Origin of the sequence: Gordonia sp. DT30, from assembly GCF_049844915.1 — a bacterium.
In the GTDB taxonomy this organism is placed as follows: domain Bacteria; phylum Actinomycetota; class Actinomycetes; order Mycobacteriales; family Mycobacteriaceae; genus Gordonia.
This window is the reverse complement of sequence record NZ_JBNCLY010000015.1, coordinates 1-50,269: the sequence shown is the minus strand read 5'-3', so window position 1 is coordinate 50,269 and position 50,269 is coordinate 1. Positions and strand designations below refer to the sequence as shown.

Here is a 50,269-nt window from a genome sequence, read left to right as displayed (position 1 = left end):
GTCGGGTCTGCACGACGAAGAGCGAGGAGCGCAGCGACGATGCGATGAGGAGGAAGACCCGGCGCCAAGAGCCCGGCGGACGCGACGGCGAAGCCGGCGCCAACAACTCAGAAGATGGCGCCGATTTCGTGTGCGGCGTCGGTGCCGTAGGCGTCGGCGATCCGGGCGATGGCCGAGTCGTGGTGCCATGTCCAGTCTTGTGTCGAGACTGTTTCGAGCACGAGTACGGCGACCATCGAGCCGAGTTGTGCGGCTCGCTCGAAGCCGAGTCCGTTGCTGACGGCGGTGAGGAATCCGGCGCGGAAGCCGTCGCCGACACCGGTCGGATCGACTTTCGCTTTCTCGGGCACCACCGGGACGTGAATTCGGCTGCCGTCACTTTGGATGATTTCGACGCCGCCGGCGCCGAGGGTGGTGATGCGGGTGCCGACCATGTTGCGTACGCGTTCCTCGGTCAGTCCGGTTTTCTCGCGCAGTAGTCCCCATTCGTACTCGTTGGTGAACAGGAAGGTGGCTCCTTCGATGAGGCTGCGCGCGGATTCGCCGTCGAGTCGTGCGAGTTGTTGTGAGGGGTCGGCGGCGAATGGGATGCCCAGGTCGCGGCATTCGGCGGTGTGGGCGACCATTGCCTCTGGGTCGTCGGCACCGATCAGCACCAGCTCGGCGTTTGCGGCGTCGTGGTCGGCGAGTTTGATGTCGCGGGCTTCACTCATCGCGCCGGGGTAGAAGAAGGCCAGTTGCGCCATCGCTTCGTCGGTGGTGCAGGTGAAGCGCGCTGTCTGATGCTGAGTGGATACGCGGACCGCCCGGCAGTCGACACCGTGCGTTTCCAGCCACCCGCGGTAGTCGTCGAAGTCGGCGCCGACCGACCCGACAAGCACGGGAGCACCGCCGAGCTCGCCCATCGCGTAACAGATGTTGCCGCCGACTCCTCCGCGCCGGACCACGAGGTCTTCGGCGAGGAAGCTCAATGAGATGTGGTCGAGTTGGTCGCTGAGCAACTGTTCGGAGAACTTGCCGGGGAATTTCATCAGATGGTCGGTTGCGATCGAGCCACATACATAGATGGTCACGGGGGATTCAGCCCTTCATCTCCTCGGCGGTAACGGCCTCTCACGCTACCGACCGACTCATAAAAGCATCCGACCGCATCCCCGGAGTACGGGAATGCGGTCGGATGTGGCTGATCCGGCGTCGGCGTGCGACGGGAAGTCAGTTGAACGAGTCGCCGCAGGCGCAGCTACCCGTCGCGTTCGGATTATCGATGGTGAAGCCCTGCTTCTCGATGGTATCGACGAAATCGATGGTCGCGCCCTGCACGTAGGGAGCGCTCATGCGGTCGACCGCGAGGTTGACGCCGCCGAAGTCGGCGATGACGTCGCCGTCGAGGCTGCGGTCGTCGAAGAACAACTGGTAACGCAGTCCCGCGCAGCCGCCGGGCTGTACGGCGATGCGCAGCGACAGGTCGTCGCGGCCTTCCTGATCCAGAAGCGTCTTCGCCTTGGACGCGGCGGCGTCGGTCAGGATGATTCCGGTGGTGGTCACGGTGCCGGATTCGTTCTGCACAGTCATCGATGTTCCTCCGTGCTGGTCGAGGCCGGCTCGATTGGGCCGGTTGCGGTCGGCCCCCGGCTCACGCGCGGGGACGCACATTTGTACGGTCGGCTTCAACGGTACCCCTTGTACGCGTATTCCCGCCCCACCCGATTCGACCATCGGCGGTGAAGTCGCCGACACTCACACCCAGCCCGCGGCGATCCCGCGGACCATCTGGGTGAGCTGATTGCCCGCATCGTCCATCGCCAGCTGTATCGACCCGGCGTGGTCGACGATCGAGTAGGCCGCGGCGATGTCGGCTTCGGCTATCTCACGGGCGCCGAGCGTGACCTGGCCGGCCACCACCATGGTGGGCACCGAGGCGGCGCGGGCGGTGGCGTTCAGCGCGGAAACGACCTTGCCGCGCAGGGTCTGGCTGTCGAATCTGCCTTCCCCGGTGATGAGCAGGTCAGCCGTCGCGATCTGCGCGTCCCGGTCGGTCGCCCCGGCAACCACGGATGCCCCCGACACCCGATGCCCACCCAGCGCGAGCAGAGCCGCGCCCAGCCCGCCGGCGGCTCCGGCCCCGTGTTCGGCGCTGACGTCACGACCGGCCATCTGCGCCAGCACCCGATTCCACCGGGTCATCCGTTCCTCGAGGATGCCGACGGTCTCGGTGTCGGCCCCTTTCTGCGGACCGAACACCGTCGCCGCACCCGACGCGCCGAGCAGCGGATTCTCCACGTCGGAGGCCGCCACGACGTCGATTCCGCGACACCGCGCCACGGCGTGCTCCGGTCCGCCGAGCGCGTCGATGAGGCCGCGGCCGCCGTCGGTGGTGGCGCTGCCGCCGAGACCCACCACCACCGAGGAGGCGCCCGCACGCAGTGCCGCGTCGACGAGTTGACCGACACCGAATGTGTCGGCGGCCGTTGCGGTGCGTGGCGTGGGGCGGCCACCGAGCTGGTGCAGACCGCACGCCTGCGCGCCTTCGACGTAGGCGACCGTCCGCTTGCGAACCCGGTCGTCGAGCAGCCATTGTGCGGTCACGGCGGCTCCGAGCGGCCCGGTCACCTCCGCGGAATGCACCGTCCCGAAACTGCCGGCGAGCACCGACACGAACCCGGGGCCGCCATCGGATTGGGGTGCGCGGACGACCTCGTCATCGGGACGGGCTGCTAGCCATCCGCGCGCGATCGCGTCGGCGGCCTCGACCGCGGTCAGGGTGTCGCCGAAGGAGTCCGGGGCGATCAGGAGACGCATGTCACCCCCGCGGACGCGGTGCGAATCGGGGTGTGCAATGCCGTATCCGTCATGCGGGGCAAGTATAGGGAGGTCGGCGCATCACGGCAGCGCGGATCACCTAGGCTCGGGGATGTGAAGTTGCCATGGACCAAGGACGATTCCACCCCGGCGGACGACGCCGCCGAGACGTCCGTCGACGCCGATTCGACGGACTTGGTCGATCTCTCGAAGCCGCGGGGCGGCGGGTACACGCCAAGCAAGGGACGTCCGACTCCGTCGCGCCGTGAGGCAGAGCGCCGACGCCGCGGTCCGGTCGCGCCACCGCCGACGACGCGAACCGAGGCCCGGGCCCGCAAGAAGGAACTGCGGAGCTCGATGACCAAGGAGGACAAGAAGCAGGTCTCTGCCGACCGTCGTTCCCAGCGCCTGGAGCAGCGTGAACGGATGATGGCAGGCGAGGAACGCTATCTGATGCCGCGCGACAAGGGTGACGTGCGTCGTTACACCCGTGATCTGGTCGATTCGCGGCGCAACTTCGCCGGGCTGTTCATGCCGTTCGCGGTGGTGCTGATCATTGTCATGTTCGTGCCGGCGATCGCGGTCTACTCGACCTTCTTGCTGCTGGCCTTCGTCGTCCTGATGGCGATCGACGGTGTGATCCTGGGCCGGCTGGTGAGCAAGCGCACCCATGAGCGTTATCCCGACAGCACCGATGGCGGACTGAAACTGGGCTGGTACGCCTTCACGCGTGCGATGCAGCTGCGTAAGATGCGCGCACCCAAGCCGCAGGTCTCCGTCGGCGACGAAGTCTGAGGCGATGACGACACGAGGAATCCGGACCCTGATCCTCGGTGGGGTCCGGTCAGGAAAGTCGGCTCACGGTGAGGGACTGCTGCGTGACGCCGTGGCCGTGCGATACATCGCCACCGGCCCCACGCTGACCACCGATCCGGAGTGGACTGCGCGGGTCGAGCGGCATCGTCGCCGACGCGATTCCCGGTACACGACGGTCGAGACGATCGCTCTGGCCGAAGAGTTGCGCTCGCATCATGACACCCCGACACTCGTCGACGACCTGGGCAACTGGCTCGCCGCACGTCTGGACGCCACTCAGGCATGGTCGCAATCACCACCGCCGGACCGGACCGCCGAAAACAATGAGTTATGTTCTGCGATAGCAGCATTCACGGATGACCTCGTCCTGATCAGCCCGGAGGTCGGGTTGGCTCCGGTGGCCGGAAACCCCGCAGGTCGACTGTTCCAAGAAGAACTCGGTGCACTCAACGAGGCCATCGCCGCGGTGTGTGACCGAGTACTGCTGGTGGTTGCCGGCCGCGTGCTGGAGCTGACACCGGCACCGGCGTCGGTGCCGACACCTACGCCATCGGTGAGCGAAGCCGCGGCAGGCGCGGCCGCTTCGACGACGACCGAGCGCGTCCCGGCCACGGCGGCCACCGCTGATCCGACGATCGCGACCCCGACCGCTGCAGATCGCACCATTGCCGACGCGACCACCGCCACCGGTCCGGCCATCCCCGAGGTCTTCGACCCGATCGTGCCGCCCGATGAGCAGGCCGCCGAGGCGGCCCGCGCGCGCCAGCTGCAATTGACCAAGCCGGCCGGTTCCCTCGGACGCCTCGAAGAGCTCGGCGTGTGGATCTCGGCCTGCCAGGGCACGTGTCCCCCGCGTCCCCTCGAGGCTCCCACCGTGGTGGTGTTCGCGGGCGATCACGGCGTGGCTCAAGGCGGGGTGTCGGCATACCCGCCCGAGGTGACCGCGCAGATGGTGGCCAACATCGCCGCCGGCGGAGCGGCCGTGAATGTCCTCGCCCGCCGCTACGGTGCCACGGTGCAGGTGGTGGATATGGCCGTTGATGCCGACACCGCACCCGAGGTCTCGGCCTACAAGGTGCGTCGCTCCAGCAACGACCTGCGGGTCTCCGACGCGCTGACGATCGATGAGGCCCGACGTGCGCTCGCCGCCGGGCGGGCCATCGTCGACGATCTCGTCGACTCGGGCGCCGATCTACTGATCGCCGGCGACATGGGTATCGGCAACACCACGCCCGCCGCGGTCATCATCGGCACCCTGGCCCGGCGCGAGCCGGTCGAGGTCGTCGGGCGTGGCACCGGGATCGACGATTCGGGCTGGATACGCAAGACAGCCGCGATCCGCGACGGGATGCGCCGCGGCCGTCGGCATCGCAACGACCCGCTGTCCCTGCTGGCCGCTGTCGGTGGAGCCGATCTCGCTGCCATGGCCGGATTCCTGGCCCAGGCCGCCGTGCGCCGGACGCCGGTGATTCTCGACGGTGTCGTCGTGACGGCAGCCGCGCTGATCGCGGTCGAGTTGGCGCCGGGCGCCACCCGCTGGTGGCTGGCCGGACACCGGTCGGTCGAGCCGGCCCACACCATCGCGCTGGAACACCTGGATCTCGAGCCGCTGCACTCGTACGGTATGCGACTCGGTGAGGGCACCGGCGCGCTGAGCGCACTGCCGACGGTGATCGCCGCCGTCGATGTCATGACGTCGATGTCGACCTTCGGCGAGGCCGGCGTCAGCGATTCCGACTCCGCCTCAGATGGGGCGGCCGGATCGGATCCGGCTGCACCGCAAGCGGTCACGCTCCCCTGATAGCACCGATGCGTCCGATCCGCGCAATCGCTGTCGCGGTCAGCTGGCTGACAGTTCTGCCCATACCGCGCCGGTTCACCGACGCACCGCCGGACCGACAGGTGGGCGGCAGGGTCATCGCGGCGGTGCCGGTGGTCGGCGCGTTACTCGCGGTGGTCGCGGCCCTGGCGGCCTGGGGGTTGTCGGCCACCGCCGCTCCGAGCGCGCTGATCGGGGTGCTCGTCGTCGCGGTACTCGGCCTCCTCACGCGCGGCATGCACCTCGACGGGCTGGCCGACACCGCCGACGGCCTCGGGTGCTATGGGCCACCCGAACGGGTCGCCGCGGTGATGCGGTCGGGCACGGTGGGACCGTTCGGGGTGGCGACGCTGGTCGTGGTGGCAGCGCTCGAGATCGTCGGATTCGGCACCCTCACCACCCAGAGCCGTTGGTGGGAGCTGGGTTTGGCGATAGGCACCGCCCGCGTCGCGGCTGTGGTGGCATGCCGGTGGTCACAACGCCCGGCACACCCGGACGGGTTCGGTGCGCTCGTCGTCGGCACCCAACGCACCTCGATCGCGCTGTGGACGGTGACGGCCGTGGCCGTTGCCGCGCTCATCGGCGGCTATGGCAGGACCGGATACGCTTCCGGCGCACCCGACGGCGGCTCGCTGCTGCGGGCCGCCATCACCGTGGTCGTCATGCTCGCATTCACGTGGGGCTTCACCCGCCATTGCGGCCGCCGCATGGGCGGGCTGTCGGGCGACGTGCTCGGCGCAGTGATCGAGCTGGGGACCGCGATCATGCTCGTCGGACTGATGCTCTGAGCGCCACCCACTGGGAGCCGCCGGGGCCGTCAGCTGCGGTACAGCTCGGTCATCCACCCGTGGGTGTCGGCGAACTTGCCGCGCTGGATGCCGGTGAGGGTGTCGCGCAGCGCCAGGGTGACCTCGCCGGGCGTGCCGTCACCGATGGAATAGTCGTCGGTCTCGCTCTTGACGTGGCCGACGGGGGTGATGACCGCGGCAGTGCCGCACGCGAACACCTCGGTGATGTCGCCGGAGGTGACGCCCTTGCGCAACTCCTCGGTGGTGATCTTGCGTTCCTCGACGGCGAACCCGGCATCGGTCGCCAGCGCCAGCAGCGATTCGCGGGTGATCCCGGGCAACAGCGACCCGGTGAGCTCCGGCGTGACCAGCCGGGCGTCGGCGCCCGAACCGAAGACGAAGAACAGGTTCATCCCGCCCATCTCCTCGATGAAGCGGCGTTCGACGGCGTCGAGCCAGACCACCTGATCACAGCCCTTGGCGGTGGCCTGCTCCTGGGCGAGGAAACTCGCGGCGTAATTGCCGCCGCACTTGGCGAAGCCGGTCCCACCGGGTGCCGCCCGGACGTACTCGGTGGACAGCCACACACTGACCGGTTTGATGCCACCGGAGAAGTAGGCGCCGGCAGGCGAGGCGATCACGCAGTAGCGGTACTGATTGGACGGGGCGTTGACGCCCAGACCCGCCTGGGCGGCGAACATGAACGGGCGCAGGTACAGCGACTCCTCGCCGCCGGCCGCGGGAACCCACTCGTTGTCCGCATCGAGCAGTACGCGCAGCGATGCGATGAAGTCCTCGACCGACAGCGGCGGCATCGCCAGCCGCTCCCCCGACCGCTGCAGGCGCAGTCCGTTGGCCTCCGGGCGGAACGCCGCGACCGATCCATCGGGCTGACGGTAGGCCTTGAGTCCCTCGAAGATCTCCTGGCCGTAGTGCAACACCATCGCCGAGGGGTCGAGCGCGATCGGCCCGTACGGAGTGACCCTGGCGTCATGCCAGCCACGGTCCACGTCGTAATCCACCGTCACCATGTTGTCGGTGAAGTATTTGCCGAAGCCGGGAGTGGCGAGGATGTCCGCGCGCTGCGACGCCGGCACCGGGTGTGGATGCTCGGTACGGGTGAACTGCAAGGTCATTGGTTCATGGTAACGCCGGCGGGCAAACCGATTCCGTTGAGGTGCGGCGCACGATCGGCCGAATCCTAGACGTGCGACTCGACGAACGGCGGGATGACGACCTCGCAGGGCAGTGACCGGCCGCGAACGTCGACGATGACCTCGGCGCCCTTCCCGATCGCCGAGGTGGTGTCGATGAGCGCCAACGCGATTCCCTGTTTGAGGGTGGGCGAGAACGTCCCGGAGGTACATACGCCGATGCGCTCACCGCCCGCGGCACCAAGCACGTCGCAGCCGGCGCGCGGCACGCCACGACCGGTCGCGCGCAAACCGTAAAGCCGACGCGCCGGCCCGTGGACCTTCTCCGCGATCAGCGCCGCGCGGCCGAAGAACGACGGCTTGTCCCAGCCGACGGCCCAACCGCTGCGCGCCTGGTTGGGGCTGATCTCCGGGGACAGTTCGTGTCCGTGCAACGCATAGCCCATCTCGGTGCGCAGGGTGTCGCGCGCACCGAGACCGGCCGGCAGACCACCGAGCCGGTGCACCTGTTCGAGTAGCGCGTCGAAGACGGGACCGGCCGCCGACCACCGGGGCAGGATCTCGTAGCCCCGCTCACCGGTGTATCCGGTGCGGCAGACCCGCACCTGATACGTCCGGCCGCCGGCAGCCAGCTCGGCGTCGACGAAGGCCATGTATTCCATCTCGGTGGGCAGACCCACCGCGGCGAGGACCTCAGGGCTGCGGGGCCCCTGCACTGCGAAGACCGCATACTCGCGATGGCGGTCGGTGATCGTGATCTCCGCGGGCGCGGCCGCCGCCAGGGCGCCGACCACTGCAGCGGTGTTCGCCGCATTGGGGACCAGGAACACGTCGTCGTCGGCCACCAGGTAGGCGATCAGGTCGTCGATGACTCCCCCGGAATCATTGCAGCACAACGTATATTGCGCCTTGCCTGGCACGATCTTGCCGAGATCGTTGGTAAGTGTGGAGTTGACGAACGCCGCCGCCCCCGGCCCACGGACCGAGGCCTTACCAAGGTGGCTGACGTCGAAGAGGCCCACCGCCTCGCGCACCGCGGCGTGCTCGGCGACGGTCCCGGAATATGCAACGGGCATGTCCCATCCGCCGAATTCGGCAAAGCTCGCCCCGAGTGCGACGTGCCGATCGGCGATGGGGCCGGCGAGGATATCGGTCATGGGGTCAACCTACCGCGGCCCCCGACACGTCGGTCAGCCCGCGCCGGGCATCCCGAAACCCTGCAGGCCCGGGTCCGTCGCGAGCGCCGCGGTGCGCAAGGTGATCCCATCGGCCTCGTTGCCGCCGACGGTGCGCACCTGATCACCGTCCACACTGACCACGATGTTCGTGTGCTGTCCGAGCGGACTCGGTTTGTCGTAGACCACGATGTCGCCGGGTTGCGGATGATGTGCCGGTCCCCGCCACCGCCCAGAGCTGTGCAGATAGTCCGTCAGCGTGGCCACGCCCGGGATCCGCCACGATCCGGAGTTCGGATTGTTGAGTGGCACACCGGATTCGCGCATCACCGTGCTCACGAAGTCCGCGCACCACGGCTCCTCGGCACCACCGGAGTACGTCGTCCCCGGCGCGTTGCGTGCGTACTGCGCCCGCACCACGTCGATGATGCGGCGACGCTGTGGCGAAAGACCCGTGGTGTCGACGGCCGGAAATGACGGCCGCGCCGAGGGCACCAGTCCACCGACCGCGCGTGACAACGGATCACCGCCGCCACCGAGTGCACGCATGCCGACGACCGCCGACACGCAGGCCACGATCAACACCACACCGATCACGATCGCCCCGCGCATCCGTGCACGGTCCGTTCGTCCCCCTGCCCGCCCGGCGGCGGGCACCGCCCCGGTCTCCTCGCGCGCTGCTCCCACACGTTCGCTCACCCCGGCGATGCTACGGCGGCGGCGTGTCCGGACCGCTGCCCGCGCCACGGACGTCGGACGCTGAGATGACGGGCGGCCGGCGAGCACCCTGTGGCAAGGTTGATCGGGTGAGCAAGAACGAGAGCGTCGACCGTACCCGCGGCCCCCAGATCACCCTGACCACCTCGATCGGCAAGGACGACCAGGCCCTCGTGCTGGGGCTTGTCGAGGCCAACGCCGGCCCCGACGGTTCCGGCAATGCCGACGCAGCCCCGGCCCTGCTCGGCGCGGACCTCCTCGACGACGCGGCCGCCGCCGCGATCACCTCGGCTCTCACCGCGGTCGGTGCCACCGGGTCGCACGGCGAGGTCACCCGCATCGCCGCCCCCGAGTCACTCGGGGTCACGGTCGTGGTGATCATCGGAGTCGGTGACGAGGCCGCACTCGACGATGCGGAAAAGGTGCGCCAGGCCGCCGGCATCGCCGCCCGGTCCCTCGACGGATATGACGTCGTGGCGACCAGCCTGGGGACGGCCGACCTCGGCGCCGCGGCCGAGGGCCTGTTCCTCGGCGCCTACCGCTTCGAAGAATTCCGGTCAGCACGGTCGGCGTCCAAAAAGCTGCCGCCCACGATTGTGCACATGCTCGTCGGGTCTGCCGACAAGGCCGCCAAAACCGAACTCGCACATGCCCTCGCGGTCGCCGATTCGGTGGCGATCGCCCGTGACTTCGTCAATACCCCGCCGAGCCATCTCTATCCCGAGGAGTTCGCCGAGCGCGCCCGCGAGCTCGGCTCCAAGGCAGGACTCAAGGTGGAGATCCTGGACTACGACGCGCTGCGCAAAGACGGCTACGGCGGGATCGTCGGTGTCGGCAAGGGCAGCTCACGTCTGCCCCGGCTGGTCCGGCTGACCCACACCGGCAAGAAGTCGGCCAAGAAGGTCGCGCTCGTCGGCAAGGGCATCACGTTCGACACCGGCGGCATCTCCATCAAACCGGCCGCCAACATGGACGCCATGACCTCGGACATGGGCGGCGCCGCGGCCGTCATCGCCGCCACGATCGCCGCGGCCCGACTCGATCTTCCGGTCACGGTGACCGCCACCGTGCCGATGGCCGAGAACATGCCGTCGGGTACCGCGCAGCGTCCCGGCGACGTCCTCACCCAGTACGGCGGGACGACGGTCGAAGTACTCAACACCGACGCCGAGGGGCGACTGGTCCTCGCCGATGCGATCGTGCGGGCCTGTGAGGACGAGCCCGACTATCTCATCGACACCGCGACCCTCACCGGCGCGCAGATGGTCGCGCTCGGCACCCGCACCCCAGGGGTGATGGGTACCGACGAATTCCGCGACCGGGTGTCGTCGTTGTCGCAAGAGGTCGGCGAGAACGCCTGGCCGATGCCGCTTCCCACCGAGTTGCGGGCCGATCTGTCGTCCCGGGTCGCCGATCTGGCCAATGTGACGCCGCACCGCTGGGGCGGCATGCTCGCCGCCGGACTGTTCCTCAAGGAATTCGTGCCCGCGGGCGTGCAATGGGCGCACATCGATATCGCCGGGCCGGCGTTCAATACCACCGGGCCTTGGGGGTACACCCCGAAAGGCGGTACGGGAGTACCGGTTCGGACGATCACGCGAGTTCTCGAGGACATCTCGGCCCAGAGCTGACGCGTGGTATTCGGCCCACACGCCACGTCCGCGGCTGCGGTGGCGGGTAAGGTCTAGCGATGGGCGCTCGGCCACCCGCCACACGCCCGGGAGACGCGGCACACACACCGCTTTCCATGCGAACCACGCACAGACCCACCACGTCGAGTTCAGGAGTCAACAGCAATGGCCTTCTCCGTCCAGATGCCCGCCCTCGGTGAGAGTGTCACCGAGGGGACAGTGACCCGGTGGTTGAAGGAAGAGGGCGACACCATCGAGGCCGACGAGCCCTTGCTCGAGGTGTCGACGGACAAGGTCGACACCGAGATCCCCGCCCCCACCTCCGGCGTGCTGACCAAGATCGTCGCCAAGGAAGACGACGTGGTGGAGATCGGCGGCGAACTCGCGCTGATCGGCGAGGCCGGCGAGAGCGCCTCAGACTCAGGCAACGCGGACTCGGGCAGGGCGGACGAGGCCGGCGGCGACGAGCCCACCGATGCCGGCGAACCCGAACAGGTCGACGAGGCCCCGTCGACCTCGGCCGAGGCACCGGCCCCGAAGCCGGTCGCGGCGACCGGTGGCAGTGGCGCGAGCGGAACCGACGTGCTGATGCCCGAACTCGGCGAGTCGGTGACCGAGGGCACCGTGACCAACTGGCTCAAGTCGGTCGGCGACGAGGTCGCCGAGGACGAGGCGCTCCTGGAGGTCTCCACCGACAAGGTCGACACCGAGATCCCGTCCCCGGTCGCCGGAACGCTGCTGGAGATCCTCGCGCAGGAAGACGACGTCATCGAGGTCGGCGGCAAGCTGGCCGTGATCGGCGACGCCGCGGCGGCCACCGCCGAGCCGCAGCGCGCGCCGGAGCCCGAACCAGAACCCGAGCCCGCAGAGCCCGAGCCGGCGAAGTCCGAATCTCCCGCACCCCAGGCTCCCGCACCCCAGGCTCCCGCACCGAAGACCGAGCCGGAGCGCGAACCCGTCAAGGCGGAGTCGGCGACTGCTGCGGCCGGCGACAACAATGATCTGCAGTCGACGCCGTATGTCACCCCGCTGGTGCGGAAGCTGGCTGCGGAGAACGACATCGACCTCGCCACGCTCAAGGGCACCGGAGTCGGCGGCCGCATCCGCAAGCAGGACGTGCTCGCCGCCGCCGAGTCGAAGAAGGCGCCCGCATCGGCACCCGCTCCGGCCGCAGCCGCACCGGCGCCGGCAGCATCGCAGGCGTCGTCGCCGGAAGTCCGCCCGGAACTCGCCGCCCTGCGCGGCACGACCCAGAAGATCAGCCGCATCCGGCAGATCACCGCCAAGAAGACCCGCGAGTCCCTGCAGAGCAGCGCACAACTGACGCAGGTGTTCGAGGTCGACATGACCAGGATCGTCACTCTTCGCAAGGCCGCGAAGGAGTCGTTCAAGGCGTCGGAGGGGGTCAACCTCACATTCTTGCCGTTCATCGCCAAGGCCGTCGTCGAGTCGCTCAAGGCGCACCCGAACGTCAACGCCTCGATCGACGAGGACGCCAAGGAGATCACCTACCACGACAAGGTGCATCTGGGGATCGCGGTCGACACCGAGCAGGGGCTGCTCTCCCCGGTGATCCACAACGCCGACGATCTGTCGATCGCCGGCTTGGCCCGCGCCATCGCCGACATCGCCGCCCGCGCCCGCAGCAATGGCCTCAAGCCCGACGAGTTGGCCGGTGGCACGTTCACCATCACCAACATCGGCAGTCAGGGCGCGCTGTTCGACACACCGATCCTGGTGCCGCCGCAGGCCGCCATGCTGGGCACCGGCGCGATCGTCAAGCGCCCGGTCGTCATCACCGGCGACGACGGTTCGGAATCGATCGCGGTGCGTTCGATGTCCTATCTGCCGCTCACCTACGACCACCGGCTGATCGACGGTGCCGATGCCGGACGCTTCCTGACGACCATCAAGAAGCGACTCGAGGCAGGCTCGTTCGCCGCTGATCTCGGCCTCTAGGTACCGATGCGGGTCGCCGTCGCCGGCTCACACGGGCTGATCGGATCCGCTCTGGTCACCGCCCTCGAGTCGTCGGGCCACGCCGTGCGTCGGCTTGTCCGTCGCGAGGCCGCGCTCCCCGACGAGTTCAGTTGGGACCCAGAGACCTTCGGGGTTCCCGGGGAGGCTCTCGACGGAGTCGACGCGGTGGTGAACCTCGGCGGAACCGGGATCGGCAACCGGCGTTGGAGCGGGCACTTCAAACAAGAGTTGCGCGATTCGCGGATCACACCGACCGAGGTCATCGCCGAGGCCGTCCGTGGGGCCGGTGTCCCCACCCTGGTGAGCGCGAGCGCCACCGGCTACTACGGGGACACCGGTACACGGACGGTCACCGAAGGTGATGGGCCCGGCTCGGGATTCCTGGCCGAGCTCGCCACCGATTGGGAGCGGGCCGCGACCGGCGATGCCGGCTCCGGCACCCGCGTCGTGCTGTTACGGACCGCACCCGTGCTCTCGCCGCACGGTGGCGTCCTCGCCCGGTTGCGTCCATTGTTCACACTCGGCCTCGGCGGCACCATAGGCAATGGGCGCCAATACTTTTCCTGGATCTCACTGGTCGACGAGGTACGCGCGATCGCGTTCCTGTTGGACTCGTCGATCAGCGGGCCGGTGAATCTGTGCGCGCCTGCGTCCATTCCGTTCGCCGGCTTCGTCGATGCGCTCGGGCGCGCCGTGCACCGGCCGACGCTGGTCGGCGTGCCGGCGTTCATCGCACGCAAGGCCGGTGGCGAGATGATCGAGGAGATGGTTTTGTACTCCCAGCGCGTTGCACCCGGTGTGCTCACCGACAACGGTTTCGATTTCGTCCACCCCACCATCGCGCAGGCCCTGGAGTACGCCAATGCCCGCTGACACCACCGCCGCCCCGCCGTCCCGGCGGAAGTCCTTGCGCGCCTCCCAGGCCCCGATCGAGGTGCGTCACCTCGGCGTCGTCGGGTATCGCGAGGCATACGAGCTGCAGCATCACCTGGCCGGTGAACGTGCCGACGGCACGCTCGACCACGACCTGCTGCTGCTACTCGAACACCCGTCGATCTACACCGCGGGCAAACGCACCGAGGACGCCGACCGACCCACCAACGGCGCCGAGGTCATCGACGTCGACCGCGGTGGCCGGATCACCTGGCACGGCCCGGGTCAGCTGGTGGGCTATCCGATCATCAAACTGGCCGAACCGCTCGACGTCGTCGAATACGTGCGGCGCCTGGAGTCCGCGCTGATCGGGGTGTGCGCAGCACACGGCGTAACCACCACCCGCGTCACCGGCCGCTCGGGTGTGTGGGTGGTCGACGACTCCCCCGCCCCCGGGGTCACAGCCGAACGCAAACTGGCCCAGATCGGCATCCGGGTGGCGCGCGGCGTCGCGCTGCACGGTTTCGCACTCAACGTCGACCCCGACATGAGTGCCTTCGACGCCATCGTTCCGTGCGGCATCGCCGATGCCGGGGTGACATCGATAAGCCGTGAGACCGGGACCTCGCCGGCCGTAGGCGAGGTCGCCGAGAAAGTCGCCGACGCCGTGTTCTCCGCCCTCGACCGGTCCGAACAGCCGGCACCACCGCCGGTCGGGCAGTCCGGCCCGCGCGTAGCATCGGTGCGGTGACCGTGTCAGAGACCCGCCCCGCGGCTACCGCTCAATCCGCCCCCACTCGATCCACTCCGGCCGAGCCCGCCCCCGCCGAGTCCGCCCCCAACGGGCGCAAGCTGTTGCGGCTGGAGGTTCGCAACGCGCAGACCCCGATCGAGCGCAAGCCCTCCTGGATCAAGACTCGCGCGACGATGGGCCCGGAGTACACCGAACTCAAGGGTCTTGTGAAACGTGAAGGGCTGCATACGGTCTGCGAGGAAGCCGGATGCCCCAACATCTACGAGTGCTGGGAAGACCGGGAAGCCACCTTCCTGATCGGCGGTGAGCAGTGCACGCGCCGATGCGACTTCTGCCAGATCGACACCGGCAAACCCGCCGAGCTCGATCGCGACGAACCCCGTCGCGTCGCCGAGAGCGTGCAGGCGATGGGACTGCGCTACTCCACGATCACCGGCGTCGCCCGCGACGATCTGCCCGACGAGGGTGCGTGGCTCTACGCCGAGACGGTACGCGCCATCCACGCACTCAATCCCGGCACAGGCGTGGAGAACCTCATCCCCGACTTCCACGCCAACCCCGATCTCCTCGCCGAGGTCTTCGAGGCACGCCCGGAGGTGCTCGCGCACAACCTGGAGACGGTGCCCCGCATCTTCAAGAGCATCCGCCCGGCGTTCCGGTACGAGCGGTCTCTCGATGTACTCACCCAGGCCCGCGACTTCGGACTGGTCACCAAGTCCAATCTGATCCTCGGGATGGGTGAGACCCCCGCAGAGGTGCAGTCGGCGATCGTCGATCTACACGAGGCGGGCTGCGACATCCTCACCATCACGCAGTACCTGCGGCCGTCGCCGCGGCATCATCCGGTGGCCCGGTGGGTCAAGCCCGAGGAGTTCGTCGATCACTCGGAGTTCGCCGAAGAGATCGGATTCGCCGGCGTGATGGCCGGCCCACTGGTGCGCTCGTCCTATCGCGCGGGCCGGCTGTACGCGCAGGCCATGGCCCGGCACGGCCGGCAGCTACCGGCGTCGCTGGCCCACCTCGTCGCCGAGGGATCGGCCACGCAGGAGGCCTCGAGCCTCATGGCCCGACTCGCGCGCTGACCGGTTTTTCCGCGCCGTAGACTGTCACCTATGGCAAAGGCGCAAGACAAAGACGCGAAGGCCGCCGCGAAGAAGGCCCGCAGGCAGGCCTCGAAGGAACGCTACAAGCAAATCTGGCAGGCGTTCCAGATGCAGCGCAAAGAAGACAAACGACTGATCCCGTACATGGTCGGCGTCTTCGCGCTGATCGTCGTGATCTTCGTGGTCATCGGCTTGTTCATCGGGTCGCCGTGGTTGCTGGTACCGATCGGCGTCGTGCTCGGCATCCTCGCGGCGTTCCTGCTGTTCGGACGGCGCGTCCAGCGATCGGTGTACACCAAGGCGGAGGGGCAGCCCGGCGCAGCCGGGTGGGCGCTGTCGAACATGCGCGGCCAATGGCGTGTGCAACAGGCGGTCACCGGCACCGCCCACCTCGACGCCGTGCACCGCGTAATCGGGAAGCCGGGGATCATCCTCGTCGGCGAGGGTTCGCCCACACGCACCAAAACTCTTCTCGGGCAAGAGAAGAAGAAGATCACCCGTGTCGTCGGCGACACCCCGATCTACCAGATCGTGGTCGGCAACGACGACGATCAGGTACCCCTATCGAAGCTCGAACGCCACCTCAACAAGCTGCCCGGCAACATCGACCGCAAGCGAATGGACACCCTCGAAGGACGCCTGTCGGCCCTCGGCGGCAAGCAGCCCGGACCGGGGATGCCGAAGGGGCCGATGCCCGGCAACGCCAAGATGCGCAGCATGCAGCGCACCGCTCGCCGACGCGGGGCCGGGACCTGACACGCGATTCCCGGACGGTCAGCGGCCCCGGACGGTCAGCGGCCCCGGACGGTCAGCGGCCCCGGACGGTCAGCGGCTGCGAACGATGGCCGTGCCGGTGGCGCGGTCGTGCAGCGCTCGGCCGTTGTAGTCGTTCATCAGCGCCGGCACCAGGAAGACGATCAGCACCTGTCGCATCAGCGCGCGGATCACGCCGACGGCCGCGACCGGCACCGTGCCCGCGACCTCGTCGGCGAGCCGGTCGGGGCCGTGATCGACACGGGCCACTCGCATGCCCACGGCGTACTGCCCGGGCGTGAATCCGAACATCGTCACCGTGAAGACGCCGATGACGAACCACACGGCCAGTACGGCGAAGCCGAGGTTGGGTGAGCCGAAGCCCACGAAGAACAGCGACAGTCCGCCACCGATGATCCAGTCGATGAGCAGGGCGATCGTGCGCGGCCACCCACCGACGAGCGAACCCGGCCCGGATTCGGGCAGTCCGAGGTCCGCGCCGCGGTATTCGAGGTCGACCGGCGTCGTGGACTGCACCCCGGACAGCCAGGACCCGGTGACCCTGCCCATCAGCGATCCCTCCCCGCATGGACGGTCTCGGCGCGAGCGGATTGCGGCAGGTCTTTCATGTCGTCCATGGTAGATCCCCCGTCACGAGCTCCCCGACGGCGCCGAGTCCAGCACGCCGACGTCGGGCCGAGCTGCGCCCTCAGACCCTTGCCGCACCACCGAACAGCGATCCGCATTCGCACATCGCGGCCCCATACGGAATAGTTGCCTTGGGCGTGGTAGCTCGCCGGCCGGGGTGTGTAACACAGGAGAAACACAGCCTTGACGTGCGGGCAACGTCGCGTCCATACGGTTTGCTGAGATCCGCCGCGGTTGTCTCGACGGCGGTCCAGGCGCGTCAGGTCATGCGTGTGCACACGTCGACCTGACCCCGATAACAGTTAAGGAGTCACCGCACGGTGTACAGCAGCAACGAAGAACTACTCGAGGGCATCAAGAAAGAGGGTGTCGAGTACGTCGACATCCGCTTCTGCGACCTGCCCGGTGTGATGCAGCACTTCTCGATCCCGGCCACGGCCTTCGACGAGTCGGTGTTCGAGGACGGCCTGGCGTTCGACGGCTCGTCGGTACGCGGCTTCCAGTCGATCGACGAGTCCGACATGATGCTGCTGCCCGATCCGGCCACCGCGCGGATCGACCCCTTCCGTCGAGCAAAGACGATGAACGTCAGCTTCTTCGTCCACGACCCGTTCACCCGCGAGGCCTACAGCCGCGATCCGCGCAATGTCGCCCGCAAGGCCGAGGACTACCTGGCCTCTACCGGTATCGCCGACACCTGCTTCTTCGGCGCCGAGGCCGAGTTCTACATCTTCGACTCGGTCGCTTTCGATTCGCAGATGAACGGCACCTTCTATGAGGTCGAGTCCGAATCCGGGTGGTGGAACAGCGGCTCACCCACCGACCCGGACGGTTCACCCAACCTCGGCTACAAGGTGCGCCCCAAGGGCGGCTACTTCCCGGTCGCCCCCTACGACCACTACGTCGACTTGCGCGACGAGATGTCGACCAACCTGACCAACGCCGGTTTCCAGCTCGAACGCGGCCATCACGAGGTCGGCACGGGCGGCCAGGCCGAGATCAACTACAAGTTCAACACGCTACTGCATGCCGCCGATGACGTTCTGCTCTTCAAATACATTATCAAGAACACCGCGTATGGCAACGGCAAGACCGTCACCTTCATGCCGAAGCCGCTGTTCGGCGACAACGGCTCGGGCATGCACGCCCACCAGTCGCTGTGGAAGGACGGCAAGCCGTTGTTCCACGACGAGGCCGGCTACGCGGGTCTGTCGGATCTGGCGCGCTACTACATCGGTGGCATCCTGCACCACGCTCCGTCGCTGCTGGCGTTCACCAACCCCACGGTGAACTCCTACAAGCGTCTGGTGCCCGGCTACGAGGCCCCGATCAACCTGGTCTACAGCCAGCGCAACCGCAGCGCCTGCGTGCGTATCCCGATCACCGGCAACAACCCCAAGGCCAAGCGCCTGGAGTTCCGTTGCCCCGACAGTTCGGGCAACCCGTACCTCGCGTTCGCGGCGATGATGATGGCCGGCCTCGATGGCATCAAGAACAAGATCGAGCCGCACGAGCCCGTCGACAAGGACCTCTACGAGCTTCCGCCGGAGGAGGCCAAGAACATCCCGCAGGCGCCGACCTCGCTGTCGGCCGTCATCGACAGGCTCGAAGAAGATCACGAATACCTCACCGCAGGTGGCGTGTTCACTGAGGATCTCATCGAGACCTGGATCGCTCTCAAGCGCGAGAACGAGATCGAGCCGGTCCAGATCCGTCCGCACCCGTACGAGTTCGCGCTCTACTACGACTGCTGAGTTCTGTTCCGCCAGAACTTCTTCGAGAGCAGCACAGCGACCCGCTCGACGATCGGATTCGATCGTCGGGCGGGTCGCTTGTCGTCTGCCGTACGCCCACTTCCGTCGTCGGTTTCCGTGGACAGCGGCGGAAGCGAACGTGAATGACACCACGCGGGGACCTTTTGCTCTCACACGATCACACCGGACGCCGTAATCTCTTTTACATGTCCCGTATGCTTTTCGTTGAAGATCTCGTCCCCGGCGATCGGATCGCCCTGGACGGAATCCGCGCCGTCGTCCGCAAACAGGTGCCACATGGCACCGAGGAGCGCCTCGTCGAACTGGTCCAGAGCACCGACGATCGCAGTGAGCTGATCCTGAAGACGGGTTCCAAGGTCGAGGTCATCTGACTCCTCCCCCACGTACCGCCGCGATAGGCCGGCCCTTCACGCGTGCACACGGGGCGCGTCGCCGTGCCGGCGGGCCGGATCGGCCCGCACGGGCGACCGCGCCGACCACGCAACGAGCAGCGCGGTGACCACCAGCACCCCCGCTCCGGTCCAGGCCGCCGCCGACATCCCATCGACGAATGCATGACGTGCGGCGTCGAGTATCCGCGCCGCCGCGTCGGGTGTCTCGGTGTGACTCACCGCGACCGCGCCGGCGAGGTTACGACCGGCCTCGGCCGGACCCGGCCCGGCCGGAAAGGCGATGCGGTACACCGCGTTGAGCACGCTGCCGAGTACCGCGATGCCCAGCGCGCCGCCGAGTTCGCCGGAGGTCTCCAACAGCCCGGAGGTGGCCCCAGCGCGATCCGCCGGGGCGATGCCCATGACGTGATCGGCGACCACCGAGGTGGTGGCCACGATCCCACCGGCCAGCAGCGTCGACGCGACGAGGACGATCCACAGCGAGTCCGGGCCGGTCAGTGAGCCGAGCAGCAGATAGCCGACGGCGCCGACGAGTAGTCCGGTCACCATCACCACCGGCCGGCCGAAACGCCCCGCCCCGACCGCGGCGAGCGGTGCGGCCACGCCGACGAACACCGACGGCACCACACTCCACAGGGCGGCCCGCAACGGGCTGTAACCGAGCACCGACTGCAGGTACTGCGTGACCATGATCGAGTTGCCCAGCAGCGCGAACATACAGATGAGATTGGTCCAGATGGAGACCGAGAACCGCCGGTCGGCCAGCAGGCCGAGATGGAGTACCGGATCGGCCAGCCGCCGCTGCCGCCGCACGAAGACGACTCCGAAGACCACCCCGATCATCCCGATCAGCAGTCGGCCCACCGCCCAGCCATCGGCGGCGAACTCCTTGATGGCGTAGATCAACGGCAGTATCGCACCGAGCACCAGCGCCGCACTGAGCGCGTCGACGCGCCGGTGCGCAACGGCGGTGTCCCCCGGCAGCAGAATCGGCGCCACCACCAGCAATGCGATCATCACCGGCACGTTGATCAGGAACACCGAGCCCCACCAGAAGTGCTCGAGCAGCAGCCCGGAGATGATCGGACCGAGGGCCACCCCACCGGCGAGCACGGCGTTCCACGCTGCGATCGCCTTCGCCCGATCGGCGTCGTCGTCGAAGATGTGGCGGATCAGCGCGAGTGTCGACGGCATCAGCGTCGCCCCCGCGACCGCCAGTATCGCGCGCGCTCCGATCAGCATCTCCGGGGTCGTCGAGAACGCCGCCAGAAGTGAGGCAGCACTGAAGCCCGACGCGCCCCACATCAGCAGTCGCCGGTGCCCGATGCGGTCGGCCACCGATCCCATCGTCAGCAACAGCCCGGCCAGCACGAAGCCGTAGACGTCGAATATCCAGAGTTGTTGGGCAGGTGAGGGTTCGAGGTCCGAAGCGATGAACGGCACCGCGAAGAACAGTACCGACACATCCATCGAGACGATCAGCATCGGCAGGCACAGCGCCGTCAACGCCACCCAAGGCGAGCCGTGAGGTACCGAACGGGAGAGAGACATCTCATCACCACCTATCTGTATGCTCCATATACTGTTTATGGATAATGCAGATGTTAGAGCCCATCTGTTTACAGCGCAAGCAGTTAGTAGGATGTCTGCCATGGAACCCGTACCGATCCCGAAGTCGACGGCGCTGCTCTGGGGGCGCGTCCCCGACGCCCCACGTCGCGGGCCGAAACCGACCCTCACCATTCATGACATCGCCCGCGCAGCCGTCGACATCGCCGATCAGCGCGGCTGGGAAGCGGTGTCGATGAAGGCCATTGCCCAGAGCGTGGGACTGACCGCGATGTCGCTCTACCGCTACGTCGACAGCAAGGACGACATCATCGACATCCTCGTCGACGAGGCCTACGGCGCCGCCGATCCGCAACTGGGTACCACCGGCACCTGGCGGGAGCAGATCACCGAGTGGGCCCGGACCGCCGCGGGCACGCTGCGCCGGCGGCCATGGCTGACCGAGATCCCGATGTCCCGGCCACCGACGGGCCCGAATGTGATGTCCTGGACCGAAGCGGGGGTGCGGGCCTTCGACACCACCGGTCTGAGCGGACCGCAGAAGATGAACGCTCTCTTGCTGGTCGACGGATTCGTTCGACAGCACATCCGGCAGTCGGCGCAGATGGGACTCCTACAGGGCGGCACGACAACCGACGCATCGCCCGGCCCGGGCTACGAGGCAACGGTGGCGAGCCTGATCGACCCGGACCGCTTTCCCGCGCTCACCTCCGCGATGAGGTCCATGGTCGACGACGACGGCGACTTCGACCGCGAGCAGTTCGACTTCGGGCTCACGATCATCCTCGACGGACTCGCCGGCATGATCGAGAGCGACTGAGCCCAACGGCCTTTCGCATATCGGAGGTACACGATCGAGCCGGCCGGAGCGGCGGCGGAACGTGCCGTCAGGCCGTCAGGCCGTCAGGCCGTCAGGCCGTCAGACCGTCAGACCGTCACCAGCGATACCACCACGCCTCGATGATCAGAGCCCGACACCGTGAACGTGCGGACCGAGGTGGCCACGAATCCGCGGACGATGACCCGGTCGATCGCCACCAGCGGCCGGCCGCCGATCCGGTCGGTAGGGAAGGTGGGCTGCCACCACGCGCCGGCCTGTGAGGTGGCGTCGGCAAAGCCCGCCGTGAGCAGTTGGCGATACTGCGCGTGGTCCCAGGTGGCGTTGAAGTCGCCGGCGACGATCGCCGGGCCGTCGCCGAGCCCCTGGAGCTGCTCTTTCAGCAGGTGCATGTCGTGGACCCAGTCACCGGCGTGCCCCGACATCGGAGCCGGCAGGTGGATCGCGAGCACCTGGGTGCGCGGACCACCGGGCACCGATGTCCGGGCACCCGGGTTGTTCATCACCATGTTCGGCATCCGGCGCTCCTCGTCGAGAGCGCTGCGGCCGAGTAACACGCCACCGGTGGCGGCCGGTCCCGGCAGTGCGTACACGAACGGAAAGCGGTGTCCCAGGGCGCTGTGGCGGACCCGCTCGAGAGCCAGCGGGGTGACCTCCTGCAGCGCGACGAGTTGTGCACCGGCGGCGGCCGCGGCGACGTCGGCGACGTCGGCGACGTCGGCGACGTCGGCGACGTCACCGGACCCGACTCGCAGATTCGCGGTCACCACCGTGAACCGATCACCGGCCTGCGGGGTCTGCGACACCCACAGTGGCCCTTGGGTGAAGCACACGCCCGCGATCACCAGCACCGATACGAAGAATGCGACCCAACGGCGCAGCACCACGAACAGCAGAGCCGCGAGCACACCGGGCAGAATCGCGAACGGTACCCCTGCCGTCGCATAGATCGCCACCGAGCCCCGCGACGCGGTGTAATGCAACCAGATGGCCAGGCCCGTCACCACGATCAACAGCCATGCCAGCGCGAGCGCGAGGAATCTCAGGACGCTGCGCACGTCATTCCCCCACGCATCATTCCCCGAACACCTTGCGCACCACGTTCTTCGCCCGTCGGGTGACGCGCAGGTAGTTCTCGAGGAATTCCGCTGCCTGGTCCTCCGGCCACCCCGCGGCAAAGGCTATCTGCCGCAATTGCTTTCCGGGAGCGGGCAATTGATCGACCGGCTTACCACGAACAAGTACCAGCGCGTTGCGCGCCTTGGTCGCCGTCAGCCACGCCTCCTTGAGGATGGCGACCTCGGTCTCGGGCAGCAGCTCCGCCGATCCGATCGCGTCGAGGACTTCCAGGGTCGAGGTGTTGTGCAGTGAGGTGTACTCGTGCGCGTAGCGCAGCTGCATCAGCTGAACGGTCCATTCGACGTCGGCGAGGCCGCCTCGCCCGAGTTTGGTATGCGTTGCCGGGTCTGCGCCGCGCGGCAGCCGTTCGGAGTCGACCCGCGCCTTGATGCGGCGGATCTCACGGACCGCCGCCGACGACACCCCCCCGGCCGGATACCGGGAGCGATCGGCCATGTGCAGGAACTCGACGCCCAGCTCCTCGTCACCGGCGACCTGGTGGGCACGCAACAGTGCCTGGACCTCCCAGGGCTGCGCCCACTGCTCGTAGTAGGCCGCATATGCCGCCAGGGTGCGCACGACGGGACCGTTGCGGCCCTCCGGACGCAACCCGGTGTCGACGACCAGCGGTGGGTCCTCACTGGGTGATCCGAGCATCGACCGCACCTTCTCGGCAATCGTCTGCGACCATCGGACCGCGGCGGCCTCGTCGGCACCCGGAAGCGGCTCGCAGACGAACAGCACGTCGGCGTCCGACCCGTAACCCAACTCCAGACCGCCCAGTCGGCCCATGCCGATCACCGCGATCCGCGCCGGGGCCGGCGCGCCACGCTCGGACTCGGAGGCATTGACCGCCACCGTCAACGCGGCATTGAGCACCGCTGCCCACACGTTCGACAACGCACAACACACCTGCGGCACATCCAGCATCCCGAGGATGTCGGCGGACGCGATCCGGGCGAGCTCGGCGCGGCGATGCGACCGGGCGATCGCCACCGCGCGGCGCAGATCGGTCTGCCGGACGGTGGAAGCGATCAGTCCCTTTGCGACGTCCTCCGGTCTGGCCTCGCACAGCTTCGGCCCGCTGGCGCCATCGGAGTACAGATGAATGACCTCCGGCGACCGCATGAGCAGATTCGCGATGAACTCGGAGGTCCCCAGCACCCGCATCAGTCGTTCGGCGACGACCCCGTCGTCGCGCAGCAGCCGCAGGAACCACTCGTTGTCCATCTCCTCGCACAGGCGTCGATAGTTGAGCAGGCCCGCATCGGGATCCGGTGTGTCACCGATGTATTCGAGTAGCTGCGGGAGGATCAGTAGCTGCACCTGACCACGCCGGCCCGGGGCCGACGCCAGTGCCCGGATATGGCTGAGGGCGCGCTCTGGCTGTGCGTAGCCGAGAGCGGCGAGCCGTCGCTCCGCCGAGGTGTCGGTGAGTGTGAGCTCCTCGGTGTTGAAGCGGGTCGCCGCCTCCAACAGGGGTCGGTAGAAGAGCTTCTGATGCAGTTTGCGCACCCGCAAGGCCTGATGTTTGATCTGGCGCCGCAGCACCGCCGTCGCGTCGAGATCGCCCTCGCGCCGGATATGGGCGGCGCGGGCCAGCCAGCGCATACCCTCGTCGTCGTCGAATTCGGGCAACAGATGCGTCCGCGAGAGTCGCTGCAACTGGAGCCGGTGCTCGAGCAGCCGCAGGAATTGATACGACGCGATCAGATTGGCCCCGTCATCGCGGCCGACGTAGCCGCCTGCGATCAGTGCGCTCAGTGCGTCGACGGTGGCGCATACGCGCAACGTCTCGTCGACGCGACCGTGCACCATCTGCAGCAGTTGGACCGCGAACTCGACGTCACGAAGGCTGCCGCTACCGAGTTTCAGATTGCGTTCCCGTTGGTCCTCGGGCACCAGTTCTTCCACCCGCCGCCGCATCGCCTGCACCTCGTGCACGAAGTCCTCGCGCTCGGCAGCCCGCCAGACCATCGGGTTGATGGCGTCGTGGTAGGCCCGCGCGAGTTCCATGTCACCGGTCATCGGGCGCGCCTTGAGCTGGGCCTGGAATTCCCACGTCTTGGCCCACCGGTTGAAGTAGGCGACATGCGACTCGAGCGTGCGGGTCAGCGCACCTGCCTTGCCCTCCGGCCGCAGTGCCGCGTCGACCTCGAAGAAGGCGAGCGTTCCGATGCGCATCATCTCGCCCGCGATCCGCGCGGCGACGCCGTCGGCCGGTTCGCTGACGAACACCACGTCCACATCGCTGACGTAATTGAGTTCGCGCGCACCACATTTGCCCATTGCGATCACACCGACGCGCACCGGCACCGGCTTGTCGCCACAGACCTCACGGAAGGCGACCGCGAGTGCGGCGGTCAGCGCCGCGTCGGCGAGGTCGGCGAGGTAGGCGCCCACCTCGGGCAGCCACATGACCCGCTCGTCCTCGACGGTGGGCGCGACGTCGTGGGCGGCGAGTTGCATGAGCAGATTGCGATAAGCCTGCCGCAACGCGACCACCGCACCCGGTCCCTGCAGACCGGCGCGGAAGATCTTGTTGCCCTTCTCCTGTTCGCCCGGCTCGGCGACGGCGTCGACAGACGCGAGCATCGTCGCGTAGAGCTCGTCGGTGTCTGGCAGGGTGTCGGGCTCGAGCAACCGCCACGTGGTGGGCTCGGCGGCGAGGTGATCGGCAAGCGCGTCGGACGAACCGAGCACACCGAAGAGCCGGCCACGAAACCCTTTGTCGGTGCGCAGAAGTGCGTCGACGGCCGACCATTGGTCACCGACGACGCCACGCAGACGCGTCATCGCCCGCAGTGCCAGGTCGGCGTTGGGAGCCCGCGACAGCGCCCAGAGCAGGTCGACCGAATCCTCGGTGTTCCACCCCAGTTCCGCCAGCTCCGCCGACGCCGACGCGTCGAGTAGCCCCAGACGTCCGGAACTGGGGATGCCACCTCGGCCGTAAAGCGATGTCACCCCACGAAAGTAGCGTCACACCCCGACATGTGCCGCGCCGGGCGCCGATCGGGAACCCGGCCGGCGGTCAGAGAGACAGATAGTTGGTGAGCTCGAAGGGCGTCACCAGGCTGCGGTAGTTGGTCCATTCGGTCCACTTGTTCCGCAGGAAGTAATCGAAGACGTGTTCGCCGAGGGCCTCGGCGACCAACTCGGAGCCCTCCATGGCACGCAGCGCCTCGGCCAGGCTGCCGGGCAACTCGGCGTAACCCATGGCCCGCCGTTCGGCCGACGTGAGCGACCAGACGTCGTCCTCGGCCTCGTCGGGCAGCTCGTAGTCATCGGTGATGCCCTTGAGTCCGGCGGCCAGCAGGACCGCGAACGTCAAGTACGGGTTGCACGCGGAATCGGGACTGCGGACCTCGACGCGTCGTGACGACGCCTTGTTGGGGGTGTAGAGCGGTAGCCGGATCAGCGCCGAGCGATTGGCGCCACCCCAGGTGGCCGCGGTCGGCGCCTCCCCACCGTGGATGAGCCGCTTGTAGCTGTTGACCCACTGGTTGGTGACGGCGCTGATCTCGTTGGCGTGATGCAGGATCCCGGCGATGAACTTCTTGCCGGTGTCCGAGAGCTGCATCGGGTCGTCGGGATTGTGGAAGGCGTTGGCCTCACCTTCGAACAGGCTCATGTGCGTGTGCATCGCCGACCCGGGGTGCTCGCTGAACGGCTTGGGCATGAACGTCGCCCAGGTGCCCTCGCCGATGGCAACCTCCTTGACGACATACCGGAAGGTCATCACGTTGTCGGCCATCGACAGCGCGTCGGCGTACCGGAGGTCGATCTCCTGCTGCCCCGGCGCACCTTCGTGATGGGAGAATTCCACCGAGATGCCCATCGATTCCAGCGCCTCGATCGCGTGCCGGCGGAAATTCGGTGCCGCGTCGTGGACGGCCTGATCGAAGTACCCGCCGGAATCGGCCGGTACCGGCACGCTGCCGTCCAGCTTTGCCTCCTTGAGGAGGAAGAACTCGATCTCGGGGTGGACGTAGCAGCTGAACCCGAGGTCGGCTGCCTTGTTCAACTGACGTCGCAATACGTGCCGCGAATCCGCCCAGCTCGGAGTGCCGTCGGGCATCGCGATGTCGCAGAACATCCGGGCGGAGTGATGGCGGCCCTGCGAGGTGGTCCAGGGCAGGATCTGGAAGGTGGACGGATCGGGCTTGGCCACGGTGTCGGCCTCCGAGACGCGGGAGAAGCCCTCGATCGCCGACCCGTCGAAACCGATACCCTCGGAGAACGCGCCCTCGAGTTCGGCCGGGGCGATCGCCACGGACTTCAGATATCCGAGGACATCGGTGAACCACAGGCGGACGAACCGGATGTCCCGCTCTTCGAGAGTCCGCAAGACGAATTCTTTTTGGCGATCCATGAACGCCGACATTAGGGATGCCCTGTTAAATCTGTGTTACATACACAAGTCGAACTTTGCACCCAGCGACTTTGCGCGCGTGATCTCAGATCGTGGCCACGACCTACCAGATACTGGGATGAGTTTTGCATTGTGACCAATGGCACAGCGTCCGCCGATGTCTCTCGCACCGGCGTCGGTGCGAGAATGGATTGTCCCAACCGCCCGGGTACCTGCCAGCCAGGACTCGAGGAAGAAAAGAGACAATGATGTCTGACACCCCTGTCTACGGTTCGCGCCCCGCCGCCGACGATTCCGATTCTGCCGCACCTCGCCGCGGCGTCACCCGCGTCCATCACCTCGCCCAGATGAAGGCCGAAGGCGAGAAGTGGTCGATGCTCACCGTGTACGACTACTCGACCGCCCGCATATTCGACGAAGCCGGCATCCCCGTGCTGCTCGTCGGCGATTCCGCCGCCAACGTGATGCTCGGCTACGACACCACCGTCCCGGTGACCGTCGACGAACTGATCCCGTTCGCCCGCGCCGTCGTGCGCGGTGCGCCGCATGCGCTCGTCGTCGCCGATCTGCCCTTCGGCAGCTACGAGGCCGGGCCGCAGCAGGCACTCGAGACCGCAGTGCGGTTCTTCAAGGAGACCGGCGCCCACGCGATCAAGCTCGAGGGCGGTGAACGCGTCGCCGATCAGATCGCCACCCTGACCGCCGCCGGCATCCCGGTGATCGCCCACATCGGTTTCACCCCGCAGAGCGTCAACGGACTCGGCGGATTCCGCATCCAGGGCCGCGGCGATGCCGCCGATCAACTCGTCGCCGACGCCATCGCGGTCCAGGAGGCCGGTGCGGTCGCGGTCGTCATGGAGATGGTCCCGGCAGAACTGGCCGGCCAGATCACCCGCAAGCTCACCATCCCCACCGTCGGCATCGGCGCGGGCAACGAGACCGACGCCCAGGTACTCGTGTGGCAGGACATGGCCGGCCTCACCCACGGCAAAACCGCGCGGTTCGTGAAACGCTTCGCCGATATCGGCAGCGAATTGCGCAGCGCGGCAGAGGAATACGCCGACGAAGTGCGTCGGGGCACGTTCCCCGGGCCCGAGCACAGCTACTGATCGGACGCCACGCCTCCACCGATCGGCGGTCGCCACGAATAGTGTTGTGCCATGCGCGACTTCTATCCCGAAATCGATCCGTACGCGTCCGGGCATCTGCCGACCACCGACGGTCAGCAGATCTACTGGGAGACCTCCGGTGATCCCGACGGCAAGCCGGTGGTGTTCGTCCACGGCGGCCCCGGCGGCGGCACCGCACCCGACCAGCGGCGCTTCTTCGACCCACAGCGCTACCGGATCGTGTTGTTCGATCAACGCGGATGCGGCAAGTCTTTGCCGCATATCGCCGACGGCGCCGACCTCACGGTCAACACCACCCCGGCACTCATCGCCGACATGGAGGCACTGCGCGAGCACCTGGGCGTCGATCGGTGGCAGGTGTTCGGCGGTTCCTGGGGCTCGACGCTGGGCCTTGCGTATGCTCAGGCCCATCCCGAGCGTGTCACCGAACTCGTGTTGCGCGGAATCTTTCTCCTGCGCCGCAGCGAGATCGATTGGTACTACAACGGTGGCGCCGCGCACCTCTACCCGGACTGCTGGGAGTCCTATCTGGCGCCCATCCCGGAGGCCGAGCGCAGCGGCGATCTCGTCGCCGCCTATCACCGACTGTTGACCGCCGATGATCCGGCGGTCGCGGCGCGGGCCGCGCGCGCATGGGCCGGGTGGGAGCAGGCCACGAGCTACCTCATCCCCAAGCCCGCGGAGGCCGCCGCGGCCAAGGAGGACGCCGGATCGCGGTTCGATCTCGCTTTCGCCTCGATCGAGAACCACTACTTCGTCCACCACGGCTTCCTCGACGACGGGCAACTGCTGCGCGACATCGGCCGGATCGCCGACATCCCCGGCGTCATCGTGCAAGGCCGCTACGACGTGGTGTGTCCCATGCGCAGCGCGTGGGATCTGCACCGGGCGTGGCCGACGGCGTCCCTGCACATCGTCGACGATGCCGGACATGCCTCCTTCGAGCCGGGTATCCGGCATCACCTGATCGAGGCGACCGACGGCTTCGCCGACCGTTGACCCATCGGCGTGCATACACTTCACGCGTACCGACATCCGACAGGAGGACCCGTGGCAACCGAGCAGGTCGAGGTGGAGCTCAAGTTCGACGTCGAAGCCGGTACCGCGGCGCCCGATCTGCGGGTACTGCCCGGAGTGGTCGGTGCGCGCGAACCGGAGACATTCACCCTCGACGCCACGTACTTCGACACCGACAGTCTCGATCTGGCGGGCAATCGGATCACTCTGCGCCGCCGCACCGGCGGGCACGACGCCGGTTGGCATCTCAAGCGTCCCAGCGACATTCCAGGTGCTCGGCGCGAGCTGCAGGTCGGCTTCGACGAGGCGCCGGCCGACGGCGACCTACCCGAGTCGCTGCTCATCCCGGTGCTGGCCATCACCCGGCACCGCAGCCTCATCCCGGTCGCGGTGATCTCCACCTCACGCACCATCACCACGTTGTCCGGCGTCGATGACGAACCGCTTGCCGAATTCGCCGAGGACCTCGTCACCGCGCGCTCACTACTCCCCGGTGGCGGGACACAGCAGTGGGCCGAGTGGGAGTTCGAACTCCTCTCCGGCGGCACCGGGCGACTACTGAAGGCGGCCCACAAGCTGCTGCGCGGCGCCGGTGGCAGCGAACCGTCGAGCGCGTCGAAACTGGCCCGGGCCATCGGGTCGACACCGACGATGACCGAACCGCGACTACCCAAGCGCCCCACCGCATTGGAGCTGGTGGTCACCGACCTCGCGATCCATCGCAACGATCTGGTCGCCTACGACCCCGAGGTGCGCATCGACGCCGACGATGCCGTGCACCAGATGCGGGTGGCCACCCGCAGATTTCGCAGCGTGCTGTCCGGATTTCCGACGGTTCTCGATTCCCACCACACCGCCCGAATCAACGACGAACTGCGCCTGCTCGCCCGAATCCTCGGCGACGCACGCGATTCCGAGGTTCAGTTGGCCATCGACACCGACTTGCTACGCGATGAGCACCCGTCGGAGGCGCTGGTGGCGGCGCTTGCCGGAACCGAGTCGGACACACATGATCGGGCACTGCGCGCCGCGCACACCGCGTTGAATTCCGAACGGTATTTCCGGTTACTCGACGACATCGACACGCTGATCGCCGACCCGCCGCCGGGACCCGACGCCGACGTCTCGGCGGTAGCTGCCGTGGACACTGCGATCAGCAAGAACCGCAAGAAGATCCGGCAGGCCCAAACCGAACTCGCCTCGTACCCCGAGGGTTCGCACGAGTGGGCCGAACAACTGCACGCCATCCGAAAGCGCGCCAAGAAGCTGCGCTACGCCACCGACGCGGGTGAACCCCTCGGGATCAAGCGGTATGGCAAGGTCGCCGGCGTCGCCAAGCAAATCCAGTCCGCGCTCGGCGATTACAACGACACCCGCATCAACCGGTCCCGGCTGGCCGAGCTCGCTGCCGGCACCGACCTGTCCGGGCGCGACATGTTCCTTCTCGGACGACTCGACGCACTGCAGGAGGCAGCAGGCAACCGCGCGGTCGCGGCCTACCGCAACGCGGCAAAAGGTCTGTGATCCAACAAGTTGGCAGCCCTCGCCGCTCCAGTGCGCGACCGCCCCATCGCGGGCGGCCGGCCCGCCGGATTCGGGTGAGGGCGAACGAGTCGGCGTGTAAGCCGGATCCTGTTCCGACCAGAGGTCGGCGGCGACCATCCATCTGGGCACACCGTCACCGGGTACCTCGAGCAGCCCACCCGCGGACTGGGGCGAGCAGCCCTCATGACGTCCGCGCACACGCACCCGAGGGGTTCGTGCTTCGGCCTTGCTCCGGGTGGGGTTTACCTAGCCGACGCGGTCACCCGCATCGCTGGTGCGCTCTTACCGCACCGTTTCACCCTTACCGGTCTGACGACCGGCGGTCTGTTTTCTGTGGCACTGTCCCGCGGGTCACCCCGGGTTGCCGTTGACAACCACCCTGCTCTGTGGAGTCCGGACTTTCCTCGGCGTGTGGCGTATCCAGTGACTGGCCGTTCCACGCGCCGCGGCCGCCCGGCCGACTCGTTCGCCGGTCCAGGATAGCCCGCGCCGTAGCGCACCCCGCTGCGCGGTCGGCGGTTCAGCGTAGGTGGGCGGTGTCGTTGACCGAGCGGACCACCGCACCACCGTCGGGAAAGAACTCCGCCACCGATACCGACGCCAGGTCCAGGTGCAACCGAAACAGCAGTTGTGGCCCCACATCGAGTGCATGTTGCAGCAGCGACTTGATCGGGGTGACATGGCTGACGACGACCACGGTCTGGCCCGGATACCGTGCCAGCAGACGGTCATTGGCCGCGATCACCCGCGCCGCGGTCTCGGTGAAGCTCTCCCCGCCGGGTGCGGGCACCGAGTGGTCGGCGAGCCAGCGGGCATGCAGCTGCGGGTCACGGGCCTTGGCCTCGGCAAAGGTCAGTCCCTCCCATGCGCCGAAGTCGTTCTCGATCAGGTCGTCGTCGACCAGGACCTCACCGCCATGGACCGCACCGCCGAGAAGTCCCTCGCCGAGACGGTCGGCGATCACCTGAGCCGTGTGCCGCGCACGCGCGAGCGGCGAACTGACGACCGCGGCAACCGGGCTCTCGAGCAAGACACGTTCGGCCGCGCCCTCCGCCTGTACCACCCCGAATTCGGTGAGCGGCGGATTCCCGCGCCCGGAGTACCGGCGCTCGACCGAGAGCGCTGTCTGGCCATGACGGACCAGCACCACGCGGGTAGGCGGGGCCATCTGTCCCTGCCACGAGGGCGCCGACGGCGTGGCGGTCGCCCCGGCGTCGCTCACTGCCCGGACTCGTGTGTACGGATGAGGATGGCGCCGCACTCCTCACACCGGACCACCTCATCGTCGTCGGCGGCGGCGATCGCCGCGAGCGTCCCGCGATCGATTTCCATTCGGCACGCGCCGCACCGCTGGGCACGTAGAAGTCCCGCGCCGATCTTGCCCTCGTCACGCTGCCGCTGGTAGATGGGCAGCAGCTGGTCGGGGACCTCGCCGATGATCTCCTCGCGCCGCCCGGTGAGCGCGTCCTGATCGGCGGTCAGCACCGCCACCGCTTCTTCCCGGAGCTCGCGCTGCGCCGACAGTTGGCCATCGAGGTGCGCGATGGTCGCCGAAGCGCGGTCCCGCTCGGCACCGAGCGCTTCCTGCCGTTCCATCAGCTCGAGCAGATCGTCCTCGAACGACTGACGGCGCCTGGCCAGGCCGGACACCTCATGCTGCAACTCGGACAACGCTTTCGGCGCCAGACCACCGGCGCTGAGCAGGGTCGAATCCTTCTGCTCGCGCTCGCGCATGCCGGTGATCTCGCCGTCCATGCGGCGGTATTCCCGATCGAGGTCCTCCGCGGCGATCTCCGCGCGCACGAGATCTGCCCGCGCGGACTCGATGCCTGCGGCGGTCTCGGCGATCGCGGCGTCCTCGGGCAGAGTGCGTACTCGGTGGTCGAGCCGCGCCAGCCGGGCGTCGACGTCGGCCAGCTCCAGCAGGAGTCGTTGCCGTCCGGCCTCGACCTTCATCGGGTGTCTCCTCGTGGAATGTGGGGGTATTCGGGTGAACGGTTCACGGTACGCGCAGCGTCATCCGGTCGCGTGGACGGTAAAGGGATCCGTCGGGTCGTCGTGGCAATCCACCGGCGAGCCGGTCGCGCCGGCGATGAGGTCGGCGGCCTGGCGGCACCACGGAAACTCCGTCGCCCAGTGCCCGGCATCGATCAGCACGGGTCCCCCGGCGCGCAACGCCTCGTCGACCGGATGATGACGCAGATCGCCCGTGAGGTAGGCGTCGACGCCGAGTCGGGCGACCGCGGCCAGCAGTGAGTCGCCCGCACCGCCACACACCGCGACCGTCTCGATCCGCCGATCCGCCGGTCCGGTGGCCCGCACGCCCCATGGGGTGCGCAGAACCACCGCGGCCCGCGCGGCGAACTCGCCGACCGTGACCGGTTCGGGTAGCACCCCGACGCGTCCGAGCCCCAGCGCCGAGGGCAGCGCGGCCTGTTCGAGGACGTCGAAGGCCGGCTCCTCGTAGGGATGCGCGCCGCGCAGGGCGGCCAGCACGCGGGTCCGTAGTCCCCGCTCGGCGACCATCTCCACCCTTGCCTCGTCGACGCGGGTCCGTTCACCGATCTGTCCGATCGCCGGACTCGCCCCGTCGATCGCCTCGAACTGCCCGGTGCCGACCACCGACCACGCACAGTCGCGGTAGTCGCCGATGGCACCCGCGCCTGCCGCGAACATCGCCTCACTCACCTGCTCGGCGTTGCCCTCGGGGACCATCACCACCCACTTGTCGACCGGCCGCTGCGGCTGCGGGTCGATGGGGGTGACGTCGCGCAGACCCAGCGTCTCGGCGAGCGCATCCGACACCCCGGGATCGGCCTTGTCGGCGTTGGTGTGGGCGGTGTAGAGCGCGATGCCGCCGCGGATGAGCCGATGCACGATGCGTCCTTTGGGGGTGTCGGCGGCCACCGACTCCACTCCCCGCAGCAGCAGCGGATGATGCGCGACGATCAATCCGTAGCCACCGGCACCCGCGGCTTCGACCACATCATCGGTGACGTCGACGCAGACGAGGATGCGGCGGGCCGGTTCCTGCGGGTCGCCGCACACCAGGCCGACGGCATCCCAGCTCTCGGCCAGCCGGGGCGGATACGCGTCGTCGAGGACCGCGATCACGTCGGCGACGCTCACGTTCTCAGACACGGCCGACTCCTGTCCTGCCAACGGTGATCTCCTCCTGCGCACGTCCGAGCGCCCCGATGAGCCGGTCGACGTGTGCGGCCGGACGCACCGCCAGCCGCAGATGATCGTCGGTCAGCCCGACGAAGTTCGCGCAGCTGCGCACCGCGATCCCATGCGCGCGCAGCCGTTCGCGGATCGCCAGCGCGCCCGGCGTCTCGACGAGCACAAAGGGTGCCGACGCCGGTGCGCACACCGCCGGCCCGATGTCGGCGAGCCGGGACACCAGATACTCACGTTCGGCGGCCACGATATGGGCCTGGTCACGGCAGAAGCGTTCGCCGGACGGGCCGCAGCACGCAGCCAGTGCTGCGAGCGCGGGCGCCGACAGTGGCCAGGCGCGTCGCCCGGCCTCGAGTCGTGCGATGACCTCCGGTGCCGCCAACAGGTAGCCGGCGCGCAGACCGGCGAGCCCGAAAGTCTTGGTGACACTGCGTAAGACGACGAGATCGGCGGCACGATTGCCGCTGCACGACTCGGGCTCGCGGCGACCGGTCACCGGGTCGAGGGTCAGGTCGGCGAAGGCCTCGTCGACGACGACGATCCGCCCGGGGCGGCGCAACGATTCGATGGTCTGCGCCGGATGCAGCATCGACGTCGGGTTCGTAGGGTTGCCGAGGACGACGAGGTCGGCGTCGTCGGGGACCCGCCCGGCGAGCTCGGACAGCGAGGCGTCGGGAGCACCGACGACCTGGGTGATCCGAATCCCCGCGGCGCGCAGCACCAGTTCGGGCTCGGTGAACGACGGCTGCAGCAGTGCCGCATGTGCGACACCCAGCTTCGGAAGCAACTCGAAGCCATCGGATGCGCCGGCGAGGAGCATCACCTCGGCCGCGGTGCGACCGTGCAGATCCGCGATCACCTCGCCGGCGTGCGCGGTGTCGGCCGATGTCGGGTATCGGGCGAGGTCGTCGAGTGTGGCCTCGATCGCCGCCCGCACGAATGGGGGCGCCGCACCACGCACGTTGACGGCGAAATCGAGCATGCCCGCGGTGCTGTCCCGGTCGCCGTGCCGGTCGAGCGCATGCAGCCCCGATGTCATACCGGATGAGCCTACGTGCACCATGGTTTGGTGATGGCCCGACCAGACCCCGCCGATCCCGACACCGTCCTCCTCGTCGACCTCGACGGGACGATCACCGACAGTTTCACGGGGATAGCCAACAGCTTCCGGCATGCCCTGGCCGCAGTCGGTGCGCCGCCGGCCCCCGACGACGTGATCGCCGGGATCGCCGGACCGCCCATGATCGACACGCTGCGCCAATTGGGCCTCGACGAGGCCACCGCCGCCGCGGCCATGCGCGCCTACCGGGCCCGCTACACCGACGTCGGATGGCTGGAGAACTCGGTGTTCGACGGCATGAACACGGTGCTCGCCGACCTCGATGCCACCGGCCGCACGCTGGCCGTGGCGACATCGAAGAACGAGTCCACCGCACGCGCGATCCTCCAACACTTCGGCCTCGCCGAGCATTTCCGCGTCATCGCCGGGGCCAGCGATGACGGCACCCGCCGACACAAACCCGACGTGATCGCCCATGCGCTGGCACAATTGGGCATATCGCTCGACCCGAGCACACACCGACCCCTTCGCCCGGCGGTGATGATCGGCGACCGGTCCCACGATGTCGAGGGAGCTGCGCGCTTCGCAATCCCGACGATCCTGGTGGGATGGGGTTACGCTCTGCCCGGGGAGCGCGACGCCGCCTCATGGGGTGTCGATTCGATTGCTGATCTGCGCGAGGTGCTCGGTGTCTGATCCACTACACATCTGTTTCGTCTGCACCGGCAACATCTGCCGGTCGCCGATGGCGCAAAACATCTTCGCCAAGGCGCTCTGCGAGGCGGGGCTGGCCGATCGTGTCGAGGTGAGCAGTTCCGGGACGAGCGGCTGGCACGTCGGTGAAGCCGCCGACAACCGCGCACGGACCGAGCTGCTCGCCCACGGCTACTCCGACGCGCACGTCGCCGACCAGCTCGGACCCGACCACATCGACGCGGACCTCTTCGTCGTCGCCGACGCCGGTCACGTCAAAGAACTCGAACGCAAGCGGCTCGGCGACCGCACCCGGCTGCTGCGCAGCTTCGACCCCGACGCGGGCGACGCGCTCGACCTCGCCGACCCGTACTACGGCACTCCCGAGGATTTCACGATCACCCGCCGCCAGATCGAGGCGGCGGTACCGGGCCTGCTCGACTGGGTGCGCCACCATCTCGACGAGCCCGACGCCTGACCAGCCCTCCGACGCACCAGCGATCGTCGTGTCTCGGTAACGTTGTTGTATGCGCACGTTGCGAAACGTCATCCGACCGGGGTGGATCGCCCTGATCATCGTGGTGATCGCATTTGCTGCGGCGTGCTTCATGCTGTTGGCGCCGTGGCAGCTCGGCAAGAACTCGGCGACCTCCGAACGCAATCACCTCATCAAGTCCGCGGTCGCGACGGCACCGGTACCGATCGACAAGGTCGCGCCGCCCGGCTCGGGTTTCGCACCGTCGACAGAGTGGCGTGAGGTGTCGCTGACCGGCACGTTCCTCACCGACAAGCAGGCCCTCGTCCGTCTGCGGTCGGTCGAGGAGCGGCCGGCCATCGAAGTCCTGACGCCCTTCCGGATCGCCGGCAGCGACCGGGTGCTCGCCGTCGACCGTGGCTATGTGCGCCCGGACCAGAGCAACAACGCCCCGGTGATCCCGGCACCGCCGACCGGTGAGACGACCATCAATGCGCGGATCCGCGCCACCGAGGGCACCACCGCCGGGCGCGGCGCCCGTCCCGAGGACGGCGCGCTGACGATGTACACGATCGACCCGACCCAATTGTCGATGGCGACCAGCACTCCGATGGACGCGTTCTACCTGCAGCTCTCCCCCCAGCAACCGGGTTCGCTCGGCGAGATCCCACTGCCCCAGCTCGACTCCGGCCCATATCTGTCCTACGGCCTGCAGTGGCTTGCCTTCGGGATCATGGCACCACTGGGGGCCGGCTATTTTCTCTATTCCGAGATCCGGCAACGCCGGCGTGCGGCCGCCCAGAAGCGAGCCCACGCGGCCGAGGCGGCTGCGTCCGGTGGCGACGTGCCGCCGACGAATGGCGCGGACCTGTCCGGCGCCTCCGGCCGGCCGGCGAATCCCGCCGACGTCTCGTCGGCCATCTCTCGTTCTGAGCGACGTAAGCGGATGCGCGCCGACCTGCGGCAGGCAGCCGCCGGACGTTCCTCGAGAGGCGACTCGACCGACGACGTCACGCCGGTGGGCATCGGCGCCGGCCCGGACACCGAGCATGTCTCCACGACGGTCCGCGACAAACTCTCCGAACGCTACGGCAGCTGAGCGCCCAACCGTCGCGGCATTCCCGCTCACTCATTTCGTTCCCGCTCGACGATCTCGTCGAGCGGGAATCAAATGGTTGAGCGGGAACTCGATGCGAATCACCTACATGCGCCGGCTGCGCAGCCACGCGAGCACGACGGAAGCGGCCAGGGCCCCGATCTGTACCCGCCTCGACAATCGCAGGGCGGCACGCAGATCGGTCGTCGCCGGTGGGCGGCCCCGGCCGAGTGCCGGACGGTTCTCGGTGCGGTGTGGATACACGGTGACCCCACCGAGCCGCACGCCGAGCGCGCCGGCGAACGAGGCTTCCACCACGCCCGCATTCGGACTGGGATGCGCCGACGCGTCGGCGCGCCACGCACGGAGCGCTCCCCGGCGGTCGGGTCCCACGGCCACCACCACGAGTCCGGCGAGGCGTGCGGGCAGCAGATTCAGCGCATCATCGAATCGGGCCGCCGCCCAACCGAATCGGGCATAGCGGGTGGTGCGGTGGCCGATCATCGCGTCCAGAGTGTTGGCGGTTCGGTAGATCAGCAGCCCGGGCACCCCGGCGAGCGCACCCCACACCAGCGGACCGACGGCGGCATCGGAGGTGTTCTCGGCCACCGATTCCACAGCGGCGCGGCAGATTCCGGCCTCGTCGAGCACATTCGGGTCGCGTCCACACAAACTGGGGACGAGTTCGCGGGCGCCGGAGACGTCGTCGGCGTCGAGACGCCGGGCAACGGAGCCACCGACACCCATCAGGGTGGTGCCACCGAGTACCGCCCAGGTGACCGCGGCCGTCACCGCGATACGCCCGGGTCGGCGATCGGCGAACGGACGCACCGAGAGCATCCCGGCCGCCCCGGCCGCGGCCACGCACGTCGCGCAGTGAGCGAGACCCGCGGCTCGGCTGTCGGCATAGGTGCGGCGCTCCAGTGCGGCGGCGATGTTCCCGATCCCGGCGACGGGATGCCCTCGGCGCGGGTCGGCGAGGACGCGGTCGAGAAGGTAGCCGAGGACCAGTCCAACCGGCTCCGGACGGAAGGTGCCGGCCCACCCCGACCACGTCGGCCTCCCGGTGCTCGCATGCCGGACAGTCATCCGCCCACCCATCAGAACCCCGAGCTGATGACGGCGTGCTCGTCGCCACGAACCCGCAGCGCCTCCTCGTCGGCAAGGGGCTGCAGGTGATGGCGTGACCCGTACTCGCGGCGTACCGAGTCGATCAATTCCCGCGGGTAGGGCGGCAATTGGCCGTCGGCGTGCGGCAGGACGACGGTGTCGATCAGCTCCAGTCCGCGCGGATCGACCGGGCCGGGCGCCTCGGCCGGATCGTCCATCCGGGCCACCGGGGCAATCGACGGGCCGACGACCACCGCCCCGGCACTGCACCCGATGTAGGGCAACGAGTGGCGCACCCGGTCCGCGAGCACATCCCCGGCGCCGTCGCGGCGCAGTGCCCACAGCAGCGCAAAGGTGTTGCCGCCGGCGACGTAGAGGGCATCGACCCGATCGAGGTCCGCGGCGAACTCGTCGCGGTCCTGCCGGGCTGCCGACACGTCGACGATCGCACAGCCTGCGGCATCGAGCCGGTCGCGCTCGGCCCGCTCGCCGGGCTGCCCCGCATAGGGGATCCGCGCGTCGCCGAGATAGCCGATCGTCAACTGCCGCATCGCCTTTCCGGTCGTTTCCGCCACGAATGCGGGGACCGCACCGAAGCCCAGGGACAGCAGCAGCAAATCCATCCTGGCCACGCTACCCGTGGTCGCCGCCGGCCCGACCGGAGGACCGATAGACTCCTGCGGTGATGGCACGCCACCGCCCCGCGCCGGTCGCGGGAACCTATCCGATCGACACCGGCACGGCCGAGCTGGCGCCCGATACCACCTCGGGCGGATGGCTGCTGCAGATCAACGGCACGCACAGTTCGCATATCGATGACGACCCCCGCGTGCTGGACTTCGAATACCTGCGGCAGATGGCCGCGGTCATCGAGGACCACCATCCGACCGAGGACCGCCTGTCGGTTCTGCATCTGGGCGGCGCCGCGTGCGCGCTGCCCCGCTACCTCGCCGCGACGTACCCGGCGTCGCGGCATGTCGCCGTCGAGATCGACGCCGAACTCGCGCGTCTGGTCCGCGAGTGGTTCGACCTGCCCCGCGCGCCGCGTCTGCGCATCCGTGTGGGCGACGCGCGCGCGGTTCTCGAGTCGTTGCATCCGGGCTCGCGCGACGTGGTCGTGCGCGACGCCTTCGAATCCAACCGCACACCAACACATCTGACGACCGTGGAGTTCGTGCGCGCGGTGGCCGACGTCCTCGTTCCCGGCGGTCTGTATCTCGCCAACTGCGGCGACGGGCGCGACCTCGGGCTGGTACGCACCGACGCCGACGCCGTCGCGCAGGTCTTCGCCCACGTGCTGCTCATCGCCGACCCGGCCATGTTGAAGGGGCGTCGCACCGGCAACGTGGTGATCGTGGGCAGCGATCGTCGGTTGGAACCGTCGGCGGCGCTGGTCCGTCGACTGCTCAGCGACCCGTTGCCGGCGCGCACGATCGCTGGTGACGAGGCGCGTGCGTTCGGGCGGGGGCGGGCGCGACACGACTCGCCGGCACCCGGCACCGATCAGATCAGGTAGTCGATCCGGGCCAGGATCGCCTGTGCGAGTTCGTCGTCCCCGCGGATTGTCACCGCGGACGGGTCTGCGGTCCGCCGGCCTCCGGCCAGCCGCACGAGATCGACAGCGTGGAGCTCGAGGACGACGTCCGCAGCGGCGTCGCCGCCGTCGAAGGAATCGACGAGTCCGGCCCGCTCGGCCACCGCGATCCGCACCGTACGCGGCGCGGCCCCGGTGACCTCGAAGATCACCGCGCTGCCCATCGGCACCTGCGCGCGCTTGCCGACGACGTAGGGCAACGAGGCGGTGATCTCATCGAGCACCCAGGCGACCGGTTCGGCGGACGGCGTACCACCGATGCCTCCGTCGCGCAGATCCACCTCGTGAATCCAGCAGTCGAACAACCGGATTCGCATGAACCTGCCGTAGGTGTCCGGACCGGCCGGGGTCTGGGCGTCGACGTCGAAATCGGCTTGTGACATCCGTTGCAGCGCGGCGCTGCGCGTCGCGACGATCTCGTCGAAGGCGTCGAGCACGTTGCCGGCGGGGCGTCCGCGGAAGTGCTCGACCCACTTCTCGTTGAGTTCGCCGATCGGATTGCGCACGTGTGCCCGGTCGGCGATGTCGGCCGGGGCGTCGACGTCGCGGCCCTCGAGCATGGACTCGGTCCCGATGATGTGGGCGATGATGTCGGCGTTGGTCCAGCCCGGCAGGATCGACGCCGCAGTCGACCGGTCACCGAGTTCGGTCGCGAGGGTCCGTAAAGCGCCCCACTCATCGATCAGGACCGGAATCAGTGCGGACGGGTCGATCGACGTGGCGGGCATGGCATCTCCGATTTCTGAACGCGGGCGCTTCTTGCGGTCCGGGTAGGGCCGGGGCCGCGGGTCCGACGCTACCGCGTGGTGCACCGCCGGATGGATCATCTCGGGATCTGGCGACGATGGGCGCGAGACGATGCCGGACAGCGGCATTCGCGGAGGTCCGGCGGCGACCATGCCCTATCCTTGCACCCGTGCGCGTAGCGAATCGGTGGTCGTGGGGTGGCGTCGTTGCTGTGCTGGGTATCTTGGCGACCTGTCTCCTCGGGCCCGGAACGCCCGCCCGTGGCGCCCCATCACCCTCGCCGTCACCGGCTGCGGCCTGCGCCCCTCGCGCCGGCATGCCGGCGAACACGAGCCACACGACCCGGGTCGACGGCGTCGACCGGACTTACCGCGTCCACCTGCCGGCCGGCTACACCGGACGCTCCCCCATGCCGTTGATCCTCGCGTATCCCGGCCACACCGAGTCGCCGGTGAGTTTCGAGCGCTACACCGGCTTGTCGGGTCTGCCCGCGGTCGTGGCCTATCCCGACGGTCTGCTCGGCACCGACGGGGAGCTGTCCTGGCAGGGCGCCCCGTACTCGTCGCCCAAGGCCGACGACATCGCGTTCACCTCGGCGATCCTGCGTGAGGTGCGGGCCACCACGTGTGTGGACCGCAACCGGACCTTCGCCGTCGGGCGCTCCAACGGCGGCGGACTCGTGTCGATGCTGGCGTGCCGGCTGCCCGGCCAGTTCGCCGCCTACGCCATCGTCAACGGGGCGTTCTACGACCAGAGTCGCCCGTACTGCCCGTCGTCGAAAGCGCCGGCCTCGATCATCGACTTCCATGGCACCGCAGATCCCGTCATCCACTACAACGGTGGCACCCGACTCGGCGGACGTTACGCACCGCTCTTCGACGTCGTCGCGTCATGGGCGCGCCGCGACGGCTGTGTGTCCACGCCACTGCAGGTGCCGATCAATGCGGTTGTGACGCAGTTCGATTGGCCGTTGTGCAGTGCGCTGGGCAGCGAGGTCGCGCATTACCGCATCGCCGGCGGCGGGCACGTCTGGCCCGGTTCGACGACGCACGGCCGGCCGGGGGTCAGCGACACCGTGTCGGCGACACCACTGATCTGGCAGTTCTTCAGTCGGCATCCCCTCACCCTCTGAGTGCCGCAATCGGCCAACGCGGACACCAATGGTCCGCGATCTACGGCACGATGAGCTCATGCTCGAAACGTCGGCGCGCCTCCTGCAACTCCTGTCGCTGTTGCAGATGCGACGCGAGTGGTCCGGCCAGGAGTTGGCCGACCGGCTCGAGATCACCACCCGCACGGTGCGACGCGACGTCGACAAGTTGCGTGCACTCGGCTACCCGGTCGGCGCCAGCGTCGGTGTAGGCGGCGGATACCGGCTCGGCGCCGGCGCCGAGATGCCGCCGCTGCTTCTCGACGACCAAGAAGTCCTCGCGGTGGCGCTCGGGCTGGATGCGGTGACGACCGGCCCGGTATCGGACATGGCCGAGGCGTCGGCCGGTGCGTTGAGCAAGTTGCGGCAGGTGATGCCCTCGCGGCTGCGACACCGCCTCGACGCGCTGTCGCTGGAGGCCGTGCCGCGCACGCGCGGTCAGGCGTCGGTCTCGGCAGCGGTTCTCACCGACATCGCCGCCACCTGCCATCGCCAGGAGCGGCTGCGGTTCGAGTATCGGCGCGGTGACGGCACCGAGTCGCGCCGCGAGGCCGAACCGTACCGGCTGGTCCGCAACGGTATGCGCTGGTATCTCGTCGCCTTCGATCTCGGCCGCGACGACTGGCGCTCGTTCCGCGTGGACCGGATGGTGCCCAAGACGCCCACCGGCCCCCGGTTCGCGCCGCGCGACCTGCCCGCAGGCGGGGCGTCGCGATTCCTCGAACGCAGTATCGGCGAGGTGTATCGACAGGCCTCGGCACGAGTGCGCGTCCATGCCCCGCTCGAGGTGATCGCACCCATGGTGTCCGATGCGTGGGGCACGATCGAGTCCGGCGACGAGTCGAGTTGCGAACTGACGATGTACTCGACGTCGCTGACCTCGATCGCCCGGTGGCTCCACGCCTTCGACGCCGACTTTTCTGTCCTGTCCCCCGATGAGCTGCGCGGCGAACTGACCGCGGTGGCCGACCATCACGAGCATCTCGCCGCCCGGTATCGCCGCGCCTGCGGCCCGTGACCTGACGTCGCCGCCGCCGCCGCCGACACGCTGACATGTGCACACACCGGAGCACGTCCCACTCGGTTTGGGCGATCACACCGTGAGCCGCTACATTCGTGTGTTGGTGCGGGCAGTTGCCCGCCCAGCGCGCGTATAGCTCAGCGGTAGAGCTCTGGTCTTACACACCAGCGGTCAGGGGTTCGAATCCCTTTGCGCGCACCAGGTAGACCGCGCGGCGCTGCCGTGAACGGTGCTGGGTCGCGGGCCGGCGGCCCGTATGAAGTTCTCAAGGAACAGTTGCGGTCCCGGCGGGCCGGGTGCAAGGGTCAGAAAGTCATTGTGGGTGAGCCTGTTTCAGGCAAGCACGGTCATGCAGCCGGTCTCAGGCAGCGCTGTCGAGTCGTAGGGTGCGTCGGTTGTAGGCCGGTAGTGGCCGCCGGCGCGGGTCGACCGTAGCCGGCGGTGTCAGCCACGGATGCCCATCGAAGCCCATCACCACATCCCAGCCGCGATCGTGAACGTCGTGGTGGCAGCTCGTGCACAGTAGGCAGCCGTTGTCCAGGTCGGTGGGGCCGCCATCCACCCAACTCACGAGGTGATGCGCCTGCGTTCGCGACGCCGGCGCACCACATTTCACGCAGCATTCATCCCTGAGCAGCAACGCTTTTCGCTGCGACGGCGTGAACAACCGCTTCCCACGCCCGACGTTCAACGGCACCTGCTCGCCGTCGACGATGACGACGGTGATCGCCGCATCACACCCCAACGCCTTCGCCGTCGCGGGTGTCACCGATCCCATGAACTCGAGTGCCGATAGTTTCGGGGCATCGGCCGGGATGGTCAACAGGACGCCGCCGGTCGGCTTGCACGACACGGTCTCGTCGGCAAGATCCTTCTGAGCGAGTTCCAGGATGGATTCGAGAGCATCAGCACGTCGGCGCTCGGCCGGCCGTGGATCATGCGAGCCGTCGGGTTGAGGCTTCGGCGCCGACAACGCTTCCACCAGGCTGTGCAGTTTCTCCCCGGCTACTGCATCGAGGTTGGCGCGCACATCGAGTCGGCCGTCATCGGTTTTGTGGTAGCCGAGTTCGTTGATCGCTTTGTCTTCCGCGGCAGGCTTGCCGTCATCGGTGTCGGCGGCGAGTTCATTTGCGATGGTGCGGGCGTGATCGGTGATCTGCGCGGGCGTCATGCCTGCCGACGACCACGACATCAGTGACATCAGTTGCGCCGACCGCATGTCGGCGTCGACGGGTTCCGGTGACCGAGACGCGATGTGCGACAGCCCCCGCACGATTGCGTCGGCGTGTTCGGAGGAGATGGAACCGTCAGCGGCGTGGCGCAGGAGTGAGTCGATGTCGGTAGCGGTACCGATCCGCACAAATCGCGAGGCGACCGCGGGTGCGCACCCCATCACGACCAGCAGTTCCCGCAACCGACGGCCCTTGCCGTCGGCGACACCGAGTCGGTCGAGGTCACCGGTCAACGTGGCCGCGTGGTGGTCGGCGAGGTTGCGGATCAGCAGAATCTGCTGAAGCGCGGCGTGTGCTTGCGGCCCGGTCATGTCCGAGCCGGTGCGCAGTTCGGCGAGCAGGTCGACAACACCGGCCAGAATTGCTGCGGTATAAGTGATTTCAGCGGTGCTTTCGACAGTTGCGTCGGCGATCAAAATGCCCCCTTGGTGATCGATTCGATGTCTCCAATCTACGCGAACCCACCGACAAGATCCCGCGCTCCTGACTGGAGCTGTGCATCGAATGCCATTTGTGGACAACATCTTCCGCAGTTCCGATGGGCGCTCGATTCTGTCGGTATGGCGTGGTAACGAGCGACCGGACCCGTGGCTGAAGTGAGATCGACGACCGGCACGACACATCCGCCGTCGCATGTGAATTCGCAGCGGGCGCAAGCGTCTCGCCGGCCGCTCGCCCTCGACCATCGCCATCTCTGCGGGCATGAGCTCAGCCGACCGCTCGTCGAGCTTGAAGCACGGGATCCACCACATCGAGGCCCAAGTTCTCGGCCACCACCTTCATCGTCATGTCATGGCTCGCCACCGCGACGGATTCCCCGATCAGAAGTGCCGTCGTCAGGTGCAGGGCGTCCAGCGTCTTGATGTGCCTCTCGATCGACTCCGCGACGGTGCGGACCTCCCGGGTGATGTCGACATGCCCGACACAGCCGAGCAACGCTGCGCCGTCACGCACCGGCCTGCTATCCCGGCGCAGCACGCTTGTCACCTCAGTGTGCAGCAGACGCGACGACACGCACGTCAATTCTGTGCTGCTCATCCACGTTTGTAGGGCCGCTCGCTCGGGCACGTCGAGAATGGTCCGGAGCGCGACGGAAGAGTCCAGGTAAACGGTCCCCACCGACCTCCGCCTCCATTCTCCCGCGCATCTAGTAATGTCTCCGCCAGATAGTTTCAGCGACTAACGGCATTTCGGACATTTCGGGTACGGATGCCGCAAACGTATGGGGGACCCGATGGCACCACCGCAGTCCGCGCAACGGCTTCACGTCAACCCTGCCCACCTGCACAATGCGGGCAAGGCACTGGCATCCTGCGCACAGAGCATCGCCGGTAGCGAAATCCCGGACTTCGCCCACGCATCGGGGTCGTTGTCGCAGATGCGAACCGGCCAAGCGCTGTCCGGTGTGACCAGCGCCCTACACGCCGCCATCGGTGTGCTGGGCGGTCGGTATACGGAACTGTCAGATCTCCTACACAACTCGGCGTCGGCTTTTGTGAACCAAGACAACGCCGACTCGCGGAGTATGCGTCTCGCTGCCAACGAGTTGCTCTCCGTCGGAGATCTCAATCAACCGCTCGTCCGGCGATGACACCGGCCGCTCACTGACGAAGAAGACCTCAGCGACAGAAGACGAACGAGCAAAAACATGTCTTACGTACCGAAATCAGCGGTATACGGCTCGAATGCCCACCCCATGGTCGACACCGCAAACGCGGGCATCCCGCCCCTGCAATCCAGCGTGGATCGGCAGGCCACGAGCATGCATTCGACGATCTGTGGACTCGATTGGCAGGGACAGTCCGCGTCGGCTGCGTTCACCCGCGCCGATCGCGAACTCACCGAACAACGCCGCTTTGAAAACGATGGCTTACGCAGTCTTCTCAACGCCGCCGGCCAGATGGGAGAGGCCTTGGCCGAACAAATCGACACCCTCAAAACACAGGGACACGCACTGGAAGGTGACGACTTCCGGGTGGACGAGGACTGGTCGGTCCATGAGACGCTGAATTTCGCGGATGCCGAGCGGACCGCGTCAGAGGCCGATGACACGGCGTTGCTGCACGCACTCACGGCCATGGCGTCACAACGCGCGCAACGAGCAGCCAACGCGACCGCGTACCTCCAAAGCCTCGCGACGACGCTCTTCACCACCGACAACGACACCGCAAATGCCATCAAGTCGGCCATGGAAGCGATCACAACCCTCGCTCCGGCGAGTGCGGGACTCAACGCCGAGATGGCCGACCGCGATCTGTCGAACGGCCACCTCGGGCCGCAGGCGATCTCTGACCTGCAAGCAGCCCTGCACCTGACGCCCCAGCAACTCGAGGCGATCAAGAACGGGCAAGATGTCGATATCCCACAGGGTCAATACGACTATCTGCAGCGTCTGATGCGGAAAATGGATGGCAGGTCGCTCACCGATCTCAATTCGGAAATCGACAAGCAGCTGGGCCCTCGTGGTGGCCAGTACAAGTCTCTCCTGGGAGACGCGTTCGAAGTGATGAGTGGATCACATACTCACACAGTCGCGGGCGGACGGGGAGGGATGCAGCAGCTCCCAACTGAGCTTCGAGGCATGCTCACCGACGGATACCCATTCGAAAACCAGCAGGGAAGTTACGGTGTACTCCAGGTCAAACATCTCGGGGACTGGCAGGTGCTGAATTCGTTTCTGCAGAACGGCAATCCCGCGCTACGCGCCGGCACCGACCTCGACCGCGGGCTCCTCAGACAGGCGTCCATAATCGGCGGCACCATCACTCATGGTGGCGGCAAGGAACAGTGGAACACTGATGTCCCGGACTATGACGAGGTCCAGGGAGTATTGAGCAATATGCTGCACAACGCCGCACCCGACCACGAGGCGGTGGCAGATTTCTTGACCGGACGCGACATGGCAGGTGTCGACCCGAACTACAAAGAACACACAGGTCAACAGGCCTTCCTGAGTCTGGTGACTCACCACTGGGACAACCACGCCGGCGGTCTCGACGATGTGCTCAACGGGATCGGGCAGGGAGCCCATGCAGGCGGCTTCCAAGGAACACTCGGAGCCGAGTCGGCCGATGTCGTCGCACATGTACTCGGCGACCCGGCAAACAGCGCAAGGCTTCTCGGCAGCACCCCCATGGGCGAATACAACCCTGAAGTCGCCCAGACGCTCACCAAGAACCTGATCCCCTACCTCGGCAACCTGGGCGGCGTAGAGACTCCGGGTATCGACGCCCACGCCCTGCACGCGTTCAACACGACGGACGAGTTCACCAACATGATCAAGGTTCTCGACACCGACCCCGTCTCCGCCCGAGCCATCAACATCGCCGGTGCAGCCTGGACCAATCACCTGGCATACGAGTACGGACTCCACGGCGACGAGTCGTACGCACGAGCGGCCGGAGTGTTCAACCACGTCTTCGACGACGCGAACACCCAAGAGGCTGCGGCAATAGTCCATGGAAACGAAGTGATGGCCGCCATGAAGGAAGAAGACCGACAGCGGGAATGGGACACGGTCCAGGCAATTCTGGGCACCGGATTTGCCGGCGTACCCTCCTATCACGGTGTCGGGCTGTTGCAGGCAATGAACATCCTCGCGCCGGCCGGAAAGGCTGAACTGCTGGATCCCTCAAGCGTCTCGAATTATGACGACCAGTGGTCACGGGGGATCAAAGACGCCAACTGGCAGTATGACAGTCTAGCTGGGCCGGACGCAAGGGCAGCAGCCATCGTCCAGGGCTATGCAGACACACACCCGGAGTTCGTTCAACAGAACTCCCCATACTTCAATGGAGGCCGCCTCGATATAGATGCTGTCAACAGCGATTCCGGCACCTTCAGAGACCTGTACAAGGTTGTTCGGCAGCAGTACGACAATGGCTTCAATGACTCGAACGAAGGCTTCCCAGCAGGAAGAGATTCGACAAATCATCGAATTATTCCATTTATCGATGGCGACACTCCCGACCCCCGAAGGCCACCACACTGATGCGCCGAACCACCCTAATACTAACGATCTGCTTCCTGGCGGGCTGTCTAACGCTGGCGGCCTGCACTAGCACGACCAAGATGCCGCCCAAGCCCGCGCCGACCTCGACATATACGCCCCCCTGGTTCCTTCACTTCACCACCTACTGGATACCCACTCCCGCGCTCGATCTCATGAGCCCCGACGCCACCTTTATCCGCGCGGTAAGCGACTCGAACGATATCGCAATGGAATCTGGATCACAGGGCGCACGAGCCGCATACCCGGGCTTCGTCCATGCCAGCGAGCTCCATAGCCCACCACCGCACGTAGGAGGCGGCACCGACGATCCCAAGCATCCGGAGCCACTCAGCAGGGGCACACTTTTCATTGGCGCTTTCCACAGAGACGGGAATATTGGGACTGCGACAATTTGCCATCCCGGCCTCGACTGGACTAGCGAAGTCCTCACTTACCGGCGCGTTGGGTCTCCACCACCGGCCAACCAGCACGGCCCACACTGGTACCCCATCCACAACGTCTTCGGCGACTGGCAAGTCCTCAACGACACCGTTCCCCACTCCGATCAGCCACCCAGCCTCGCGGTACGCCAATGCGCAGCCGCTCACATCGCCAAGCCAAACAACCCACCCAACAGCCCCGGCTGGTCCTGGGAACCCGACCCCGGCGCATGACACACCAAACACGCCGAGCGCGAACTTTTCTCACGGCATCAGCGCTCACGATGCTGATACTCGCGCTCGCCGCATGCACAACACCCAGCACGCCACCAGCTCCGCCGCGCTCCCCGTCGGTATACGCACCACCATGGTTTCTGCACATCACTATGTATTGGGTTCCCACCCCCGCACTGGATCTCATGAGCCCCGACGCCACTTTCATCCGAGCCGTGTCTGAATCCGACGGAATAGCTTGGCTCAGCGCAGCCCACGCCGCAGTGGCATATCCCGGCTACGTTCACGCCAGGGAACTGCATCCCCTGAAATTCGAAGCTAGAAAGGATCCCAACTTAGCCCGTCCGCTGGCTCAAAGCTCGCATTTCATCGGCGCCTTCCATAGTGACGGAAATACAGCGACAGCCACGATTTGCGAAACGGGTCCCGGCTGGAGCGGCGAAGTCCTCACCTACCGGCGCACCGGGGCCCCGCCGCCGCCCAACCAGCACGGCCCACACTGGTACCCCATCCACAACGTCTTCGGCGACTGGCAAGTCCTCAACGACACCGATCCCGATTTCGACCAGCCACCCAGCCTCGCGGTACGCCAATGCGCCGCCGCGCACATCCCCGAACAAACCAACGCACCCAACAGCCCCGGCTGGTCCTGGAATCCGAACCCCGGCGCATGACACATCAAACACGCCGAGCGCGAACACTTCTCACAGCATCAACACTCACGATGCTGCTACTCGCGCTCGCCGCATGCACAACACCCAACACCACGCCAACTCCCTCGGTCTACGCGCCTCCATGGTTTCTCCATCTAACAACATACTGGATACCCACTATCGCTATTGATCTCACGAGCCCTGACGCAACGTTCATACGAGCCGTGTACGAATCAGAGTCGATCGCTCAGCTCAGCTCAGCGCACGCCGCAGCCGGCTATCCTGGGTACGCACACGCCACCGAATTGCACCCACCGGCCTTCGGACTGGGCGAAGACCCTACTCACGCCTACCAGCCAAGCCGCGACTCGGCATTCATTGCCTCGTTCCATATTCAAGGTACGGTTGCCAGCGCCACGATCTGCCAACCAGGCCCCAACTGGAGCGGCGACGTCCTCACCTACCGGCGCACCGGAACCCCGCCCCCGGCCAACCAACACGGCCCGCACTGGTATCCGATCCACAACGTCTTCGGCGACTGGCAGGTGCTTGACGACCTCCATCCCGACCCCAACCAGCCACCCAGTATCGCCGTACGCCAATGCGCATCCGCCCGCATCCCCGAACAAACCAACCCACCCAACAGCCCCGGCTGGTCCTGGAATCCGAACCCCGGCGCATGACACACCAAACACGCCGAGCGCGAACACTTCTCACAGCATCAATACTCACCATGCTGACACTCGCGGTAGCCGCATGCACAACACCCAACACCACGCCAACTCCCTCGGTCTACGCGCCTCCATGGTTCCTCCACTTCACCACC

The 50,269-nt window shown here is 67.4% G+C and carries 45 protein-coding genes, 1 tRNA gene and 1 other RNA gene; 26 read left to right on the top strand and 21 right to left on the bottom strand.

Annotated features, from left to right (window positions below; translation table 11 throughout):
* Window positions 1–107 precede the first annotated feature (107 nt).
* The 3 genes from ACLQ3C_RS14715 to ACLQ3C_RS14705 all read right to left on the bottom strand — a co-directional run bounded on the left by ACLQ3C_RS14715 (window position 108) and on the right by ACLQ3C_RS14705 (window position 2,799).
* Window positions 108–1,073, bottom strand: coding sequence for a carbohydrate kinase family protein (locus tag ACLQ3C_RS14715; protein WP_425705819.1), 966 nt, complete (start codon window positions 1,071–1,073; stop codon window positions 108–110).
* Between the two features lie 139 nt (window positions 1,074–1,212).
* Window positions 1,213–1,572: a HesB/IscA family protein gene (locus ACLQ3C_RS14710; RefSeq protein ID WP_425705818.1), complete on the bottom strand. Its 360-nt coding sequence runs from the start codon at window positions 1,570–1,572 to the stop codon at window positions 1,213–1,215.
* Between the two features lie 165 nt (window positions 1,573–1,737).
* Complete coding sequence (locus tag ACLQ3C_RS14705) at window positions 1,738–2,799, bottom strand: glycerate kinase (protein WP_425705817.1); 1,062 nt, start codon at window positions 2,797–2,799, stop codon at window positions 1,738–1,740.
* Window positions 2,800–2,913: 114 nt separating this feature from the next.
* On the opposite strand from ACLQ3C_RS14705, the gene ACLQ3C_RS14700 reads away from it, so the two are divergent.
* The 3 genes from ACLQ3C_RS14700 to ACLQ3C_RS14690 are packed head-to-tail and all read left to right on the top strand — an operon-like array spanning window position 2,914 to window position 6,222.
* Window positions 2,914–3,594 carry a DUF3043 domain-containing protein gene (locus tag ACLQ3C_RS14700; RefSeq protein WP_425705816.1) on the top strand — a complete coding sequence of 227 codons (681 nt, stop codon included), beginning with the start codon at window positions 2,914–2,916 and terminating at the stop codon, window positions 3,592–3,594.
* Window positions 3,595–3,598: 4 nt separating this feature from the next.
* Entirely contained in the window at window positions 3,599–5,416 is a 1,818-nt protein-coding gene (cobT, locus tag ACLQ3C_RS14695) for a nicotinate-nucleotide--dimethylbenzimidazole phosphoribosyltransferase (RefSeq protein WP_425705815.1), read from the top strand.
* An 8-nt stretch (window positions 5,417–5,424) separates the two neighbouring features.
* Window positions 5,425–6,222 carry an adenosylcobinamide-GDP ribazoletransferase gene (locus tag ACLQ3C_RS14690; RefSeq protein WP_425705814.1) on the top strand — a complete coding sequence of 266 codons (798 nt, stop codon included), beginning with the start codon at window positions 5,425–5,427 and terminating at the stop codon, window positions 6,220–6,222.
* Between the two features lie 29 nt (window positions 6,223–6,251).
* On the opposite strand, the gene ACLQ3C_RS14685 is transcribed toward ACLQ3C_RS14690, so the two are convergent.
* From ACLQ3C_RS14685 to ACLQ3C_RS14675, 3 genes are all read right to left on the bottom strand, one after another.
* Window positions 6,252–7,358, bottom strand: coding sequence for a branched-chain amino acid aminotransferase (locus tag ACLQ3C_RS14685; protein ID WP_425705813.1), 1,107 nt, complete (start codon window positions 7,356–7,358; stop codon window positions 6,252–6,254).
* A gap of 65 nt (window positions 7,359–7,423) precedes the next feature.
* Entirely contained in the window at window positions 7,424–8,533 is a 1,110-nt protein-coding gene (gcvT, locus tag ACLQ3C_RS14680) for a glycine cleavage system aminomethyltransferase GcvT (RefSeq protein WP_425705812.1), read from the bottom strand.
* 33 nt (window positions 8,534–8,566) lie between these two features.
* Entirely contained in the window at window positions 8,567–9,163 is a 597-nt protein-coding gene (locus ACLQ3C_RS14675; protein WP_425705875.1) for a CHAP domain-containing protein, read from the bottom strand.
* Window positions 9,164–9,357: 194 nt separating this feature from the next.
* On the opposite strand from ACLQ3C_RS14675, the gene ACLQ3C_RS14670 reads away from it, so the two are divergent.
* The 6 genes from ACLQ3C_RS14670 (at window position 9,358) to ACLQ3C_RS14645 (ending at window position 16,365) form a co-directional block, all read left to right on the top strand.
* Complete coding sequence (locus ACLQ3C_RS14670; RefSeq protein ID WP_425705811.1) at window positions 9,358–10,899, top strand: leucyl aminopeptidase; 1,542 nt, start codon at window positions 9,358–9,360, stop codon at window positions 10,897–10,899.
* Between the two features lie 165 nt (window positions 10,900–11,064).
* Entirely contained in the window at window positions 11,065–12,858 is a 1,794-nt protein-coding gene (gene sucB, locus ACLQ3C_RS14665) for a 2-oxoglutarate dehydrogenase, E2 component, dihydrolipoamide succinyltransferase (protein WP_425705810.1), read from the top strand.
* Window positions 12,859–12,864: 6 nt separating this feature from the next.
* A complete protein-coding gene (locus tag ACLQ3C_RS14660; RefSeq protein ID WP_425705809.1) occupies window positions 12,865–13,752 on the top strand; it encodes a TIGR01777 family oxidoreductase in 888 nt (295 codons plus the stop codon).
* A complete protein-coding gene (lipB, locus tag ACLQ3C_RS14655; RefSeq protein ID WP_425705808.1) occupies window positions 13,742–14,503 on the top strand; it encodes a lipoyl(octanoyl) transferase LipB in 762 nt (253 codons plus the stop codon). The genes ACLQ3C_RS14660 and lipB overlap by 11 nt, the downstream gene beginning before the upstream one ends.
* The gene (gene lipA, locus ACLQ3C_RS14650; RefSeq protein ID WP_425705807.1) at window positions 14,500–15,588 is read left to right on the top strand and encodes a lipoyl synthase; all 1,089 of its coding nucleotides are present in this window, start codon (window positions 14,500–14,502) and stop codon (window positions 15,586–15,588) included. Before lipB ends, lipA begins: the two co-directional genes overlap by 4 nt.
* A 30-nt stretch (window positions 15,589–15,618) precedes the next feature.
* Window positions 15,619–16,365, top strand: coding sequence for a DUF4191 domain-containing protein (locus ACLQ3C_RS14645; RefSeq protein ID WP_425705806.1), 747 nt, complete (start codon window positions 15,619–15,621; stop codon window positions 16,363–16,365).
* A gap of 69 nt (window positions 16,366–16,434) precedes the next feature.
* Here ACLQ3C_RS14645 and ACLQ3C_RS14640 read toward each other — a convergent pair whose 3' ends face one another.
* Entirely contained in the window at window positions 16,435–16,932 is a 498-nt protein-coding gene (locus ACLQ3C_RS14640; protein WP_425705805.1) for an RDD family protein, read from the bottom strand.
* Between the two features lie 398 nt (window positions 16,933–17,330).
* On the opposite strand from ACLQ3C_RS14640, the gene glnA (ACLQ3C_RS14635) reads away from it, so the two are divergent.
* Both glnA (ACLQ3C_RS14635) and ACLQ3C_RS14630 read left to right on the top strand, forming a co-directional pair.
* A complete protein-coding gene (glnA, locus tag ACLQ3C_RS14635) occupies window positions 17,331–18,764 on the top strand; it encodes a type I glutamate--ammonia ligase (protein ID WP_425705804.1) in 1,434 nt (477 codons plus the stop codon).
* Window positions 18,765–18,970: 206 nt separating this feature from the next.
* Window positions 18,971–19,156 (top strand): hypothetical protein, encoded by a 186-nt coding sequence (locus ACLQ3C_RS14630; protein ID WP_425705803.1) that lies wholly within the window; start codon window positions 18,971–18,973, stop codon window positions 19,154–19,156.
* A gap of 36 nt (window positions 19,157–19,192) precedes the next feature.
* Here ACLQ3C_RS14630 and ACLQ3C_RS14625 read toward each other — a convergent pair whose 3' ends face one another.
* Entirely contained in the window at window positions 19,193–20,728 is a 1,536-nt protein-coding gene (locus ACLQ3C_RS14625) for an MFS transporter (protein WP_425705802.1), read from the bottom strand.
* Window positions 20,729–20,828: 100 nt separating this feature from the next.
* Between ACLQ3C_RS14625 and ACLQ3C_RS14620 the strand changes: the two genes are divergently transcribed.
* Window positions 20,829–21,566 (top strand): TetR/AcrR family transcriptional regulator, encoded by a 738-nt coding sequence (locus tag ACLQ3C_RS14620; protein WP_425705801.1) that lies wholly within the window; start codon window positions 20,829–20,831, stop codon window positions 21,564–21,566.
* A gap of 107 nt (window positions 21,567–21,673) precedes the next feature.
* Here the strand turns inward: ACLQ3C_RS14620 and ACLQ3C_RS14615 are convergent, their stop codons facing one another.
* The 3 genes from ACLQ3C_RS14615 to glnA (ACLQ3C_RS14605) form a co-directional block, all read right to left on the bottom strand.
* A complete protein-coding gene (locus ACLQ3C_RS14615; RefSeq protein ID WP_425705800.1) occupies window positions 21,674–22,642 on the bottom strand; it encodes an endonuclease/exonuclease/phosphatase family protein in 969 nt (322 codons plus the stop codon).
* 16 nt (window positions 22,643–22,658) lie between these two features.
* Window positions 22,659–25,667: a bifunctional [glutamine synthetase] adenylyltransferase/[glutamine synthetase]-adenylyl-L-tyrosine phosphorylase gene (locus ACLQ3C_RS14610; RefSeq protein WP_425705799.1), complete on the bottom strand. Its 3,009-nt coding sequence runs from the start codon at window positions 25,665–25,667 to the stop codon at window positions 22,659–22,661.
* A gap of 67 nt (window positions 25,668–25,734) precedes the next feature.
* Window positions 25,735–27,075: a type I glutamate--ammonia ligase gene (gene glnA / locus ACLQ3C_RS14605; RefSeq protein WP_425705798.1), complete on the bottom strand. Its 1,341-nt coding sequence runs from the start codon at window positions 27,073–27,075 to the stop codon at window positions 25,735–25,737.
* 248 nt (window positions 27,076–27,323) lie between these two features.
* Between glnA (ACLQ3C_RS14605) and panB the strand changes: the two genes are divergently transcribed.
* Genes panB through ACLQ3C_RS14590 form a run of 3 tightly spaced genes read left to right on the top strand, consistent with a single transcriptional unit; the run spans window position 27,324 to window position 30,746 of the window.
* Window positions 27,324–28,184, top strand: coding sequence for a 3-methyl-2-oxobutanoate hydroxymethyltransferase (gene panB / locus ACLQ3C_RS14600; protein WP_425705797.1), 861 nt, complete (start codon window positions 27,324–27,326; stop codon window positions 28,182–28,184).
* 51 nt (window positions 28,185–28,235) lie between these two features.
* Window positions 28,236–29,204, top strand: coding sequence for a prolyl aminopeptidase (gene pip, locus ACLQ3C_RS14595; RefSeq protein ID WP_425705796.1), 969 nt, complete (start codon window positions 28,236–28,238; stop codon window positions 29,202–29,204).
* A gap of 51 nt (window positions 29,205–29,255) precedes the next feature.
* On the top strand, window positions 29,256–30,746 hold the full coding sequence (locus ACLQ3C_RS14590) for a CHAD domain-containing protein (protein ID WP_425705795.1): 1,491 nt from the start codon (window positions 29,256–29,258) through the stop codon (window positions 30,744–30,746).
* An 81-nt stretch (window positions 30,747–30,827) separates the two neighbouring features.
* Here the strand turns inward: ACLQ3C_RS14590 and rnpB are convergent.
* The 5 genes from rnpB to cobC all read right to left on the bottom strand — a co-directional run bounded on the left by rnpB (window position 30,828) and on the right by cobC (window position 34,986).
* An RNA gene (rnpB, locus tag ACLQ3C_RS14585) (RNase P RNA component class A) lies at window positions 30,828–31,232 on the bottom strand.
* A 55-nt stretch (window positions 31,233–31,287) separates the two neighbouring features.
* Window positions 31,288–31,935, bottom strand: a complete 648-nt coding sequence (locus tag ACLQ3C_RS14580; RefSeq protein ID WP_425705874.1) for a histidine phosphatase family protein — start codon at window positions 31,933–31,935, stop codon at window positions 31,288–31,290.
* 50 nt (window positions 31,936–31,985) lie between these two features.
* The gene (locus tag ACLQ3C_RS14575) at window positions 31,986–32,723 is read right to left on the bottom strand and encodes a zinc ribbon domain-containing protein (protein WP_425705794.1); all 738 of its coding nucleotides are present in this window, start codon (window positions 32,721–32,723) and stop codon (window positions 31,986–31,988) included.
* Between the two features lie 60 nt (window positions 32,724–32,783).
* A complete protein-coding gene (locus ACLQ3C_RS14570) occupies window positions 32,784–33,908 on the bottom strand; it encodes a Nif3-like dinuclear metal center hexameric protein (RefSeq protein ID WP_425705793.1) in 1,125 nt (374 codons plus the stop codon).
* Window positions 33,901–34,986 carry an Rv2231c family pyridoxal phosphate-dependent protein CobC gene (cobC, locus tag ACLQ3C_RS14565; protein WP_425705792.1) on the bottom strand — a complete coding sequence of 362 codons (1,086 nt, stop codon included), beginning with the start codon at window positions 34,984–34,986 and terminating at the stop codon, window positions 33,901–33,903. The genes ACLQ3C_RS14570 and cobC overlap by 8 nt, the downstream gene beginning before the upstream one ends.
* Before the next feature lie 33 nt (window positions 34,987–35,019).
* On the opposite strand from cobC, the gene ACLQ3C_RS14560 reads away from it, so the two are divergent.
* The 3 genes from ACLQ3C_RS14560 to ACLQ3C_RS14550 are packed head-to-tail and all read left to right on the top strand — an operon-like array spanning window position 35,020 to window position 37,274.
* On the top strand, window positions 35,020–35,703 hold the full coding sequence (locus ACLQ3C_RS14560; protein ID WP_425705791.1) for an HAD hydrolase-like protein: 684 nt from the start codon (window positions 35,020–35,022) through the stop codon (window positions 35,701–35,703).
* Window positions 35,696–36,178: a low molecular weight protein-tyrosine-phosphatase gene (locus ACLQ3C_RS14555; RefSeq protein ID WP_425705790.1), complete on the top strand. Its 483-nt coding sequence runs from the start codon at window positions 35,696–35,698 to the stop codon at window positions 36,176–36,178. The genes ACLQ3C_RS14560 and ACLQ3C_RS14555 overlap by 8 nt, the downstream gene beginning before the upstream one ends.
* Before the next feature lie 49 nt (window positions 36,179–36,227).
* Window positions 36,228–37,274, top strand: a complete 1,047-nt coding sequence (locus ACLQ3C_RS14550; protein WP_425705789.1) for an SURF1 family protein — start codon at window positions 36,228–36,230, stop codon at window positions 37,272–37,274.
* 102 nt (window positions 37,275–37,376) lie between these two features.
* Here ACLQ3C_RS14550 and ACLQ3C_RS14545 read toward each other — a convergent pair whose 3' ends face one another.
* Both ACLQ3C_RS14545 and ACLQ3C_RS14540 read right to left on the bottom strand, forming a co-directional pair.
* Window positions 37,377–38,360, bottom strand: a complete 984-nt coding sequence (locus ACLQ3C_RS14545; protein ID WP_425705788.1) for a cobalamin biosynthesis protein — start codon at window positions 38,358–38,360, stop codon at window positions 37,377–37,379.
* An 11-nt stretch (window positions 38,361–38,371) separates the two neighbouring features.
* Window positions 38,372–39,004: a Type 1 glutamine amidotransferase-like domain-containing protein gene (locus ACLQ3C_RS14540; RefSeq protein ID WP_425705787.1), complete on the bottom strand. Its 633-nt coding sequence runs from the start codon at window positions 39,002–39,004 to the stop codon at window positions 38,372–38,374.
* Window positions 39,005–39,066: 62 nt separating this feature from the next.
* Between ACLQ3C_RS14540 and ACLQ3C_RS14535 the strand changes: the two genes are divergently transcribed.
* Window positions 39,067–39,897 (top strand): spermidine synthase, encoded by an 831-nt coding sequence (locus ACLQ3C_RS14535; protein WP_425705786.1) that lies wholly within the window; start codon window positions 39,067–39,069, stop codon window positions 39,895–39,897.
* Here the strand turns inward: ACLQ3C_RS14535 and ACLQ3C_RS14530 are convergent.
* Window positions 39,885–40,703 carry a maleylpyruvate isomerase family mycothiol-dependent enzyme gene (locus ACLQ3C_RS14530; RefSeq protein WP_425705785.1) on the bottom strand — a complete coding sequence of 273 codons (819 nt, stop codon included), beginning with the start codon at window positions 40,701–40,703 and terminating at the stop codon, window positions 39,885–39,887. The two genes, ACLQ3C_RS14535 and ACLQ3C_RS14530, sit on opposite strands and share 13 nt — an antisense overlap.
* A 335-nt stretch (window positions 40,704–41,038) precedes the next feature.
* Here ACLQ3C_RS14530 and ACLQ3C_RS14525 point away from each other — a divergent pair, with 335 nt between their 5' ends.
* The 3 genes from ACLQ3C_RS14525 (at window position 41,039) to ACLQ3C_RS14515 (ending at window position 43,094) form a co-directional block, all read left to right on the top strand.
* Window positions 41,039–41,854, top strand: coding sequence for an alpha/beta hydrolase family esterase (locus tag ACLQ3C_RS14525; RefSeq protein ID WP_425705784.1), 816 nt, complete (start codon window positions 41,039–41,041; stop codon window positions 41,852–41,854).
* Between the two features lie 58 nt (window positions 41,855–41,912).
* Complete coding sequence (locus ACLQ3C_RS14520) at window positions 41,913–42,890, top strand: helix-turn-helix transcriptional regulator (RefSeq protein ID WP_425705783.1); 978 nt, start codon at window positions 41,913–41,915, stop codon at window positions 42,888–42,890.
* A 129-nt stretch (window positions 42,891–43,019) separates the two neighbouring features.
* Window positions 43,020–43,094 (top strand) — tRNA-Val (locus ACLQ3C_RS14515).
* A gap of 160 nt (window positions 43,095–43,254) precedes the next feature.
* On the opposite strand, the gene ACLQ3C_RS14510 is transcribed toward ACLQ3C_RS14515, so the two are convergent.
* Window positions 43,255–44,538 carry a DUF222 domain-containing protein gene (locus ACLQ3C_RS14510; RefSeq protein WP_425705873.1) on the bottom strand — a complete coding sequence of 428 codons (1,284 nt, stop codon included), beginning with the start codon at window positions 44,536–44,538 and terminating at the stop codon, window positions 43,255–43,257.
* Window positions 44,539–44,833: 295 nt separating this feature from the next.
* On the bottom strand, window positions 44,834–45,244 hold the full coding sequence (locus ACLQ3C_RS14505) for a PIN domain-containing protein (protein ID WP_425705782.1): 411 nt from the start codon (window positions 45,242–45,244) through the stop codon (window positions 44,834–44,836).
* A gap of 115 nt (window positions 45,245–45,359) precedes the next feature.
* Between ACLQ3C_RS14505 and ACLQ3C_RS14500 the strand changes: the two genes are divergently transcribed.
* From ACLQ3C_RS14500 to ACLQ3C_RS14485, 4 genes are all read left to right on the top strand, one after another.
* Entirely contained in the window at window positions 45,360–45,716 is a 357-nt protein-coding gene (locus ACLQ3C_RS14500) for a type VII secretion target (protein ID WP_425705781.1), read from the top strand.
* A gap of 105 nt (window positions 45,717–45,821) precedes the next feature.
* Window positions 45,822–48,116 (top strand): hypothetical protein, encoded by a 2,295-nt coding sequence (locus tag ACLQ3C_RS14495; protein ID WP_425705780.1) that lies wholly within the window; start codon window positions 45,822–45,824, stop codon window positions 48,114–48,116.
* Between the two features lie 859 nt (window positions 48,117–48,975).
* On the top strand, window positions 48,976–49,464 hold the full coding sequence (locus ACLQ3C_RS14490; RefSeq protein ID WP_425705779.1) for a hypothetical protein: 489 nt from the start codon (window positions 48,976–48,978) through the stop codon (window positions 49,462–49,464).
* A gap of 203 nt (window positions 49,465–49,667) precedes the next feature.
* Window positions 49,668–50,126 (top strand): hypothetical protein, encoded by a 459-nt coding sequence (locus tag ACLQ3C_RS14485; RefSeq protein ID WP_425705778.1) that lies wholly within the window; start codon window positions 49,668–49,670, stop codon window positions 50,124–50,126.
* Window positions 50,127–50,269 lie beyond the last annotated feature (143 nt).

What these genes read in the sequence shown, in the direction of transcription:
- ACLQ3C_RS14660 (WP_425705809.1), top strand. Translation starts at nt 12,865, where the DNA reads ATGCGGGTCGCCGTCGCCGGCTCACACGGGCTGATCGGATCCGCTCTG.
- glnA (WP_425705798.1), bottom strand. Translation starts at nt 27,075, where the DNA reads ATGGATCGCCAAAAAGAATTCGTCTTGCGGACTCTCGAAGAGCGGGAC.
- panB (WP_425705797.1), top strand. Translation starts at nt 27,324, where the DNA reads ATGTCTGACACCCCTGTCTACGGTTCGCGCCCCGCCGCCGACGATTCC.
- cobT (WP_425705815.1), top strand. Translation starts at nt 3,599, where the DNA reads ATGACGACACGAGGAATCCGGACCCTGATCCTCGGTGGGGTCCGGTCA.
- ACLQ3C_RS14535 (WP_425705786.1), top strand. Translation starts at nt 39,067, where the DNA reads ATGGCACGCCACCGCCCCGCGCCGGTCGCGGGAACCTATCCGATCGAC.
- ACLQ3C_RS14625 (WP_425705802.1), bottom strand. Translation starts at nt 20,728, where the DNA reads ATGTCTCTCTCCCGTTCGGTACCTCACGGCTCGCCTTGGGTGGCGTTG.
- ACLQ3C_RS14580 (WP_425705874.1), bottom strand. Translation starts at nt 31,935, where the DNA reads ATGGCCCCGCCTACCCGCGTGGTGCTGGTCCGTCATGGCCAGACAGCG.
- ACLQ3C_RS14560 (WP_425705791.1), top strand. Translation starts at nt 35,020, where the DNA reads ATGGCCCGACCAGACCCCGCCGATCCCGACACCGTCCTCCTCGTCGAC.
- ACLQ3C_RS14575 (WP_425705794.1), bottom strand. Translation starts at nt 32,723, where the DNA reads ATGAAGGTCGAGGCCGGACGGCAACGACTCCTGCTGGAGCTGGCCGAC.
- ACLQ3C_RS14705 (WP_425705817.1), bottom strand. Translation starts at nt 2,799, where the DNA reads ATGCGTCTCCTGATCGCCCCGGACTCCTTCGGCGACACCCTGACCGCG.
- ACLQ3C_RS14630 (WP_425705803.1), top strand. Translation starts at nt 18,971, where the DNA reads ATGTCCCGTATGCTTTTCGTTGAAGATCTCGTCCCCGGCGATCGGATC.
- gcvT (WP_425705812.1), bottom strand. Translation starts at nt 8,533, where the DNA reads ATGACCGATATCCTCGCCGGCCCCATCGCCGATCGGCACGTCGCACTC.
- ACLQ3C_RS14675 (WP_425705875.1), bottom strand. Translation starts at nt 9,163, where the DNA reads ATGCGCGGGGCGATCGTGATCGGTGTGGTGTTGATCGTGGCCTGCGTG.
- ACLQ3C_RS14520 (WP_425705783.1), top strand. Translation starts at nt 41,913, where the DNA reads ATGCTCGAAACGTCGGCGCGCCTCCTGCAACTCCTGTCGCTGTTGCAG.
- ACLQ3C_RS14620 (WP_425705801.1), top strand. Translation starts at nt 20,829, where the DNA reads ATGGAACCCGTACCGATCCCGAAGTCGACGGCGCTGCTCTGGGGGCGC.
- ACLQ3C_RS14490 (WP_425705779.1), top strand. Translation starts at nt 48,976, where the DNA reads ATGAGCCCCGACGCCACTTTCATCCGAGCCGTGTCTGAATCCGACGGA.
- ACLQ3C_RS14540 (WP_425705787.1), bottom strand. Translation starts at nt 39,004, where the DNA reads ATGGATTTGCTGCTGCTGTCCCTGGGCTTCGGTGCGGTCCCCGCATTC.
- cobC (WP_425705792.1), bottom strand. Translation starts at nt 34,986, where the DNA reads ATGACATCGGGGCTGCATGCGCTCGACCGGCACGGCGACCGGGACAGC.
- ACLQ3C_RS14525 (WP_425705784.1), top strand. Translation starts at nt 41,039, where the DNA reads ATGCCGGCGAACACGAGCCACACGACCCGGGTCGACGGCGTCGACCGG.
- sucB (WP_425705810.1), top strand. Translation starts at nt 11,065, where the DNA reads ATGGCCTTCTCCGTCCAGATGCCCGCCCTCGGTGAGAGTGTCACCGAG.
- ACLQ3C_RS14500 (WP_425705781.1), top strand. Translation starts at nt 45,360, where the DNA reads ATGGCACCACCGCAGTCCGCGCAACGGCTTCACGTCAACCCTGCCCAC.
- ACLQ3C_RS14495 (WP_425705780.1), top strand. Translation starts at nt 45,822, where the DNA reads ATGGTCGACACCGCAAACGCGGGCATCCCGCCCCTGCAATCCAGCGTG.
- pip (WP_425705796.1), top strand. Translation starts at nt 28,236, where the DNA reads ATGCGCGACTTCTATCCCGAAATCGATCCGTACGCGTCCGGGCATCTG.
- ACLQ3C_RS14685 (WP_425705813.1), bottom strand. Translation starts at nt 7,358, where the DNA reads ATGACCTTGCAGTTCACCCGTACCGAGCATCCACACCCGGTGCCGGCG.
- lipB (WP_425705808.1), top strand. Translation starts at nt 13,742, where the DNA reads ATGCCCGCTGACACCACCGCCGCCCCGCCGTCCCGGCGGAAGTCCTTG.
- ACLQ3C_RS14690 (WP_425705814.1), top strand. Translation starts at nt 5,425, where the DNA reads ATGCGTCCGATCCGCGCAATCGCTGTCGCGGTCAGCTGGCTGACAGTT.
- ACLQ3C_RS14545 (WP_425705788.1), bottom strand. Translation starts at nt 38,360, where the DNA reads ATGACTGTCCGGCATGCGAGCACCGGGAGGCCGACGTGGTCGGGGTGG.
- ACLQ3C_RS14530 (WP_425705785.1), bottom strand. Translation starts at nt 40,703, where the DNA reads ATGCCCGCCACGTCGATCGACCCGTCCGCACTGATTCCGGTCCTGATC.
- ACLQ3C_RS14640 (WP_425705805.1), bottom strand. Translation starts at nt 16,932, where the DNA reads ATGGGCAGGGTCACCGGGTCCTGGCTGTCCGGGGTGCAGTCCACGACG.
- ACLQ3C_RS14645 (WP_425705806.1), top strand. Translation starts at nt 15,619, where the DNA reads ATGGCAAAGGCGCAAGACAAAGACGCGAAGGCCGCCGCGAAGAAGGCC.
- ACLQ3C_RS14710 (WP_425705818.1), bottom strand. Translation starts at nt 1,572, where the DNA reads ATGACTGTGCAGAACGAATCCGGCACCGTGACCACCACCGGAATCATC.
- ACLQ3C_RS14550 (WP_425705789.1), top strand. Translation starts at nt 36,228, where the DNA reads ATGCGCACGTTGCGAAACGTCATCCGACCGGGGTGGATCGCCCTGATC.